The 57,671-nt window shown below is 57.1% G+C and carries 49 protein-coding genes and 1 riboswitch (1 of these 50 running past the window's edge); of the genes, 38 read left to right on the plus strand and 11 right to left on the minus strand.

The window, feature by feature from the left end; translation table 11 throughout:
- Window positions 1–39: 39 nt before the first annotated feature.
- The 5 genes from gyrB to dnaA form a co-directional block, all read right to left on the minus strand.
- A complete protein-coding gene (gene gyrB / locus KYE_RS08935; RefSeq protein WP_008172535.1) occupies window positions 40–2,454 on the minus strand; it encodes a DNA topoisomerase (ATP-hydrolyzing) subunit B in 2,415 nt (804 codons plus the stop codon).
- Window positions 2,455–2,509: 55 nt separating this feature from the next.
- On the minus strand, window positions 2,510–3,637 hold the full coding sequence (gene recF, locus KYE_RS08940; RefSeq protein ID WP_008172536.1) for a DNA replication/repair protein RecF: 1,128 nt from the start codon (window positions 3,635–3,637) through the stop codon (window positions 2,510–2,512).
- A 128-nt stretch (window positions 3,638–3,765) separates the two neighbouring features.
- Window positions 3,766–5,037, minus strand: coding sequence for an ABC1 kinase family protein (locus KYE_RS08945; protein ID WP_008172537.1), 1,272 nt, complete (start codon window positions 5,035–5,037; stop codon window positions 3,766–3,768).
- A gap of 15 nt (window positions 5,038–5,052) precedes the next feature.
- Window positions 5,053–6,156 (minus strand): DNA polymerase III subunit beta, encoded by a 1,104-nt coding sequence (gene dnaN / locus KYE_RS08950; RefSeq protein WP_008172539.1) that lies wholly within the window; start codon window positions 6,154–6,156, stop codon window positions 5,053–5,055.
- A gap of 55 nt (window positions 6,157–6,211) precedes the next feature.
- Complete coding sequence (gene dnaA / locus KYE_RS08955) at window positions 6,212–7,654, minus strand: chromosomal replication initiator protein DnaA (RefSeq protein WP_014578837.1); 1,443 nt, start codon at window positions 7,652–7,654, stop codon at window positions 6,212–6,214.
- A gap of 657 nt (window positions 7,655–8,311) precedes the next feature.
- Between dnaA and rpmH the strand changes: the two genes are divergently transcribed.
- The 5 genes from rpmH to mnmE all read left to right on the plus strand — a co-directional run bounded on the left by rpmH (window position 8,312) and on the right by mnmE (window position 12,322).
- The gene (rpmH, locus tag KYE_RS21120; protein WP_008172542.1) at window positions 8,312–8,446 is read left to right on the plus strand and encodes a 50S ribosomal protein L34; all 135 of its coding nucleotides are present in this window, start codon (window positions 8,312–8,314) and stop codon (window positions 8,444–8,446) included.
- A 14-nt stretch (window positions 8,447–8,460) separates the two neighbouring features.
- Entirely contained in the window at window positions 8,461–8,868 is a 408-nt protein-coding gene (rnpA, locus tag KYE_RS21125; protein WP_008172544.1) for a ribonuclease P protein component, read from the plus strand.
- A complete protein-coding gene (gene yidD, locus KYE_RS08965; protein WP_008172546.1) occupies window positions 8,868–9,161 on the plus strand; it encodes a membrane protein insertion efficiency factor YidD in 294 nt (97 codons plus the stop codon). Before rnpA ends, yidD begins: the two co-directional genes overlap by 1 nt.
- A gap of 4 nt (window positions 9,162–9,165) precedes the next feature.
- Window positions 9,166–10,881: a membrane protein insertase YidC gene (gene yidC, locus KYE_RS08970; RefSeq protein WP_008172548.1), complete on the plus strand. Its 1,716-nt coding sequence runs from the start codon at window positions 9,166–9,168 to the stop codon at window positions 10,879–10,881.
- Between the two features lie 70 nt (window positions 10,882–10,951).
- Window positions 10,952–12,322 (plus strand): tRNA uridine-5-carboxymethylaminomethyl(34) synthesis GTPase MnmE, encoded by a 1,371-nt coding sequence (gene mnmE, locus KYE_RS08975; RefSeq protein ID WP_008172550.1) that lies wholly within the window; start codon window positions 10,952–10,954, stop codon window positions 12,320–12,322.
- Between the two features lie 2 nt (window positions 12,323–12,324).
- Here the strand turns inward: mnmE and thpD are convergent, their stop codons facing one another.
- Both thpD and KYE_RS08985 read right to left on the minus strand, forming a co-directional pair.
- Window positions 12,325–13,260, minus strand: coding sequence for an ectoine hydroxylase (gene thpD, locus KYE_RS08980; RefSeq protein ID WP_008172552.1), 936 nt, complete (start codon window positions 13,258–13,260; stop codon window positions 12,325–12,327).
- Between the two features lie 165 nt (window positions 13,261–13,425).
- Window positions 13,426–15,246, minus strand: coding sequence for an acyl-CoA dehydrogenase C-terminal domain-containing protein (locus KYE_RS08985; protein WP_008172554.1), 1,821 nt, complete (start codon window positions 15,244–15,246; stop codon window positions 13,426–13,428).
- A gap of 247 nt (window positions 15,247–15,493) precedes the next feature.
- Between KYE_RS08985 and KYE_RS08990 the strand changes: the two genes are divergently transcribed.
- The 3 genes from KYE_RS08990 to KYE_RS09000 are packed head-to-tail and all read left to right on the plus strand — an operon-like array spanning window position 15,494 to window position 20,337.
- Entirely contained in the window at window positions 15,494–16,054 is a 561-nt protein-coding gene (locus KYE_RS08990; protein WP_008172557.1) for a DUF3833 domain-containing protein, read from the plus strand.
- Between the two features lie 38 nt (window positions 16,055–16,092).
- Window positions 16,093–17,187 (plus strand): efflux RND transporter periplasmic adaptor subunit, encoded by a 1,095-nt coding sequence (locus KYE_RS08995; protein ID WP_008172559.1) that lies wholly within the window; start codon window positions 16,093–16,095, stop codon window positions 17,185–17,187.
- Between the two features lie 3 nt (window positions 17,188–17,190).
- Window positions 17,191–20,337 (plus strand): efflux RND transporter permease subunit, encoded by a 3,147-nt coding sequence (locus KYE_RS09000; RefSeq protein ID WP_008172561.1) that lies wholly within the window; start codon window positions 17,191–17,193, stop codon window positions 20,335–20,337.
- Window positions 20,338–20,349: 12 nt separating this feature from the next.
- Here the strand turns inward: KYE_RS09000 and KYE_RS09005 are convergent, their stop codons facing one another.
- Window positions 20,350–21,615, minus strand: a complete 1,266-nt coding sequence (locus KYE_RS09005) for an EAL domain-containing protein (RefSeq protein WP_008172563.1) — start codon at window positions 21,613–21,615, stop codon at window positions 20,350–20,352.
- A gap of 228 nt (window positions 21,616–21,843) precedes the next feature.
- On the opposite strand from KYE_RS09005, the gene KYE_RS09010 reads away from it, so the two are divergent.
- The 21 genes from KYE_RS09010 to KYE_RS09110 all read left to right on the plus strand — a co-directional run bounded on the left by KYE_RS09010 (window position 21,844) and on the right by KYE_RS09110 (window position 45,222).
- Entirely contained in the window at window positions 21,844–23,142 is a 1,299-nt protein-coding gene (locus tag KYE_RS09010) for an MFS transporter (RefSeq protein ID WP_008172565.1), read from the plus strand.
- 339 nt (window positions 23,143–23,481) lie between these two features.
- Window positions 23,482–25,368 (plus strand): tRNA uridine-5-carboxymethylaminomethyl(34) synthesis enzyme MnmG, encoded by a 1,887-nt coding sequence (gene mnmG, locus KYE_RS09015; protein ID WP_008172567.1) that lies wholly within the window; start codon window positions 23,482–23,484, stop codon window positions 25,366–25,368.
- Between the two features lie 9 nt (window positions 25,369–25,377).
- Window positions 25,378–26,022 carry a 16S rRNA (guanine(527)-N(7))-methyltransferase RsmG gene (rsmG, locus tag KYE_RS09020; RefSeq protein ID WP_008172570.1) on the plus strand — a complete coding sequence of 215 codons (645 nt, stop codon included), beginning with the start codon at window positions 25,378–25,380 and terminating at the stop codon, window positions 26,020–26,022.
- A gap of 50 nt (window positions 26,023–26,072) precedes the next feature.
- Entirely contained in the window at window positions 26,073–26,867 is a 795-nt protein-coding gene (locus tag KYE_RS09025; protein ID WP_008172572.1) for a ParA family protein, read from the plus strand.
- Between the two features lie 60 nt (window positions 26,868–26,927).
- On the plus strand, window positions 26,928–27,803 hold the full coding sequence (locus tag KYE_RS09030) for a ParB/RepB/Spo0J family partition protein (RefSeq protein ID WP_039881967.1): 876 nt from the start codon (window positions 26,928–26,930) through the stop codon (window positions 27,801–27,803).
- A 272-nt stretch (window positions 27,804–28,075) separates the two neighbouring features.
- Window positions 28,076–28,474 carry a F0F1 ATP synthase subunit I gene (locus KYE_RS09035; RefSeq protein ID WP_008172578.1) on the plus strand — a complete coding sequence of 133 codons (399 nt, stop codon included), beginning with the start codon at window positions 28,076–28,078 and terminating at the stop codon, window positions 28,472–28,474.
- A gap of 19 nt (window positions 28,475–28,493) precedes the next feature.
- Window positions 28,494–29,366, plus strand: coding sequence for a F0F1 ATP synthase subunit A (atpB, locus tag KYE_RS09040; RefSeq protein ID WP_008172580.1), 873 nt, complete (start codon window positions 28,494–28,496; stop codon window positions 29,364–29,366).
- A 75-nt stretch (window positions 29,367–29,441) separates the two neighbouring features.
- Window positions 29,442–29,699 (plus strand): F0F1 ATP synthase subunit C, encoded by a 258-nt coding sequence (gene atpE / locus KYE_RS09045; protein ID WP_012138088.1) that lies wholly within the window; start codon window positions 29,442–29,444, stop codon window positions 29,697–29,699.
- Window positions 29,700–29,768: 69 nt separating this feature from the next.
- Window positions 29,769–30,239, plus strand: coding sequence for a F0F1 ATP synthase subunit B (locus KYE_RS09050; RefSeq protein ID WP_008172587.1), 471 nt, complete (start codon window positions 29,769–29,771; stop codon window positions 30,237–30,239).
- 15 nt (window positions 30,240–30,254) lie between these two features.
- Window positions 30,255–30,791 (plus strand): F0F1 ATP synthase subunit delta, encoded by a 537-nt coding sequence (locus tag KYE_RS09055; protein WP_008172588.1) that lies wholly within the window; start codon window positions 30,255–30,257, stop codon window positions 30,789–30,791.
- Between the two features lie 28 nt (window positions 30,792–30,819).
- A complete protein-coding gene (atpA, locus tag KYE_RS09060) occupies window positions 30,820–32,364 on the plus strand; it encodes a F0F1 ATP synthase subunit alpha (protein WP_008172590.1) in 1,545 nt (514 codons plus the stop codon).
- A 75-nt stretch (window positions 32,365–32,439) separates the two neighbouring features.
- Window positions 32,440–33,303, plus strand: coding sequence for a F0F1 ATP synthase subunit gamma (gene atpG / locus KYE_RS09065; protein WP_008172593.1), 864 nt, complete (start codon window positions 32,440–32,442; stop codon window positions 33,301–33,303).
- Between the two features lie 55 nt (window positions 33,304–33,358).
- Window positions 33,359–34,753 (plus strand): F0F1 ATP synthase subunit beta, encoded by a 1,395-nt coding sequence (atpD, locus tag KYE_RS09070; protein ID WP_008172594.1) that lies wholly within the window; start codon window positions 33,359–33,361, stop codon window positions 34,751–34,753.
- 47 nt (window positions 34,754–34,800) lie between these two features.
- The gene (locus KYE_RS09075) at window positions 34,801–35,223 is read left to right on the plus strand and encodes a F0F1 ATP synthase subunit epsilon (protein WP_008172596.1); all 423 of its coding nucleotides are present in this window, start codon (window positions 34,801–34,803) and stop codon (window positions 35,221–35,223) included.
- Window positions 35,224–35,372: 149 nt separating this feature from the next.
- The gene (gene glmU / locus KYE_RS09080; RefSeq protein WP_008172598.1) at window positions 35,373–36,737 is read left to right on the plus strand and encodes a bifunctional UDP-N-acetylglucosamine diphosphorylase/glucosamine-1-phosphate N-acetyltransferase GlmU; all 1,365 of its coding nucleotides are present in this window, start codon (window positions 35,373–35,375) and stop codon (window positions 36,735–36,737) included.
- 30 nt (window positions 36,738–36,767) lie between these two features.
- Entirely contained in the window at window positions 36,768–38,600 is a 1,833-nt protein-coding gene (gene glmS, locus KYE_RS09085; RefSeq protein WP_008172600.1) for a glutamine--fructose-6-phosphate transaminase (isomerizing), read from the plus strand.
- Between the two features lie 101 nt (window positions 38,601–38,701).
- Window positions 38,702–39,172, plus strand: coding sequence for a hypothetical protein (locus tag KYE_RS09090; protein WP_008172602.1), 471 nt, complete (start codon window positions 38,702–38,704; stop codon window positions 39,170–39,172).
- A 56-nt stretch (window positions 39,173–39,228) separates the two neighbouring features.
- Window positions 39,229–40,188, plus strand: a complete 960-nt coding sequence (locus tag KYE_RS09095) for a helix-turn-helix transcriptional regulator (protein ID WP_050898291.1) — start codon at window positions 39,229–39,231, stop codon at window positions 40,186–40,188.
- 106 nt (window positions 40,189–40,294) lie between these two features.
- A complete protein-coding gene (locus KYE_RS09100; protein ID WP_008172605.1) occupies window positions 40,295–42,448 on the plus strand; it encodes a TonB-dependent siderophore receptor in 2,154 nt (717 codons plus the stop codon).
- 340 nt (window positions 42,449–42,788) lie between these two features.
- Window positions 42,789–44,294, plus strand: a complete 1,506-nt coding sequence (gene nhaB / locus KYE_RS09105) for a sodium/proton antiporter NhaB (RefSeq protein WP_008172607.1) — start codon at window positions 42,789–42,791, stop codon at window positions 44,292–44,294.
- Between the two features lie 217 nt (window positions 44,295–44,511).
- Window positions 44,512–45,222, plus strand: coding sequence for a substrate-binding periplasmic protein (locus KYE_RS09110; protein WP_227497801.1), 711 nt, complete (start codon window positions 44,512–44,514; stop codon window positions 45,220–45,222).
- 13 nt (window positions 45,223–45,235) lie between these two features.
- Here the strand turns inward: KYE_RS09110 and KYE_RS09115 are convergent, their stop codons facing one another.
- The gene (locus KYE_RS09115) at window positions 45,236–45,967 is read right to left on the minus strand and encodes a DUF3047 domain-containing protein (RefSeq protein ID WP_008172611.1); all 732 of its coding nucleotides are present in this window, start codon (window positions 45,965–45,967) and stop codon (window positions 45,236–45,238) included.
- A gap of 123 nt (window positions 45,968–46,090) precedes the next feature.
- Window positions 46,091–46,299: riboswitch (cobalamin riboswitch) on the plus strand.
- Window positions 46,300–46,427: 128 nt separating this feature from the next.
- Here KYE_RS09115 and KYE_RS09120 point away from each other — a divergent pair.
- The 3 genes from KYE_RS09120 (at window position 46,428) to KYE_RS09130 (ending at window position 51,183) form a co-directional block, all read left to right on the plus strand.
- Window positions 46,428–49,193 (plus strand): ribonucleoside-diphosphate reductase subunit alpha, encoded by a 2,766-nt coding sequence (locus KYE_RS09120; RefSeq protein WP_008172613.1) that lies wholly within the window; start codon window positions 46,428–46,430, stop codon window positions 49,191–49,193.
- A 31-nt stretch (window positions 49,194–49,224) separates the two neighbouring features.
- Window positions 49,225–50,283 carry a ribonucleotide-diphosphate reductase subunit beta gene (locus tag KYE_RS09125; protein ID WP_008172615.1) on the plus strand — a complete coding sequence of 353 codons (1,059 nt, stop codon included), beginning with the start codon at window positions 49,225–49,227 and terminating at the stop codon, window positions 50,281–50,283.
- 108 nt (window positions 50,284–50,391) lie between these two features.
- The gene (locus tag KYE_RS09130) at window positions 50,392–51,183 is read left to right on the plus strand and encodes a substrate-binding periplasmic protein (RefSeq protein WP_008172617.1); all 792 of its coding nucleotides are present in this window, start codon (window positions 50,392–50,394) and stop codon (window positions 51,181–51,183) included.
- Window positions 51,184–51,211: 28 nt separating this feature from the next.
- Here the strand turns inward: KYE_RS09130 and KYE_RS09135 are convergent, their stop codons facing one another.
- A complete protein-coding gene (locus KYE_RS09135) occupies window positions 51,212–53,314 on the minus strand; it encodes a molybdopterin-dependent oxidoreductase (RefSeq protein WP_008172619.1) in 2,103 nt (700 codons plus the stop codon).
- A gap of 164 nt (window positions 53,315–53,478) precedes the next feature.
- Between KYE_RS09135 and KYE_RS09140 the strand changes: the two genes are divergently transcribed.
- The 3 genes from KYE_RS09140 to KYE_RS09150 all read left to right on the plus strand — a co-directional run bounded on the left by KYE_RS09140 (window position 53,479) and on the right by KYE_RS09150 (window position 56,169).
- Window positions 53,479–54,276, plus strand: a complete 798-nt coding sequence (locus KYE_RS09140) for a CLCA_X family protein (RefSeq protein WP_008172621.1) — start codon at window positions 53,479–53,481, stop codon at window positions 54,274–54,276.
- Complete coding sequence (locus KYE_RS09145) at window positions 54,263–54,724, plus strand: methyltransferase family protein (RefSeq protein ID WP_008172622.1); 462 nt, start codon at window positions 54,263–54,265, stop codon at window positions 54,722–54,724. The genes KYE_RS09140 and KYE_RS09145 overlap by 14 nt, the downstream gene beginning before the upstream one ends.
- A 74-nt stretch (window positions 54,725–54,798) precedes the next feature.
- Complete coding sequence (locus KYE_RS09150) at window positions 54,799–56,169, plus strand: alanine/glycine:cation symporter family protein (protein ID WP_008172623.1); 1,371 nt, start codon at window positions 54,799–54,801, stop codon at window positions 56,167–56,169.
- Between the two features lie 10 nt (window positions 56,170–56,179).
- Here KYE_RS09150 and KYE_RS09155 read toward each other — a convergent pair whose 3' ends face one another.
- Entirely contained in the window at window positions 56,180–56,545 is a 366-nt protein-coding gene (locus tag KYE_RS09155; protein WP_008172624.1) for an EAL domain-containing protein, read from the minus strand.
- Between the two features lie 16 nt (window positions 56,546–56,561).
- Here KYE_RS09155 and KYE_RS09160 point away from each other — a divergent pair, with 16 nt between their 5' ends.
- From KYE_RS09160 to betB, 3 genes are all read left to right on the plus strand, one after another.
- Entirely contained in the window at window positions 56,562–56,774 is a 213-nt protein-coding gene (locus KYE_RS09160) for a hypothetical protein (protein WP_008172625.1), read from the plus strand.
- A gap of 194 nt (window positions 56,775–56,968) precedes the next feature.
- The gene (betI, locus tag KYE_RS09165) at window positions 56,969–57,562 is read left to right on the plus strand and encodes a transcriptional regulator BetI (RefSeq protein ID WP_008172626.1); all 594 of its coding nucleotides are present in this window, start codon (window positions 56,969–56,971) and stop codon (window positions 57,560–57,562) included.
- 63 nt (window positions 57,563–57,625) lie between these two features.
- Window positions 57,626–57,671 carry the beginning of a betaine-aldehyde dehydrogenase gene (betB, locus tag KYE_RS09170; protein WP_008172627.1) on the plus strand. 1,424 nt of this gene lie beyond the right edge of the window, so 46 of the gene's 1,470 nt are visible here — the first part of the coding sequence; its start codon is at window positions 57,626–57,628; its stop codon lies beyond the right edge, outside the window.

Consider the following 57,671-nt stretch of genomic DNA (forward strand, 5'->3'; position numbering starts at 1 on the left):
TCGCGCTTTTTTTTTTTGTGCCTTTTTGGACGGTTGTGATCAGACGTCCAGGTTGGTCACTTCCAGGGCATTGGTCTGAATGAAGTTACGACGCGGTTCGACATCGTCGCCCATCAGGGTTGTGAAGATCTGGTCTGCCGCAATGGCGTCTTCGATCGTCACTTTCATCATTCGGCGGGTCTCCGGATCCATGGTGGTTTCCCACAACTGCTCTGGATTCATCTCGCCAAGACCCTTATAGCGCTGGATATTCAGACCACGCTGGGCCTCTTTCATCAACCAGTCCAGGGCACCTTCGAACGACAGCACCGGCTGCTTACGCTCGCCACGTTGGATATAGGCGCCGTCTTCAATGAGGCCATCCAGGGTTTCACCCATGCGGGCGATCGCTGCGTACGAGGATGATTCAAAGAACTCATGGCTGAATACATGCTCGTAGGGAATGCCATGCACGTAGATGGTTACCTTCGGCAGGTACAGCGCCCGCTCGGTATCCTTGGTGACCGAGAAGGTGTATTTGGTACCGGTGCGGGTATCCAGGTCCAGGCCATCGCCGAGACGCGCAACCCAGCGAGCCACGGAAGCTTCTTCCTTCAGATGCTCAGGCTTGAGCGTGACGTTCTGGAGCATCTGCTCCAGCACCTTGGCCGGGTAGGCCCGGGACAGTCGCCCAATCATGTTCATGACCGCCTGGTAGTCCTTGACCATGGTTTCCAGAGCGGAATCCTTGATCGCCGGGGCTTCCGGGTTCACATAGAGCTGGGCACCTTCCAGAGCGGTCTGGGTGAGGTAAGCTTCCTTGGCCTTCTCGTCCTTCAGGTACTGCTCCTGCTTGCCACGCTTGACCTTGTAAAGCGGCGGCATGGCGATAAAGACATGGCCACGCTCGATGATTTCGCGCATCTGACGGAACAGGAAGGTCAGCAGCAGCGTCCGGATGTGGGAACCGTCCACGTCCGCATCGGTCATGATGATAATGGAGTGGTAACGCAGTTTATCGGGATTGAATTCTTCCCGGCCGATACCACAGCCCAGAGCCGTGATCAGGGTGCCCACTTCTGCAGAGGACAGCATCTTGTCAAAGCGGGCTTTTTCCACGTTCAGGATCTTACCTTTCAGCGGAAGGATTGCCTGGGTCTTGCGGTCACGGCCCTGTTTGGCGCTACCACCGGCCGAGTCACCCTCCACAATGTAAAGTTCGGAAAGGGCGGGGTCCTTCTCCTGGCAGTCCGCCAGTTTGCCGGGCAGACCAGCGATATCCAGGGCGCCTTTGCGGCGAGTCATGTCACGCGCCTTTCGAGCGGCTTCACGAGCCCTGGCGGCTTCCAGCATTTTGTTGACGATGAGCTTGGCTTCGTTCGGCTGCTCCTGCAGGTACTCCGCAAAACTCTGGTACAGCTCCTGCTCAACCGCAGTCTTCACCTCGGAGGAGACCAGCTTGTCCTTGGTCTGTGAGGAGAACTTCGGGTCCGGAACCTTAACGCTGATGATGGCAGTCAGGCCTTCCCGGGCATCGTCACCGGAGGTCGCAACTTTCGCCTTCTTGCCCAGACCTTCCTGCTCGATATAGTTATTGAGGGAACGGGTCAGGGCCGCCCGGAAGCCCGCCAGGTGTGTGCCGCCATCGCGCTGGGGGATGTTGTTGGTGAAGCAGTAGATGTTCTCCTGAAAAGCATCGTTCCACTGCATGGACACTTCCACCGCGATACCGTCTTCGCGCTCGCGATTAAAATGGAAAACGCGGTTGATCGGGGTCTTGTTGGAATTCAGATGCTCGACAAAGGCGCGCAAGCCACCTTCGTACTCGAAGACTTCTTCCTTGCCAGAGCGCTCGTCGGTCAGACGAATGCGCACGCCACTGTTCAGGAACGCGAGCTCACGCAGACGCTTGGCGAGAATGTCGTAGTGGAATTCAATGTGGGTAAAGGTTTCCGGCGAGGGAATGAAATGCACCTTGGTACCCGATGCGTCGGTCTCGCCGACGGCTGCCAGAGGTGCATTGGGAACACCGTGGGTGTAGGTCTGCTCGTAAACCTTGTTGTCTCTACGAATGGTCAGGGTGAGGGTAGAGGACAATGCGTTCACGACCGAGACGCCCACGCCGTGAAGACCGCCGGACACCTTGTAGGAGTTATCGTCGAACTTACCGCCGGCGTGCAGCACGGTCATGATAACTTCCGCAGCCGAAACGCCTTCCTCTTCGTGGAGGTCCACCGGGATGCCACGTCCGTTGTCTTTCACGGTTACCGATTCGTCCGGGTGGATAATCACACCAATCTCTGAGCAGTAGCCCGCAAGCGCTTCGTCGATGGAGTTATCCACCAATTCAAAAACCATGTGGTGCAGGCCAGTGCCATCATCGGTATCCCCGATGTACATGCCTGGCCGCTTTCGCACCGCATCCAGCCCTTTCAAGACTTTGATACTGGAGGAATTATAGTTCGATTCACTCATTCGGAAACTCCTGAAGCGTGATAGGCCGGAGCATTCTTTGCTCTTCGCACCGGTCTTATTCTTCCGTCAATTTGCCATGTTCCACGTGGAACAATCTGTAATCCGGTGCATTACCCTCGGGCCAGAGCTGATCCACCATAGGACGCTCAATCGACGTGATAAACACCTGACAACGTAATGCCTGTAACCTGATAGCCAGCATGGCGCGATGGCCCTCATCCAACTCGGCGTTAATATCGTCGAGCAAAAAGGTCACCTGCTTGCCCATGGCACTCAACACCATGCCTTGGGCAATCTTCATCAAAATCACCAGGGTTTTCTGCTGGCCCCGGGAGAACGTTTCGGCAACAGGCCTGCCCTGAAACTTCAACCGGATGTCTGCGCGATTCGGACCATACAATGTGTGCCCGACTTTTCGCTCCTGATCCCGATGGTCTACCAGTAATTCTGCCAGCGGCCGACTGACATCCCAGCCCGGGTAATACTCGAGCTTCAGACCTTCGGTCCAGGGTACCTCTACTTCCCGAACCAGCTTTTCAAAAGCCAACTTGAACCGGCCAAAGGTGCCGGCACGGGCCTCAGTAATGCGCTCACTCAGGGTAGCGTACTGATGATCCCAGACACGCAACAAAGCTTCGTCTAGTCTACCATTTCTTAGCGTTTGATTCCGCTGTGATGTCACTCTCTGGCATTGTTGCCAGAGAGATCCAAAGGAAGGTTCCACGTGGAACACTAACCAGTCCAGAAACTGACGCCGCTTGCCGGGTCCACCTGCCACCACATCAAAAACACCAGGATCGATCACAGATACCGGCAGATGCTTGGCAAGGGCAGAAAGACTCCTGACCGCCTCACCATCCACCCGTAACATCGTTTCCTTCTGACCCACATCCCGGGATATTCCCAGGCGATGCACCAGATCGGTCTCGCTGCCATGCCTGCGTGAGTCCAACCCATGATCGAGACCACCAAACACTGTCAGCCGTTGTTCGCCATGACTAACCACTGCCTGGTGTCTGTTCACCCGAAACGAACGGCCCAATCCCAGATAACCGATGGCTTCCAGCACGCTTGTTTTGCCGCTTCCATTTTCTCCGTAAAGCAGATTAAACGACGATGAAAAGCTGACCGGCGCCGACGACAGGTTGCGGAAGTTCTCAGTCTGGAATTTTACAAGCGCCATAGAAAAGCAGACTCGAAGGGGACGAGGGCAGGAAACAACACAAAACCCTTTAACGAAAAAGGCAGCGTTACCTTCCCGTCGGTAACGCTGCCCTAGTGTACAAAAGCCAATCGCTCAAGGCGACAGCCTCAGTGGAGCATGTTCAACCGTTCGTCCATGAACACATCCATTTCTGGTGCAAGGATGTGAACATAGCGATCGAAATACAGGAACTGTTTCAGTAGCAAAGCGAATTCCCTTGGAAAATGCAGGCCATGGCTTTCGCCGATCTTAACCATATCCATCAGGATATGATTAACATCGTCTTCTGCCTGCTCCGCCTCATAGGGAACCTCGTCGGGCACCATTCGGTCCATCTGCTGGTAGAGCCGTCTCAAATCGCTGGCCAGATCATCTACCCGAACCGTCTGGCGGGTAATACCGATGCGGATCATCGCGTCGGCCATTCCCTCGAAATTCCCAACCATAACGGCTGAAATAAAATCGCTCACCGCCTGCCAGGTATCCGGCTTGATACGACCAACAATTCCGAAGTCAATAAAACCAACCCGACCGTCCTTGAGAACCATCAGGTTGCCGGCGTGCACATCCGCGTGGAAAAACTCACATTGGGTCAAACTGGAAAACCAGGTGTTCATGGCGGTGATCAGGGTACGCTCCGGATCACGGGCGTAACCGCGGATACTTTCCAGATCGGTCAGGGACACACCGTGGAACCGCTCCATGGTCAGGATCCGCCGGGTGCTGCAGTGTTCGAACACCCTCGGTACTGCCGCATCTTCATTATGGGTATCGTGCAGAAACTCCCGGAACACCTTCAGGTTGCTCGCTTCCTTGATGAAATCGCACTCTTCCATCATGGTCCGCTGGATTTCCTCGACGATACCGGACATGGAGGTCCAGGACAGTTTTGGCGCCAGAATTTCCAGAATACGGGCAGACAGGTACAGGAAGTTAAGATCGGTTAAGAGAATGTTTTCCACACCCGGCTTCTGAACCTTGATCACCACTTCTTCACCGGAGACCAGACGCGCGGCGTGAACCTGGGCAATCGATGCCGACGCCAGGGCCACCGGATCGATTTCCGAATAGACTTCCTCCAGGGGCCGGCCAAGCTCTTCGCGGATAATTCTCTTGATCACACCAAAGGGCAGGTTGGGTGTTCTGTCCAGGCAGTGCTGGAACTCCTCCACATACTCCTTAGGGAAAAACGTCGGGGAGCTGGCAATGAACTGTCCCAGTTTGATGTAGGTTGCACCGAGGGATTCAAACGTCTGCCTCAGCAAGCGCGGCGTTGGAGGGCGATCCCCCCGAAGCCAGTTGATCCCGGTGCGCCCGAGTACCGACACAGTCTGGCCAATCCTGAAGGCGCCTTTGATTCCATTCGTTACGGTACTCATCAATCTCATCTCCTCCTACAGCCTCATGGGCATGACAACATAGAGGCAACGGTTATCGTTTTGCGCCTCTATCAACGCACTGCTGTTCGGATTCGACAGGGTTATTTTTACCTGGTCCTCATCCAGCGCGTTCATGACATCCACCAGATAGCCTACATTAAAACCGATTTGCAGGGATTCGCCCTGATAGTCCACCGGCAGCGCGTCTTCGGCCTGTTCCTGATCCGGGTTGTTGGCAAATACCTGGAGTTCATTGGATGCCAGGTTCAGGCGCACGCCGCGGATGTTTTCGTGGGACAGGATGCCCGCCCGTTGCAGGGTGTTCTTCAAGGTGGCGCGGTCCGCCAGGACGATCTTGTCGCCCCCGCGCGGAATCACGCGATTGTAGTCGGGGAATTTGCCTTCAATCAGTTTCGAGGTGAAGGTATAAGACCCCACCGTCGCTCGCAGGTGGTTATCGCCAATAACCAGGGTCACCGGTGTTTCCACATCATCGAGCAACCGGGCCAGTTCCAGTACCCCTTTGCGCGGAACAATAACCTGACGCAGCTCCGGGCAGTTGGTGGCCAGTTCCAGATGTGCCATGGCCAATCGATGGCCGTCGGTAGCTACCGTCCGCACATGGTCCTTGTCCACTTCCAGCAACAGTCCGTTCAGGTAATAGCGAACGTCCTGCTGAGCCATGGCGAACGCCGTGGCATCGAGCATCCGGCCGAGTTCTTTCTGGGGCAATTCCAGACGGAAGCTCTCGTCTTCGTCTTCCACGTTCGGAAAGTGCTCCGCCGGCAGGGTCGACAGGGTAAAGTGGCTGGCGCCACACCGCAGGTGCAACCGATCGCCTTCAAGCGACAGCTCCATCGGCGCCTCGTCCCCCAGGGCCCGGGAGATATCCGACAGCTTGCGGGCCGGAACGGTAATCCGGCCGGGCTGATCTACATGCACCGGTGTTACCCGCGCCACCAGTTCCACTTCCATATTGGTACCGGTCAGGGTCAGGGTATTGTCCTCGGCCACCAGCAAGACGTTGGAGAGCACGGGCATGGTCTGTTTCTTTTCCACCACGCCAGCAATGCTTTGCAGCGGGGTAAGCAGGGATTCACGGCTGATCGTCAGTTTCATGGCACTCAGCTTTCTTTATGTTGGAAGGGTGAATGTTGTTCGCCAACGCCCGGCATCAGGTGGTCAGCAGTCTCATAAAATTCTGATAATCCTCGCGGATGCCCGGATCAGTCTCCTGCAACTCCACGATTTTCTTGCACGCATGCAATACGGTGGTGTGGTCACGCCCGCCAAAGGCATCACCAATCTCCGGCAAGCTGTGATTGGTCAGCTCCTTCGACAACGCCATGGCGACCTGCCTTGGCCGGGTCACCGTTCGAGTCCGGCGCTTGGATAGCAGATCGGCCACCTTGATCTTGTAATATTCCGCCACCGTGCGCTGAATGTTGTCGATGCTCACCTGTTTCTCGTGCAGCGCCAACAGGTCTTTCAGGCTCTCCCGGATAAACGGCGGAGTGATTTCAGAGCCGGTGAAGTGAGCATTCGCTATCACCAGACGAAGCGCGCCTTCGAGCTCCCGAACGTTTGAACGAATCTTCTGGGCAATAAAAAAGGCCGCTTCGCTGCTAAGCTTAACATTGGCCTGATCGGCCTTTTTCATCAGAATGGCAACCCGCGTTTCCAGTTCCGGCGGCTCTACCATCACCGTCAGGCCCCAGCCAAACCGCGATTTGAGTCGCTCTTCCATATCCACAATTTCTTTCGGAAACCGATCGCAGGTAACGATTACCTGCTGCCCGCCTTCCAACAACGCATTAAAGGTATGGAAAAACTCTTCCTGGGAACGCTCCTTGCGGGCGAAGAACTGGATATCATCAATCAACAGCGCGTCCACTGAACGGTAATAGCGCTTGAACTCGTTGATGGCGTTAAGCTGCAATGCCTTCACCATATCGGCAACAAAACGCTCCGAACGGAGATAGGCCACCTTCGCCTTGGGGTTACGACGGACAATTTCGTTGCCGATCGCATGCATCAGGTGTGTTTTACCAAGACCAACCCCGCCGTACAAAAACAGAGGGTTGTAGGCGCCACCCGGGTTCTCGGCCACCTGCATGGATGCGGCACGGGCGAGCTGGTTGGATTTGCCTTCCACAAAGGTTTCGAAGGTGAACCCCTCGTTGAGGAAGCTCTGGTGTTTGATGTCACCTTCAACCTGAACCGGACGCCGCTGGGTGTCACTCTTCGGCCGCACGGATGGTGTGGATGCAACGGTAGCGGCCACGCCTTTTTCTTCTTCGGTTACCCGGCTGCCGGCCTCTTCCTGAACCTGACCGTTGACGCGGGCAGGTGCTTCCGACCGTTTGACCGGTTCGCCTTCACGGGGTGCGGAACCCACTTTCATATTGACCCGGGGCGCCTGCCCACCGTTCAGATCCTTGAGCACCTCTTCGATACGTCGCAGGTACTTTTCGTTTACCCAATCCATGACAAAACGGTTTGGGGCGAACAGCATCAGCTGCCCCTCCCGGTGATCGGACTGCAGGGGCCTGAGCCAGGTATTGAACTGTTGTGCGGGAAACTCGTCCCGGAGTACTTCAAGACATTGATGCCACATACTGTTTGGCACGACAGCCTGCTCCCGATAACCCTGAAATGTCTCTGAACGGACAAGGGACTTCCTGTCCTGTGAGATGACCCCGAATTCTAACCCGACCGGCCCTCCAGTGAAAGGGCTAAAGCCAGTTCATGAACAGCCTGTGGAAATTTATTTCTTTATATTTCAGTTTTTTACGAACTTACCTACAACCTTGTGTACAGAAAATTCCTACAATGAAAGTTACCCACAGCCCTGTGTGTACAGCCCGGGTTTAACCCTGTTAGGAACCACGGGATGCAACCGGGGATAACTTTGAACCTCGCTTCGAAAACGACTTACCCACATTTCACCCTGCCACCGTCCACAGATCTCAGGGTGCCTTATCAATACCCTTATAAACCGCCCAACAAACTGTTTTTCTGATATTTTCTTCGCTTATCCACAGAAACTTGCGGTACTAATAACAGTAATAATTAATCCTTAAAAGAATTCTAAAAAGACTTACTGAATTTATTAGCTGACCTGGCCGATTCCAAATTTCGGGCATGCGCACAACCCCCTAGCAATAAGCATTGAATTCCCACCGGTATTTGCATAGAATGCCGCTCCTGTTTTGGCTGTTCATTTTCCAGCCAGTTACTGAATTTCCAACTTACGAATTGTGAGATCATCACCATGAAAAGAACGTTTCAACCAAGCGTCCTGAAGCGTAAGCGCGTTCACGGTTTCCGTGCCCGTATGGCCACTGCCAACGGTCGCAAGGTTATTTCCCGTCGTCGTGCCAAGGGCCGCGCACGTCTGTCCGCGTAAGCTCTGATTGCCTCATGAAGGCTTTGAGTTTCCCGAAATCACATCGTCTCTTGCGACCTGCTGATTACGGCAAAGTCTTCAACGACGTGCAGCTGAAAGTTCCACACCGGAATTTTCTGATCCTGGCTACACCGAATAATCTCGGTCACGCCAGGATCGGTTTGATCTTCTCGAAGAAAAACCTGAAGCTTGCAGTCCAGAGAAACCGGGTAAAGCGCCAGGTCAGGGAAAGTTTCCGTCACCAGACGGACCTGCCCGGCCTGGATCTTGTGGTTCTGGGACGCCAGGGGCTGGTTTCCCTGGACAACCACTCGGTTCGGGCATCCATGGATGACCTCTGGCGACGTCTCAGGAAAAAGTACGCTCAATCTCAGCCATCCCGGGCAGCATCATCGGAATCTGCCAATCGAGGAACGGGTTAATGCGCAAGCTTCTGCTTCTGCCCATCCGCTTCTACCAGTATGCAATCAGCCCGCTGATGGCCAGTCACTGCCGCCACTACCCCACCTGCTCACAATACGCCGTTGAAGCCATTAACCACCATGGCGCGCTTAAAGGATTATTTCTCGCAATCCGGCGTCTGTTAAGGTGTCATCCCTGGGCGGAAGGCGGTTATGATCCTGTACCGGGAACGGCAGAACCCCGGGCTCCGGAAACCGCAACAGCCTGCGTACACGCTGATCACTCCCATACAACAACCCAGACCAGACAGTAACTCTATGGATATTCAACGCATCGTATTATTTGCCGGCCTGGCTATTGTCAGTTATCTGATGGTGCTTGCCTGGAATGAGGACTACCATCAGCCGCCCGAGACGGCTCAGGTCGCTGAATCCCAGCCTTCGCAAACCGCTGGCAACATGGGCAATTCCGACAATATGGTGCTTCCGGAGGACAGCTCCGCTCAGGTTGATGGTCATGGCGAGTTCACCACTCCGGAGACTGGTCAGGCTGTCATCAGCTCAACCGAAACCACCACCGCGGTCAGCGATCAATTCATCACAGTTCGCACCGATGTCTACGATCTGCAGATCGATCGGGTCAGCGGTAACCTGGTAAAAGCACGGCTGCTTGATTACGACGATACCCTGAACAGCGAAAAGCCGTTGACGCTCCTGAACAACACGCAGAATCGCCTGTACGTTCTCGAAAGTGGGCTGATTGGTCGTGATGGCCCGGATAGTCGCAAAAACGGTTCGGCTCCGGTCTACAGTGCTGACGCTGCAAGCTATGAACTGGCGGAAGGCGACAACCAGCTTCAGGTAGATCTGACTTACACCTCTGATAATGGCGTCCAGATCACCAAGCGTTATGAATTTGAACGCAACAGCTACGAAATTGGCGTCAAATATCTGGTTGAAAACCAGTCGAGTGAAGAATGGCAGGCCAATTTCACCGGCAAGATCGTCCGGGATCAGTCCCCGGACCCGACCTCCCAGACCAGCATGGGTATCCAGGCCTTCCTGGGTCTGGTCATCAGCTCCCCGGAAGATCCCTACGAGAAGTTTGATTTCGGAGACCTCCAGGAAAACCAGATCAATCAGTCGGTTACCAACGGCTGGCTGGCCTTCCTGCAGCACTACTTCCTGTCGGCATGGGTACCGGAGCGCGATATTCCCGCCCAGTACCAGACCACGCGCCGTGGCCCGAACTATGTAATGGGCTTTGTTTATCCGGCTACCAGTGTGGCGCCGGGCGAAACCGCAGAGATCGGTGCCCGGGCCTACGTTGGGCCGAAGATCATTGAACGCCTTGAAGGCATGGCTCCGAACCTCGACCGTACCGTTGATTTCGGCTGGTTGTTCTTCATTTCGCTGCCGCTGTTCATCATTCTGGACTGGTTCCATAGCCTGGTTGGCAACTGGGGCGTGTCCATCATCCTGCTGACGGTTCTGGTCAAGGCGGTGTTTTTCCATCTGTCCGCTACCAGCTACAAGTCCATGGCCAAGATGCGGGCCGTTGCGCCTCAGCTGACCCGGCTGAAAGAACTGTACGGAGACGACCGGCAGCGCATGTCCCAGGAAATGATGGCGTTGTACAAGCGGGAGAAGATCAATCCGCTGGGTGGCTGTCTGCCCATACTGGTGCAGATGCCGGTGTTCATCTCCCTGTACTGGGTTCTGTTCGAGAGTGTTCAGCTTCGCCACGCGCCATTCATGCTGTGGATTCAGGATCTGTCGGTCATGGACCCGTACTTCATCCTGCCGATTCTGATGGGTGCCAGCATGTTCCTGCAGATGAGTCTGAACCCGACGCCACCGGATCCGATGCAGGCCAAGATCATGAAGATGATGCCGTTGATCTTTACGGTCTTCTTCCTGTGGTTCCCGGCAGGTCTGGTTCTGTACTGGCTGGTGAACAATATTCTGTCCATTGCCCAGCAGTGGTACATTACCCGCAAGATCGAAGCAGAAATGGCCGGCAAGAAGCACTGACCGGTGCCCGAACCGACCCGGCAAAGGCTCCTGTATGGAGCCTTTGTTGTTTTCAGCCTGTGGAAAAAGCATGAGCCAGATTTCTGACACCATCGCAGCCATCGCCACCGCACCGGGACAGGCCGGAGTTGGCATTGTTCGTATCTCTGGGCCCAAGTCCCTCGCCATTGCAAAAAAGATGCTGGGGTTTGAGCCGAAACCGCGATATGCCCATTACGGCCCCTTCCATGACAGCCATGGCGAGTTAATAGACGAGGGCATCGGCCTGTTTTTCCCCAACCCCCACTCGTTTACCGGCGAAGATGTGTTCGAGCTTCAGGGGCACGGTGGTACGGTGATTCTCGATCTTCTGCTCCGTGAGGTGTGCAGCCAGGGTGCAAGGCTCGCCCGGCCCGGCGAGTTTTCCGAGCGGGCGTTTCTGAACGACAAACTGGACCTGGCCCAGGCCGAAGCGATTGCCGACCTGATTGAAAGCAGTTCGGAACAGGCGGCCCGCTGCGCGGTTCGTTCGATGCAGGGTGTGTTCTCCAGGCAGATCGAGGATCTGGTGGAGGCGGTCACTCATCTGCGGATCTACGTGGAGGCGGCGATCGATTTTCCCGAGGAGGAAATCGACTTCCTGGCCGACGGCAAGGTGGCCAGTGACCTTCAAAACCTCCTGGAGCGGCTCGGGAAAATCCTGGCCGAAGCCCAGCAGGGAACGATTCTTCGTGACGGCATGAAAGTGGTGATCGGCGGAAGGCCTAATGCCGGCAAGTCGAGTCTCCTCAATGCCCTGGCCGGTCGCGAAGCGGCCATTGTTACGGCGATTGAGGGCACAACCCGTGATGTCCTGCGGGAGCATATCCACATCGATGGGATGCCCCTGCACATTATCGATACTGCCGGCCTGCGGGACAGCCCGGACGAAGTGGAACAGATCGGTATTGCCCGGGCCTGGGAGGAAATCCGTCAGGCCGATCGCATTCTTCTGATGGTGGATGCGACTACCACCGATAAAACCAGTCCCCATGAAATCTGGCCGGATTTCATCGACCAGCTACCGGCCAACGCCCCGGTGACGGTGATACGGAATAAGGTGGACCTCTCTGGTGAAACGGTCGGTATCAGTGCCGAAGACCACCAGAGCGCGCCGGTGATCCGTTTGGCAGCAAAGTCTGCGGAAGGCCTGGAAATCCTCCGGGACCATCTCAAACAATGCATGGGGTTTGCCAGCACCACAGAAGGTGGTTTCCTCGCCCGGCGCCGCCATCTTGATGCCCTGGAGCGCGCCCAGGCCCTGCTGATCCAGGGCCAGAGCCAGCTGGAGGGTTTCGGTGCCGGCGAGCTTCTGGCTGAAGACCTTCGTGCCGCCCAGGATAGCCTGGGCGAGATCACCGGGCATCTGACGCCTGATGAGTTACTGGGCAAGATCTTTAGCAGCTTCTGTATCGGTAAATAGCGCTAACCGGTCTTCCGGCGTTCCTCGGAGGTGACTGGCACCAATGCCTCAGTGCTGTTGCGGTTGCCCAGGAAATCCGGGCGCGGTTTGTTGCCGCAGAATGGGGCCTGGAGCTGGTTTTCCACACTGTTATAGACGAAAAACAGGTTGCTGCGCGGCCAGGGCGACATATTGGCATTGGAGGCGTGGAGCGTGTTGCACTCGAAGATGATCAGCGAGCCGGCAGGGCCGGTTGGCGCTTTGATACCGTAGTCATCCGCCATGGCTGCCAGGTCCCGATTGTTGGGAACACCAAGTTCCTGTTTTTTCAGCGACGACTGGTAGTTGTCCTCCGGTGTGCGGCCAACGCAGGGCACAAAGGTCTTGTGGGAACCGGGAATGAGCATCAGAGGGCCGTTGAAAGGCGTGTTGTCGGTGAGGGCGATGGAAAAGCTGACTGCCCGCATCCGTGGCATGCCGTCCTCGGAGTGCCAGGTCTCGAAATCGGAATGCCAGTCAAAACCCTTGCCGTGGAAACCGGGTTTGAAATTGATCCGGGACTGGTGGATGTAGGCTTCACTGCCCAGAAGCTGACGCACCATGGCCAGAATCCAGGGATCCCGGGTCAGCCGGTCGAATCGGTCCGACAGTTCGTGAATGCCAAAAATCGAGCGGATCTCCTGCTTGCCGGGTTCAGTAATGGTGCCTTCCGAGCGCAGAATGCTTTCATCGTCCTCATAGCCCCGCAAATCCTCCCGGAACTGGCGCACCGTGGCCTGGTCGAGAAAACTGTCGAAGACCAGAAAACCGTCGCGCTCATACCGTGCCAGCTCAGTCTCACTCAGTGGTCCGTCGGAACGGTCCGAGCCGCTGCTGTGCACCACGGGATCCTGTCGTTCAAAGCTTTTGGTGGGGCGTTCCAGGCGGGTGGGATAAAAGTCGTCAGTACGAGTCTCCATATTCGAACCTCCTTACTTTTATTCGAGAGATCAGAACATTTCTATTTAATTCAGTGAGTTAATAACTCCGATGCGGAAATGCACCTGGTAGATGGGTTCAGGCGGACGTATTTCAAGGGCAAAAAAACCCGGGCCGAGGCCCGGGGATAAGGTGTACCGGATACCCTACCCGGTGAAGGCCAGATCTTCGGCGTCGAGCTGCATCAGGTTTTTGCTGGGGCTGAGCATGCTGGTGGCGTGGCTCTGGGCCCGGGGCAGCAAACGTTCAAAATAGAACTCGGTGGTGGCGAGCTTGGCCTGGTAAAAGCCGGTGGATTCCTCACCACCGTTAGCGAGTTTATCCACAGCCACCGCAGCCTGACGCAGCCAGATATAGGCCATGGTGACGTAGCCGCTATACATCAGGAAATCGTAGGATGCGGAACTCACCACATCGCGATCCTTGCGCGCCGCGAGCATGATACGGACGGTCAGCAGGTTCCATTGCCCGGTCAGCTTGAGCAGTTCCAGAGCCCAGGGCCGTAGCCGTTTATCGGTGAGATGCTTACGGGCAAAATTGGCAATGTTCAGGGTGAACTCGCGCACCGCGCCTCCCTGGGTCGTCAGCAATACTTTTCGTCCCAGCAGGTCCAGCGCCTGGATACCGGTGGTGCCCTCGTACAGGGTGGCGATGCGGGTATCCCGGACAATCTGTTCCATGCCGTGTTCGCGGATGTAACCGTGGCCGCCAAAAACCTGGACCCCCAGGTTGGCCGCTTCGCAGCCGAGTTCAGTGAGAAAGCCCTTCAGAATTGGCGTCAGGAAGCCGAGTTTGTCATCGTACTTTTCCGCCTTTTTATCGTCACCTTCGGTGAATCCCTCGACCATGTGATCGGCCAGCCGGGCCGAGTAATACAGCATGGCCCGACCGCCTTCGGCGATGGCCTTCTGGGTCAGTAACATCCGGCGCACATCAGCATGATGGATCAGGCTGTCGGCGACCTGGTCCGGCTCTTTCTTTCCTGAGAGTGCCCGCATGGAGCGCCGATCTTTTGCATAGGCCAACGCCCACTGATAAGACAGCTCCGCCGGCCCGACGCCCTGAATTGCAGTGCCGATGCGGGCGGTGTTCATGAAAGTGAACATGCAATTGAGCCCTTCATTCTCGGGACCAATGAGAAAACCGGTGGCGCCATCGAAATTCAGTACACAGGTTGCCGAGGCCTTGATGCCCATTTTCTTTTCCAGGCTGCCGCAGACGACACCGTTGCGCTCACCGACATCGCCGTTACTGTCGGGCAGGAACTTGGGTACGATAAAAAGGCTGATACCCCGGGTGCCCTTGGGGGCGTCGGGCAGACGGGCCAGTACAATGTGGACAATGTTCTCGGTCAGGTCGTGGTCGCCAGAGGAGATGAAGATCTTGGTTCCGGTAAGCCGGTAGCTGCCGTCGGCCTGGGGTTCGGCTTTGGTCTTTACCTGGCCCAGATCGGTGCCACACTGGGGTTCGGTCAGGCACATGGTGCCGGCCCAGCGGCCCTCCGTCAGTGGCGCAAGGTAGGTCTGTTTCTGGTCTTCCGTACCATGAAGGAAAATCGTGTTCATGGCCCCCAGGGACAGCCCCGGATACATGGAGAAAGGCCAGTTGGCGGTACCCATCATTTCCTGTTTCAGCAGTCCCATGGACGCGGGAAGGCCCTGGCCGCCGTATTCCTCGGGCGCTGAGAGTCCCTGCCAGCCCCCCATGGCGTATTGCTGGTAGGCGTCCCGGTAACCGGCGGGTGTGGTGACTTCACCGTTGTCCAGTTTGCAGCCTTCTTCGTCGCCAGAGAGGTAAAGTGGGCTCAGCACCTCTTCACAAAACTTTCCGCATTCGCCGAGTATCGCGTCCACGATATCGGGCGTGGCGTTTTCACCGCTGGTCAGGGTGGCGTAATGACCCGGGTAATCGAACACCTCGTTCAGCAGGAATTTCATGTCGCGCAGGGGTGCTTTGTAAACCGGCATAGCGGAATCCTCTGTGTCTTTCTCAACAATCTTGGGTGGGCAACCACCGTTCGTTGCCTTGTGTTTTACGCCAATACCCGGGCACTGCCATTGACGAAAAGCACCGGGCAGACTGTCAGAATGGACAATTGGCCGAGATGACGTAGCTGAGATCGTGGATTCCGGGTAATGATCGCTAAAGAGGGTTTCGGCGTATTTCCTTGCGCCGAGGACCCCCACATATTCCTGTTCAGAGAGTGTAAAAGTCATGCAAAGCCTGTTTACTGAGATATCGAAACGCCTGTCGACACCTATACTCTGGGTATTGTTTTCGGCACTGCTGCTCAGTGGCTGTGCCAGTCCCTCGCTCGAGGACTACGCCGACCGCACGCCAGAGCTGGTCCCTGAAGAGTTCTTTACCGGCGAACTTTCCGCCCGGGGGGTGGTCAAGAATTTTTCCGGTGAGGTGATTCGCACCTTTGATGCGGATATCAGCGCATCATGGGATGACGAGGGCGTAGGCACCCTGGATGAGGTGTTCCGTTTCGATGACGGCGAAGTGCAGACCCGCGTCTGGACCCTGACTCCCGCGGAAGACGGCTACCATGCTGACGCCGGTGACGTGGTTGAACCCGGAACCATGCGTTGGAGTGGCAATGCAATTCACATGAATTATGTGCTCCAGGTGGCCTATGGCGACGGTACCCTGGACGTACGCATGGATGACTGGATGTACCTGATTACGCCCGACACGTTGATCAATCAGACCACCATGAGCAAGTGGGGAATCGACGTGGGCGAGGTGGTTCTGGTCATCCAGAAAAAGTAACAGACGACTAACCTGACCCCGAAATACCTGGAAATCCTATGTGGAAACAGTGGTTGATTGCGTTGGTACTGGTGGCTGTCGCTATCGGCGGCGCCTTTGTGTATCAGAACTTCGATGATGGGACCGCCGCCCAGAGCGGCCGAGAACGCCCCGCCAGCGCCGTTAACACCATGCTTCCGCAGATGGAGGCAGTACGGGATGTGGTCAACGCCGTTGGCAGTCTCAAAGCCCTGAACGCGGTGGAACTGACCACGGAAGTCAGTGGCCGGGTGGTGGAATTGAATCTGGAAACCGGCCGCCGGGTGGGGCAGGGCGACGTCCTGTTGCGGCTTGATGATCGCCAGGCCCGGGCAGACCTGCAGGTGATCGAGGCGCAACTGGCGGATGCCCGCCGACAGCTTGAAAGGGCACAGCGGTTGCGTTCGAACAACAGCATTTCCCAGTCCCAGGTGGATCAACTGAGAACGTCAGTCGATGTCGCCGAGGCTCAGCGCCAGTCAGCTCAAGTTCGTCTGGAAAACCACCGGATCGAGGCGCCGTTCGCCGGTGTGGTCGGGCTGAGTGACATCAGCGTCGGCGCCTATATTACTGCCGGGACCTCGGTGACTACTCTGGATACCACCGACCGTATGGAACTGGGCTTTTCGATCCCGGAGCGTTTCCTGGGGCAGGTGAGTCTCGGGCAAGAGGTAAGGGGCGCATCGCCGGCCTATCCGGACCAGACCTTTTCCGGTCAGCTGGTGGAGTTGGGTTCCAGGGTCAGTGAGTTGAGCCGTTCGCTGCCTGTCCGGGCACTGATCGATAACCCGGATGGTTTGCTCCGGCCGGGACAGTTCATGTCTGCGACGCTTACACTCCGGCAACGGCAGGCGCTGGTAATCCCCGAGCAGGCGGTGATGATCCGGGGTGATGAACAATATGTGTTTGTGGCTGAAGACGGTGTGGCCCGGCGTGTTTCGGTGAGCCTGGGCTCGCGCATGCCCGGTTTTGTGGAAGTTTCGAACGGTTTGAGCCAGGAAGACCCGGTGATCGTGACCGGTCAGGACCGGCTCAGCAGTGGGGACCGGGTTCGGGTATTGGAAGACGACAAAGCCATTCCCGAGAATCGTTTTATTACGGCCAGGGAGTCGTAACCGGTGGTCCTCTCTGACGTCTCCATCAAGCGGCCGGTGTTCGCTACGGTCCTCAGTCTTCTGATCGTTGTGTTCGGTCTGGCAGCCCTGATGGGCCTGCCGGTGCGCGAGTACCCGGATATTGACCCACCCGTTGTTTCCATCTCCACCGACTACACCGGCGCGGCGGCCGAGGTGGTGGATACCCAGATTACCCAGGTGATCGAGGGTGCCATCAGTGGCATTGAGGGTATTCGGTCGATCGAATCATCCACCGAGCAGGGCGAGTCCCGAACCAGTATTGAATTTACCACGGCGCGCGATGTGGATATTGCCGCCAATGATGTCCGCGATGCGGTGTCCCGGGTGGCGAACCAGCTGCCAGACGAAGCCGATCCACCGGTGGTGCGCAAGGCGGATTCCGATGCACGCCCGATGATGTGGGTGACCCTGCGCAGTGATGTCTGGGACAGTGCCGAGCTCAGTGACTTTGCCGACCGGGTACTGGCGGATCGGCTGTCGGTGCTCGACGGTGTTGCCGATGTGCGTATCGGTGGCGAACGGCGGTATGCCATCCGGGGGTGGCTGGACCGCGAACGGCTTGCCGCCCGGGATATCACCGTGGCGGAAGTGGAACGGGCCCTGCGCGCCAACAACGTGGAGCTGCCGGCCGGATCGGTGGACTCGTCCACGCGCAACTTCACGGTTCGTGCCGAAGGCCGGCTGTCGAATGTGGAAGAGTTCCGCGAGCTGGTGATTCGCCGGGATGGCAATGATCTGTTGCGGCTCGGGGAAGTGGCCAATGTCCAGATGGGCGTGGAGTCGGATGTCAGCCGCCTGCGCGCCAACGGCCAGACCGCGATAGGTATGGGCATCATCCGTCAGTCCAAGGCCAATACCGTGGCGGTTTCCGATGCGGTTCGCGCCGAGCTGGAGAAAATCCGCGAGACCCTGCCGCCGGAAGTGACAATCGCGGAAAGCTACGACGAATCCATTTTTATCCGGGCTTCGATCAAGGAAGTGGTCACCACGCTCGCTATCGCGGTGTCCCTGGTTATCCTGGTGATTTTCCTGTTCCTGCGTTCCTGGCGCGCCACCCTGATCCCGGCGGTCACCATTCCGGTGGCGGTGATTGGTGCGTTTATCGGCCTGGGCTTTCTCGGTTTTTCCATCAACGTACTGACCCTGCTGGCGGTGATTCTGGCTATCGGCCTGGTGGTGGACGACGCCATCGTGATGCTGGAAAACATCCAGCGCCGGATCGACGAGGGTGAGCCGCCTTTGCTTGCCGCCTACCGGGGCGCGAAGCAGGTCGCCTTTGCGGTTATTGCCACCACCCTGACCCTGGTGGCGGTGTTTGTGCCCATCTCGTTCATGGGCGGCAATATCGGTCGTTTGTTCGCGGAATTCGGGTTCACCCTGGCTGCAGCGGTAGTGTTTTCCAGTCTTGTTGCCCTGACACTGGCACCGATGCTGTGCTCCAAGTGGCTCAGGCACAGCCCGGAATCGGCAGAGGGTCATCGTTTCTGGGCCGCCAGTGAAAAGGTCCTGAATGGCCTGACCAATGGTTACCGCAGGCTGTTGGAGTTTTCCCTGAGGCAGCCGGGCTTGTTACTGGGCCTTGGACTTGTCGGGCTGGTCATTGCCGCCGTGGTGTATCCGAAATTGCCTCAGGAGCTGGCGCCTACCGAAGACCGTGCCGTGATTATCATGCCCACCAGCGCGCCCCGTGGCTCAACGGTGGAATACACCGACCACTACGTTCGGCAGGTGGAAGAAACACTGCTCCCGTATCTGGACGAGGGGATAGCCAACCGTTTGCTTGCTATCGTCGGATTCCGCAATGAAGAGGACAACGCGTTCATGATCATGGGCCTGGTACCCTGGGAAGAGCGGGATATCAAGCAGCAGGAGGTGACCAGCGAAATCCGCAGGAAGTTGGCTGATGTGTCCGGCATCCGGACCGTGGCCGTCAATCCGGCGGGTCTGGGCCAAAGGGGTTTCAGCCAGGCGATCGAGTTCGTGGTGGCTGGTCCGGACTATGAGTCGGTTCAGGCCTGGAGCCAGGAGATCGTGGAGCGCGCCAAGGAAAACCCGAATCTCCAGAACCTGGATACTGATTTCGAGCTGACCCGGCCGGAACTTCGGGTGAACATCGACCGGGAACGGGCCGCGGATCTGGATATCACGGTAGAAGACGTGGGCCTCACCTTGCAGACCATGCTGGCTTCCCGGCAGGTAACGACTTACATCGATCGAGGCCGCGAATACGATGTAATCATTCAGGCGGAAGATGCCAACCGGGCAACGCCCGAAGACCTCGGCCAGATTTTCCTGCGGCCCCGGGAAGGCGGTAACCTGATCCCATTGCAGGCACTGGTTTCCGTGCAGGAGATCGGCGCCAACCCGGACCTCCGCCGCATCGACCGCCTGCCCGCTGTGGTGATCAGTGCGTCTATGGCGGATGGTTACGACCTGGGTTCGGCATTGACCTACCTGAACAATCTGGCTGTGGATAACTTGCCGCCGGAAGCCCGCATTAGTTACAAAGGCCTGAGCCGGGAATTCCAGGAATCCTCGGCGGCAATCTACGTTACCTTTGCGCTGGCTTTCGTCATCGTGTTCCTGGTGTTGGCAGCGCAGTTTGAAAGCTGGATCCATCCGCTGATCATCATGTTGTCGGTGCCGCTGGCGGTAACCGGGGCTCTCCTGGCGCTCTGGTGGACGGGTATCAGTCTGAACATCTACAGCCAGATCGGCATCATCATGTTGCTGGGGTTGATGGCGAAGAACGGGATACTGATCGTGGAGTTCGCCAATCAGCTCCGGGACAAGGGTTACGAGGTGCGGGAAGCGATTCTCGAAGGCGCCTGTCTGCGTTTCCGTCCGGTACTGATGACCACCATATCGACGATTTTCGGTGCCGTGCCCCTGGTGATTGCCACTGGCGCCGGAGCCGAGAGCCGGGAGTCGATTGGTATGGTCATTCTGGGCGGGCTGGTCTTCGCCACTACGCTGACCCTGTTCATCATTCCGGTGCTCTACAACCTGTTGGCCCGGTTTGCCAAGTCTTCCAATGCGGTGGAAAAAGAACTGGAACGTCAGGCGTCCGGACAGGCGGGTGGCACTGGATTGGCCGCCGCGCCACAGAAACGCGCCGACGATTTCTGACTGACCGGGTGATTACAGGGTGGCCGGGAACTCCAGCTGGCCGCCAAACATCTCATCCGGGTGTATGTCGACGCAGAAGACCTGTTGCCCCGGCAGCATTGTTGAGAGGGTGACGGTACGTTTTGCATCCGGCAGACCGACGTAGGGCCGACAGCTGCTGATGTGCTGGGGCCGTTCCAGGGCATTCCGGAAGTACTCCCGGTGGGTCCATTGAGCGCCGGCGGAATGATACAGCGGATTGAACTTTCCGCGATGAATGTCCGGATTGGCGCGGGCAAGGTTGCCTTGCTGGATGCCCTGTGGATTGAGCAGGAAGCAGCGTTTCACGCCATCCACTTCCAACAGCTTGTTGCAGGCGGTGCTGAACGGCAACTCCCGGCTCAGGGAATGGCAGGCTTCGAGAATTTCGAAACGCAGAAGGCGGAAATAACTCTCCTGATCCCGTATGTCCTGGGCTGATGACTCGCTGGAATCGGCAATGATGCGTTTTAGCGCCTGTTCGGTCAGCTCCGGCTCGTGTTGTTTCAGGTTGGACGGCCTTGCGAACAGGAAGCCCTGCAGAAGATCGGCCTCCGTTTGCAGGGCAATGTGAGCCTGGGTGTGGTTCTCGATCCCTTCCAAAAGCACGAGGCTGCCGCTTTCGCGGATCATCTTTACCAGACTCTCCAGCAGCATTCGGGCGCGACTGTTGTTCTCGGCGTTTACCAATAGGCTCCGGTCGAGTTTCACAATGAGCGGATTGATGCGCCACAGGCGCTCAAAATTGGAATCGCCCATACCGAAATCGTCGATAGCGATCTGAAAGCCGTGTGCTTTGGCCTTGAGGATGAATTCCAGAAGTGCGGCCGGGTTGTCGGATGCGGTTTCGACCAGTTCCAGAACCACTTTCTCGGGATCGATTCCGCTACGCTTGCATTGCAGAGCAAGCTTCTCGAGGGAAGCTTCCGGATGGATGCAGGTGCCGGGATTGATATTCAGGAACAGCCAGACGGCCTGGGAGCTGGCCGCAAAGTTGTCCAGGTGAAGCTGCAACAGGTGCCGATCCAGCTCCGGTGTCTGGTTGTTTTTTTCGGCCTGTTCGAAAAGCGTAAACGGAGAGATGCTTTCATTGTTCTTTCTGACCCGGACCAATGCCTCGTAGCCAACCAGTTTTCGATGGGTTGGGCTCAGGATCGGCTGGTAAACAGAACTGAAATCATAGTCGTCGATGATATTGGGAGTCCTGGATATTTCGGCTCCGCGATAGATGCGCCTTGGAAGTCGGACTACGCTGCTCATGGTCAGGAACCTTTATAGTGCCAATAATCCAGCCATCCTGGCCTGATAAAATAGTGTCTGAACAAGGAGACCAAGCGAATTGCGTACCAGACGGCCAAAAATCAAGCGTTTAACTATGCTTAACCCCGTCAAATAAATGAACATGATTGCCGCTTTCTACGCTACCGCACCGGATCCCGGCAGATTTTCGGTCGCAATGCCGGCAACGCACCAAAACAGGGTTTCTTGATGCCATCGAAAAGTCAGTTCCGTTTGCTTGGCCAACGCCGGTTCCTGCCGTTTTATCTGACCCAGTTCTCTGGCGCCTTCAACGACAATCTGTTCAAGAACGCGCTGCTGCTGCTGATCACCTACAGTGCCGGCGGTCTGATGGGGTTGTCGGTGAATGTGGTGGTTAACCTGGCCGCTTTCCTCTTCATACTGCCGTTTTTCCTGTTTTCGGGTATTGCCGGCGAGATGGCGGATCGTTACGAAAAATCCCGGATTATCCGGAATGTGAAGCTGGCGGAAATTGTCATCATGGCCGTTGCCGCACTCGGACTGTGGTTCGGCTGGTACGAGTTGTTGCTGGTTCTGCTGTTCCTGATGGGTACCCAGTCCACGTTCTTCGGTCCGGTGAAATACGCGATCCTGCCCCAGGTGTTGGCGGACGATGAGCTGGTGGGCGGCAATGGCCTGGTTGGTATGGGCACGTTTGTGGCGATTCTTCTGGGCACCATTGCGGCGGGGCTTTTGATGGGCTTTGAGATGGCCGCCCGGCTGACGGCGGTTGCCGTTTTTGTCATGGCGGTGTTCGGCTATCTGGCGGCGCGTCAGGTTCCGGTGACCGAATCCGATGGTTCCGGTGTCAATGTCCGTTTTCGCCCGGTGCTCGAAACCTGGAAACTGATGGCTCTGGCGGCAGAGCGCCGGCAGGTGTTGCTGGCGGTGCTGACGATCTCCTGGTTCTGGTTCCTCGGAGCCGCCTATCTGACCCAGTTTCCCAATTTTGCCCGCACCAACCTCCTGGGTGACGAGACCGTGGTGACCCTGTTATTGGCCATGTTCACGATCGGCATTTCTATCGGCTCCATGATGTGCGAGCGACTCACCAAACACCGCATTACCCTGTCACCCGTGCCCTGGGGCGCCCTGGGGCTGAGCCTGTTCGGAATAGACCTGTATTTTGCGGTGCCGGATGATCCCATGGCCTCCACCTGGTGGACCCTGTTGACCGATCCTGTCTATCTGAGGGTTTTGATGGATCTGGTCGGTATCGGGATTTGCGGCGGTCTTTTCATCGTGCCTCTGTACGCCTTTATCCAGCACGAAACGCCACGGACCAAACGTGCCCGTATTATTGCTGCGCTGAATGTCATTAATGCGTTGTTCATGGTGGTGAGTGCCCTGGCCGGAATTGTGGTGCTTGGTGTGTTGGAGGTAAGCATTCCGGGGTTTTTCCTCCTGCTCTCGCTCCTGAACGGGTTGGTGTTGCTGGTGGTCTGGCGGCTTCGACGAAAAACAGCCGGCAGTTCTGTGGATAATTAGTTGGACAACCTACGGAAAGCCTCTGGATTACTTTCTGTAAAATTATATAAAACAATAATTTAGGTGTTTTTTTAGGGTGGTTAATAAGTAGTCTTTCATGTGGATAACTTTCTTGAAAACTTTTCTGAGAAGAGTGATCCAAACCCATGAAAAGCCGTAGGTTTCGGTTTTCCACTATCCATTTAACGCTCGGAAAAGTCCCCTTTGAGCCCTGACCAGGCCACTGCCGCTTTCAACGTGGTTCGTCTCTGGTTAAAATTTGCACATCCTGACTGCAATTTCCCGGGTGAAGCGTTATACTCGCCGCCCGATTTTATCCCCCGATTTCCGAGGTGAGCTGTGGATTTTCCGACCCGTTTCGATGTCATTGTCATTGGTGGTGGCCATGCCGGTACCGAGGCCGCGCTGGCGGCTGCGCGCATGGGTTCCCAGACCCTGCTGCTGACCCACAACATTGAGACCCTGGGCCAGATGTCCTGCAACCCGGCCATCGGCGGTATTGGTAAAAGCCATCTGGTGAAAGAAATCGATGCGCTTGGTGGTGCCATGGCCGAGGCCACGGACAAGGCTGGCATCCAGTTCCGGGTCCTTAACAGTCGCAAGGGACCGGCCGTGCGCGCCACCCGTGCCCAGGCTGACCGTGTGCTTTACAAAGCCGCCATCCGCCATACCCTGGAAAGCCAGCCGAACCTGACACTGTTCCAGCAGGCGGCGGACGATCTGATTGTGGAAAACGACCAGGTGACCGGTGTCGTGACCCAGACCGGTATTCGCTTCAACGCCAGGACCGTGGTGCTTACCACCGGTACTTTCCTGGGCGGCGTTATTCACATTGGTATGCAGCACCATGCCGGCGGCCGTGCCGGTGATGCGCCGGCCAATGCCCTGGCACAGCGCTTGCGGGAACTGCCGTTCAACGTTGGTCGCCTGAAAACCGGCACGCCGCCTCGCATCGACGCCAGGTCTGTGGATTTCTCGGTAATGCAGGAGCAGTGGGGGGACGACCCCACCCCGGTGATGTCCTTTATCGGCAGCCGTAGCCAGCACCCGGAACAGGTGTGCTGCTACGTGACCCGGACTACCGAACAGACCCACGATATTATCCGCAGCGGTTTCGACCGTTCGCCGATGTTTGCCGGCAGCATCGAAGGTGTGGGCCCCCGCTACTGCCCGTCGATTGAGGATAAGGTAAACCGCTTTGCTGACAAGGATTCGCACCAGATCTTTGTAGAACCGGAAGGCCTGACCACCAACGAGCTCTACCCGAACGGGATTTCCACCAGCCTGCCGTTTGATATCCAGTTGGCGGCGGTGCGTTCGATTCCCGGTTTTGAAAATGCCCATATCACCCGGCCGGGTTACGCCATCGAATACGACTACCTGAATCCGCAGGACCTGCGCCATACCCTGGAAACCAAGTTTATCCAGGGCCTGTATTTTGCCGGCCAGATCAACGGCACCACCGGCTATGAAGAAGCGGGCGCCCAGGGCCTGCTGGCCGGGATCAACGCTGCCCTGCGGTCGCAGGAAAAAGACGAGTGGTACCCGCGTCGGGACGAGGCTTACCTGGGTGTGCTGGTGGATGACCTGATCACCATGGGCACGTCCGAGCCCTATCGCATGTTTACCAGCCGCGCCGAGTATCGCCTGATCCTGCGCGAGGACAACGCCGATCTGCGTCTGACTGAAACCGGTCGCAAGCTCGGCCTGGTTAATGATGAGCGCTGGCAGAAGTTCAATGACAAGCGCGAGGCGATCGCCACCGAGCGTAGCCGCCTCGAGGCCACCCGGATTCACCCGAATACCGAGGCCGGTGAGCGCGCCAACGGCTTTCTCAAGCAGCCGATGACCCGTGATCAGTCCCTGGCAGAGCTGCTGCGCCGGCCCGAGATTGTCTACAGCCACATTGCCGAGATCGGTGCCGAGAAAGCCGAAGATCCGGTGGTCGCGGATCAGGTGGAAATCGAGATCAAGTACGAGGGTTATATTTCCCGTCAGACGGACGAGATCGAGCGGCTCCGGAAAAACGAGAACACCGCCCTGCCGGTGGATCTGGATTATGACGTCATCGGCGGCCTGTCCAACGAGATCAAGCAGAAGCTCAAGACCGTGCGACCGGAAACCGTGGCTCAGGCCTCACGTATCCAGGGTGTGACCCCGGCGGCGGTGAGCCAGATCCTGGTGCACCTGAAAAAGCGCGACCTGCTGCGCAAACAGTCGGCCTGATCCGCGCCCATGACCAAGTCACTCTGGCACGGCCAACTCCGGGATGGACTGGCCACGATGGGCCTGTCCCTGGATGAGGATCGGCAGGAAAAGCTGCTGGCTTTTCTGGGCCTGCTTAACAAGTGGAACCGGGCTTACAACCTCACGGCTGTGCGTGATGAGCGTGTGATGGTGTCCCGGCAACTGCTCGACAGCCTGAGCATTCTGCCGTGGGTAACGACGGACCATCTTCTGGATGTGGGCGCCGGCGGCGGCCTGCCCGGTATTCCCCTGGCGATTGCCCTGCCCGAAAAACGCTTTACCCTGCTCGACAGCAACGGCAAGAAGACCCGCTTTCTCAACCAGTGTGTGCTGGAGCTCGGCCTGAAAAATGTCGAGGTTGTCCACGGGCGCGCGGAAGATTGCAATCCTCCGGAACCCTTCAGCCAGATCAGCAGCCGAGCATTTACCGCGCTCGAGAATCTGGTGAGCTGGTGCGGTGATCTGTTGGCAAATGAGGGTGAGTTCCTTGCCATGAAAGGTCAGTTTCCGGATGATGAAGTGTCTGCCCTTCCGGCTGGCTGGCAGGTAACATCCAGCCATTCCCTGGACGTACCGGGCGCCGATGGCGACCGCCATCTGCTGGTGATCGCCCGGACCGTGAATTCCCGGTAGTTTGGCAGTCCGATTTCTGAACCGGTAACCCATAAACAAGGAGGCAGGACATGGCGCGCGTGATTGCAGTGACCAATCAGAAAGGCGGTGTGGGCAAAACCACCACCTGCGTCAACCTTGCTGCCTCCCTGGCCGCCACCAAGCGTCGGGTGCTGCTGGTGGATATGGATCCCCAGGGCAACGCCACCATGGGCAGCGGTGTGGATAAAAACGCTCTGGAACTGTCTGGCTACGACATGCTGACCAAGCGCGCCAGCGCCGCCGAGGTGATCATTCCCGCCGAGGCTTCCGGCTTCGATATCCTTCCGGCCAACGGTGACCTGACGGCGGCCGAAGTGGAACTGATGAACGAGATTGGTCGCGAACACCGCCTGAGACTGGCGTTGAACACCGTTCGTGATAATTACGATTACATCCTCATCGATTGCCCGCCATCGCTCAGCCTGTTGACGGTGAATGCCCTGTCGGCGGCAGACTCTGTGCTGATTCCAATGCAGTGCGAGTACTACGCCCTTGAGGGGTTAGCGGCGCTGATGAACACCGTTGAGCAGATTCAGGAAACGGTCAATCCGAATCTGCAGGTGGAAGGCATTCTGCGCACCATGTACGACCCTCGCAACAGCCTTACCCTGGACGTTTCCGGCCAGCTGAGCGAGTACTTTGGCGACAAGGTGTATCGTGCAGTGATTCCCCGCAATGTCCGTCTGGCCGAGGCCCCCAGCTATGGGGTTCCGGCCCTGAAATACGACCGCGCCTCCAAGGGTGCGATCGCCTACCTGGCCCTGGCCGGCGAAATGGTACGCCGCCACGGTTCAAAAAAGACATCCGCGCCGGTTGCGGTGTAACATACCGTCCTGTCACTCACTTAAGCACAACGATATTCAACGGGAAGAATGACTGACACCATGGCGGCGAAGAAACGAGGTTTGGGTGAACGCGGACTGGGCGCCCTGCTGGCGGGCTCCAAGGTCAATCTTGACCAGGAGCTGAAAGACCACGACGGTGAGCTCCGCGAAGTTCCCATTGATCTGATCCAGCGCGGCCGGTACCAGCCCCGGCGCGACATGGACCCCGCCGCCCTGCAGGAACTGGCGGATTCCATCCGCCAACAAGGCGTGATGCAGCCGGTGGTGGTTCGTCCCATCGCTGAAGGACGTTACGAGCTGATCGCCGGTGAGCGCCGCTGGCGGGCCACCCAGATGGCCGGCCTGGACAGCATCCCTGCCATCATCCGGGATGTCCCCGATGAAGCCGCCATCGCCATGGCGCTGATCGAGAACATCCAGCGTGAGAACCTCAATCCTATTGAGGAAGCTTTCGCTCTTCAGCGCCTGCAGGACGAGTTTGGCCTGACCCAGGCCCAGGTGGCCGAAGCCGTGGGCAAATCCCGTACGACTATTACCAACCTGCTTCGACTGATCGGTTTGTCCGAAGACGTTCGTATTATGCTCGAGCATGGCGATCTGGAAATGGGCCACGGCCGGGCAATGCTGACCCTGGCGCCAGAACTGCAGATGCAGGTGGCCAAACAGGTGGTGGCCAAATCCCTGTCGGTTCGCCAAACTGAAGCCCTGGTTCGGCGGGTGCAACAGGAAACACCGGACAGCAAATCCCGGAAAAAGGGAGTGGTGGACCCCAACATTCGCGCGCTTCAGGATGATCTGGCGGAGCGATTGGGTGCACGAGTGTCGATCGATCATGGCCAGCGTGGCAAAGGCAAGCTGGTGATCGAGTACAGTTCCCTTGACGAACTCGACGGCATACTGGGCCACATCAAATAAAATCGTCGGGGTTTTGTGCGTCGTCCGACCCCCCTACGAAAGTTCGTATCTGGTTACGTACACAACATGTAGTGGTGAAAAACTGAACGGCCGTCTATTTGTGACGAAAATTGCCAAAACCCAGTTATTACGCCGCTTTTGACGGATCAGCCGGTTCCCGGTTTTGTTGATTCGTGCACATTGAACACATATAATCTGCGGCGCTCGTGTCGGTGTATTTGCTTACTTTTTAAACGACATCGGCCGAAAAGCACCGTACTTCCGGAACGAACATGACGAAGGCAGCTTCAGGCGGCATTGGCCGTCCACCCATCGCACGATGGTTTGTTATAGAGAGTGTGGTACTTGTCTTCGTCAGCCTGGCGTTTCTCTTGCGAGGCGAGGTTTCCGGTTATTCAGCGCTGCTGGGTGGACTTATCTTTCTGATCCCCCATGGTTATTTTGCGCTCAAGGCATTCCGCTACGCCGGCGCGCGGTCTGCCAAGAAGATCATGACGTCTTTTTATCAGGGTGAGGCCGGCAAGCTCATCCTGTGCGCCATCCTCTTCACGATGGTGTTCAAATGGATTCAGCCGCTTGATATTGCGGCACTTTTTTTAACATTTGCGATCATGCTGGTCACCAACTGGTTGACACCGCTTCTGGCGGGCAGCAATACGCAGCAAAGCTAACTGGACCTGGGAAACCGTTATGGCAGGAAGTGCATCCGAATATATCCAGCATCACCTCCAGAACCTCACCTACGGTAAACTTCCGGCAGGCTATGAGCGTGCCGACGGTACCGTACTTCAAGATGCAACCTGGACGCTGGCTCACACCGGCAGGGAAGCATCCGACATGGGCTTCTGGGCTCTGCACATCGATTCACTGGGCTGGGCAGTCGCCCTCGGTGCCCTGTTCCTGTTTATTTTCCGCTTGGCCGCCAAGCGCGCCACCTCAGACCAGCCCGGCGGGCTCCAGAACTTTGTTGAAGTGATGGTTGAGTTTGTCGATCAGAGCGTCAAGGAAACCTTCCACGGCAAGAACAAGGTGATTGCGCCGCTGTCGCTGACCATCTTCTGCTGGGTATTCCTGATGAACCTGATGGACCTGGTGCCCGTGGACTTCCTGCCCCAGCTGTTCCACCTGATGGGTCTGGAATACATGAAGGTCGTTCCGACTACGGATGTAAACGTAACTCTGGGCATGTCCCTGTCCGTATTCGCTCTGATCATCTATTACAGCCTGAAAGTGAAGGGCGTGGGTGGCTTCGTTGGTGAGCTGACCCTGCACCCCTTCTCTTCAGACAACCTGTTCCTGAAGATTTTGCTTGTCCCGATCAACTTCCTGCTGGAAGGCGTGAGCCTGATCGCCAAGCCGATCTCACTGGCGCTGCGTCTGTTCGGTAACCTGTACGCAGGCGAGCTGATCTTTATCCTGATTGCACTGCTGCCGTTCTGGGCACAGTGGGCACTGTCTGTACCCTGGGCGATTTTCCACATTCTGGTTATCACCCTGCAGGCATTCATCTTTATGATGTTGACGATCGTGTACCTGAGCATGGCTCACGAAGACAGTCACTGATCGGACACCATTAAGCCGTAGTTCTAAACCCTAAACCCTTAAACTGAAAAACCTAACTGAAAACTGGGAGTTATCATGGAAACTGTAGTTGGAATGACCGCTATTGCCGTTGCACTGCTGATTGGCCTGGGTGCCCTGGGTACTGCGATTGGCTTTGGTATCCTCGGTGGCAAGTTCCTGGAAGGCGCTGCGCGTCAGCCGGAAATGACCCCGATGCTGCAGGTTAAAATGTTCATCGTTGCAGGTCTGCTGGACGCCGTAACCATGATCGGTGTTGGTATCGCACTGTTCTTCACTTTCGCCAACCCGTTTGTCGGCCAGATCGCCGGTTAATCGAGTCGCCAGAGCCGGGGTTTTGCCCCGGTCAGATGATTCTTAACAAAACAGGCGAGAGGTGAAGACGTGAACATTAATTTGACGATGATTGGTCAAGCCATCGCGTTCTTTATCTTTGTCGTCTTCTGCATGAAGTACGTGTGGCCGCCAATCATGGCCGCACTGCAGGAGCGTCAAAAGAAGATCGCTGACGGACTGGCTGCCTCAGACCGCGCTGCGCGCGATCTGGAACTGGCTCAGGAAAAGTCAGCTCAGGAACTGCGTGAAGCCAAGCAGCAAGCTGCTGGTCTGATTGAACAGGCCAACAAGCGCGCGGCCCAGATTGTGGAAGCATCCAAGGATGACGCCCGCAAGGAAGGCCAGAAGCTGATTGAGCAGGCCAAGGCCGAAATTGAACAGGAGCGGAATCAGGCTCGTGACGCTTTGCGTGCAGAAATTGCCAGCATTGCCGTTGCCGGTGCCGAGAAGATCCTGGAAACCTCTGTCGATGCCTCCAAGCACAACGAGATGTTGGAAAAACTGGCGGCAGAACTTTAAACGACGAGGTTCATCATGGCAGAACTGAGAACGCTGGCCCGTCCCTACGCAAAGGCAGCATTTAGTGCCGCTCAGGAGCATGAACAGCTGGCTGAGTGGTCCAAGGTGCTGACGATCGCCGGGCAGGTCACCGCGAACAAAGACATTCGACAGCTTCTCGCGAATCCGGGTCTGGAAGAGCAGAAGAAGGCTGAACTGATTCTGGAGGTCGCTGAAGATGGCGTCACCGATCAGGTCCGCAACTTTTTCGCTGTACTGGCTGAAAACCGCCGGCTGACTCTTCTTCCTGAGATTGCAGCGCTCTTCAACACGTACCGGGCTGATCTGGAGCGCACTGTTGATATCGAAGTTACCGCGGCTTTCGAGCTGACGGACGAACAGCAACAGAAGCTCGCCCAGGCACTTTCGAAGAAACTCGAGCGGCAAGTGTCACTCGCAGCGTCATTGGACAAGTCTCTGATTGGCGGCGTGATTATTCGCACCGGCGATCTGGTCATTGACGCATCTGTACGCGGAAAGCTGACCAAGCTGGCCGACGCTCTGGGCTCCTGATTTCAGCACAAGGTTTGAGGATATTGGCATGCAGCAACTGAATCCATCCGAGATCAGTGACATCATCAAGAAGAGAATCGAGAAACTCGACATCTCTTCCGAAGCAAAGAACGAAGGTACGATCCTGTCGGTATCCGACGGTATCGTGCTGATCCACGGTCTGGCCGACGTTATGTACGGCGAGATGATTGAATTTGCCAACGGCACGTTCGGCATGGCTCTGAACCTGGAGCGTGATTCCGTTGGTGCGGTTGTGCTGGGTGACTACGAAGATCTGGCTGAAGGCCAGAAAGTTCGTTGCACCGGCCGCATCCTGGAAGTACCGGTTGGTCCGGAACTGATGGGCCGTGTGGTCGACGCTCTGGGTAACCCCATCGACGGCAAGGGCGACCTCGGTACCGACCTGACCTCTCCGGTCGAAAAGGTTGCACCGGGTGTTATCGCTCGTCAGTCCGTTGATGAGCCGGTTCAGACTGGCCTGAAGGCAATCGACACCATGGTGCCGATCGGTCGCGGCCAGCGTGAGCTGATCATCGGTGACCGTCAGATCGGTAAGACCGCTGTCGCCATCGACGCGATCATTAACCAGAAAGACACCGGCATCAAGTGTATCTACGTTGCCGTCGGTCAGAAGCAGTCTTCCATTGCCGCCGTTGTGCGCAAGCTGGAAGAGCACGGTGCCATGGATCACACCATCGTGGTTGCCGCCGGTGCCGCCGATCCTGCAGCGATGCAGTTCCTGGCTCCGTACTCCGGTACCTCCATGGGTGAATACTTCCGTGACCGTGGTGAAGACGCCCTGATCATCTATGATGATCTGTCCAAGCAGGCTGTGGCTTACCGCCAGATCTCCCTGCTGCTGCGTCGTCCGCCGGGCCGTGAAGCATACCCGGGTGACGTATTCTACCTGCACTCCCGTCTGCTGGAGCGTGCGTCCCGTGTTAACGCTGATTACGTTGAGCAGCTGACCAACGGTGAAGTGAAAGGCCAGACCGGTTCCCTGACCGCTCTGCCGATCATTGAAACCCAGGCTGGTGACGTATCCGCGTTCGTACCGACCAACGTAATCTCCATTACCGACGGTCAGATCTTCCTGGAAACCAACCTGTTCAACTCCGGTATCCGTCCGGCGATGAACGCCGGTATCTCCGTATCCCGGGTAGGTGGTTCGGCCCAGACCAAGATCATGAAGAAGCTCGGCGGTAACATCCGTCTGGCTCTGGCCCAGTATCGTGAACTGGCCGCTTTCGCACAGTTTGCTTCCGACCTCGACGAAGCAACCCGTCAGCAGCTTGAGCACGGTCAGCGTGTAACGGAACTCATGAAGCAGAACCAGTACAGCCCGATGTCTGTGGCTGAAATGGGTACGGTTCTGTTCGCAGCCAACGAAGGCTTCCTGGACGACGTTGATGTCGACAAGGTAGTGAAGTTTGAAGCGCAGATGCTCGACTGGATGCGCTCCGAGCAGAAAGACCTCCTCGACAAGATCAACGAGAAAGGCGATTACAACGACGAAATCGCTGCCGGCCTCAAAGCTGCACTTGAGAAATTCAAGACCACTCAGAGCTGGTAAGAAAACGGGCCTGCGGCAATTGTCGCGGGCCGCTTTTCGTAGCAACGAGTGTCTAACTTGAGAAGGCAGTGAGTTATGGCCGTCGGCAAAGAAATACGTAACCAGATTTCAAGCATCAAGAGCACGCAGAAAATCACCAGCGCCATGGAAATGGTGGCTGCGAGTAAAATGCGTAAGGCTCAGGAACGCATGCAGGCAACTCGCCCGTATGCCGACAAGATGCGTCAGGTGATCGGGCACATTGCCAAGGCGAATGCTCAGTACAAGCACCCGTTTATGGTCGAGCGCGAGGTCAAGCGCGTGGGCTACATTGTGGTGTCAACTGATCGTGGCCTCTGTGGTGGTCTGAACATCAACCTGTTCAAAGCGCTTGTCCGTGAAATGAAAGCGTGGAAAGAAAAAGGAGTGGAAACCGATCTGTGCGCCATCGGGCAGAAAGGGGCTTCCTTTTTCCGGAGCTACGGCGGCAATGTCGTCGCGGCGCTGACCCATCTGGGGGACAGCCCGAGCTCTGAAAAACTCATCGGCAACGTCAAGGTTATGCTGGATGCGTTCTCGGAAGGCAAGATCGACCGTCTTTATGTGGTCAGCAACGAGTTCGTCAACACCATGACCCAAAGCCCGAAGGTGGAGCAGCTTCTGCCCCTGCCTGAGAGCGAAGACGAAGAAGAGATCAAGAACCAGTGGGATTATCTCTACGAGCCCGATGCCAGGCAGATCCTCGATGGCCTTCTGCCACGTTTTATTGAATCCCAGGTGTACCAGGGTGTGGTAGAAAATCTGGCATGTGAACAGGCAGCCCGGATGATCGCCATGAAGAGCGCAACTGATAACGCCGGTAGCATTATCGACGAGCTTCAGCTGGCTTATAACAAGGCGCGTCAGGCAGCCATTACCCAAGAGATATCGGAGATTGTGAGCGGCGCCGCTTCGGTCTGATCCGACCCACAATCCAACTGGTTTTATTGACTATCAAGATAACGAGGAACCGAGCATGAGTAGCGGACAAATCGTTCAGATCATTGGCGCGGTTATCGACGTGGAATTCCCACGTGACTCCGTACCCAAAGTATATGACGCACTGCTGCTTGAAGGTGGCGAAACAACTCTGGAAGTCCAGCAGCAGCTGGGTGACGGCATTGTTCGTACCATCGCCATGGGCAGCACCGAAGGCCTGAAGCGTGGCCTGAAAGCAGAAAACACCGGCAACCCGATTTCGGTACCGGTTGGTACCCAGACTCTGGGCCGTATCATGGACGTTCTGGGTCGTCCCATCGACGAAGCCGGCGAGATCGGCGAAGAAGAGCGTTGGGCGATTCACCGTAAGGCACCGGGCTATGCCGATCAGGCAGCGTCTGCGGACCTGCTGGAAACCGGCATCAAGGTTATCGACCTGATCTGCCCGTTCGCCAAGGGTGGTAAGGTTGGCCTGTTCGGTGGTGCCGGTGTTGGTAAAACCGTAAACATGATGGAGCTGATCAACAACATCGCGAAAGAGCACTCCGGTCTCTCCGTATTCGCAGGTGTTGGTGAGCGGACCCGGGAAGGTAACGACTTCTACTACGAAATGAAGGAGTCCAACGTTCTCGATAAGGTTGCCATGGTTTACGGCCAGATGAATGAGCCCCCTGGAAACCGTCTGCGTGTGGCCCTGACCGGTCTCACCATGGCCGAGAAGTTCCGGGACGAAGGTCGTGACGTACTGTTGTTCGTCGACAACATCTACCGTTACACCCTGGCAGGTACCGAAGTATCCGCACTGCTCGGCCGTATGCCGTCTGCGGTAGGTTACCAGCCGACTCTGGCTGAAGAGATGGGTCAGCTGCAGGAGCGTATTACCTCCACCAAGAACGGTTCCATCACGTCCATCCAGGCGGTATACGTACCGGCGGATGACTTGACTGACCCGTCGCCTGCAACCACCTTCTCGCACCTGGATGCTACCGTTGTACTGAGCCGTGACATCGCTTCCAAGGGTATCTACCCGGCGATCGATCCGCTGGATTCCACCTCTCGTCAGCTGGATCCGCTGATCATCGGTCAGGAGCATTACGAAGTGGCCCGTGGCGTGCAGACCAACCTGCAGCGCTACAAGGAGCTGAAAGACATCATCGCCATCCTGGGTATGGATGAACTGTCAGAAGAAGACAAGCTGACTGTAGCCCGTGCCCGTAAGATCGAGCGTTTTCTGTCCCAGCCGTTCCACGTTGCTGAAGTATTCACCGGTTCCCCCGGTAAGTACGTTTCCCTCAAGGAAACCATCAGCAGCTTTAAGGGCATCCTGAATGGCGACTATGATGAACTGCCCGAGCAGGCGTTCTACATGGTTGGTACCATTGAGGAAGCGGTCGAGAAAGCGAAGGAAATGAAGAGCAAGGCAAAGAGCTAATCTGAGCCGACGCATTTGTTTCCGGATCGATCAAAGAGGCAACTGACATGGGTATGACCGTGCATTGTGATGTGGTAAGTGCCGAAACAAAGATCTATTCCGGATTGGTGGAAATGCTGATCGCAGCGGGCTCTGAAGGTGACCTGGGTATTGCCCCGGGTCACACCCCACTGCTGACCCAGCTGAAGCCGGGCCCTATTCGGATTATCAAGCAGGGCGGTGAGGAAGAAATTCTTTACGTGTCCGGCGGGTATCTGGAAGTCCAGCCCAATCTGGTGACTTTGTTGGCGGATACCGCTGTTCGTGCAAAGGATGTGGACGAAGCAGCCGCGCTCGAAGCTCAGAAAGAAGCCGAGAAAGCACTTGCCAACAAGACTGGTGAATTCGAGTACTCCCGTGCCGCTGCAGAGCTGGCCGAGGCTGTTGCCCAGCTTCGTACCATCCAGCAGCTGCGTAACAAAATGCGCTAAGCATTTCCGTTTCGGGTTTGCCGAACACCGAAGCCGCATCCTGAGCGGCTGGAAGACCAACGTGTTGCGTTGGCCGTCCGGCCCTGAAGGGTGCGGTTTTTTTATTTTCAGCATTCAGAGAGTAAACACTCCGGGAGCCTGACTTTTCCATGAGCCCGCTACACGTCGTCATTCTGGCCGCTGGCCAGGGTTCCAGAATGAAATCCGCACTGCCAAAGGTGCTGCATCCGATTGCCGGCCGCCCTATGCTTCATCACGTGATCGACACCGCCAAACAGCTTGGCGCCGAGAGGATCCATACGGTCATAGGTCATGGTGCTGACAAGGTTCGGGAAACCACCGATGAGGCCTCGGTAAACTGGGTCACCCAGAGTGAGCAGTTGGGTACCGGCCATGCTGTGGCTCAGGCCCTGCCGGATCTTCCCGATGACGCCCGTGTTCTTGTGCTTTACGGCGATGTGCCTCTGACTCGTCATGAGACGCTCGACGGATTGGTTGGGACACTTGATGACCACACCCTGGGTTTGTTGACCGTCACCATGGACAATCCCCAGGGATACGGACGGATTGTCCGGAGTGCTGATGGCGACGTGCAGTCGATCGTCGAGCAGAAAGACGCCTCTCCCGAGCAGCAGCAGATCCGCGAAGTGAACACCGGGATACTTGCGGTGTCGGCGAAACACCTGAAAACCTGGTTGCCGACGCTCTCCAACAGCAACGCCCAGGGCGAATATTATCTGACCGACATCATTGCCATGGCGGTGGAACAGGGTCTCCGTATTGCGGTGTCCCAGCCGGAGAATCCCTATGAAGTCCAGGGAGTCAACAATCGCCTGCAACTGGCTGAACTGGAACGCTGGTTCCAGCGCCAGCAGGCTGACCGGCTGATGACAGAAGGAGCGACACTCGCGGACCCCTCCCGGATAGATGTCCGTGGCGAGCTGAGTATCGGCAATGACCTCTGGATTGATGTGAACGTGGTATTCGAGGGCAAGGTCAGCCTTGGCAGTAATGTATCCATTGGCCCCGGTTGCGTCATCAAGGACGCCACCATTGCAGATGGCGCGGAGATCAAGGCCAACAGCGTGATTGAAGGGGCCGTAATTGGCGCCAGCGCCCAAATCGGGCCGTTTGCACGTATCCGGCCGGGCACGGAACTGGCGGCCAACACCAAAGTGGGCAACTTCGTGGAAACCAAAAAGGCCATTGTGGGTGAGGGCAGCAAGATCAACCATCTCAGCTATGTGGGTGATGCCTCACTGGGCCGTAATGTGAATGTGGGTGCAGGAACCATCACCTGTAATTATGATGGTGTGAACAAGTACCGGACGGTGCTCGGCGATGGTGTTTTCGTAGGTTCTAATTGTTCGCTGGTCGCCCCGGTTACCGTTGCGGCCGAGGCCACCATTGGCGCAGGATCGACCATAACTCGCGACGTTGCCGACCACGAGTTGGCTGTCGCACGGGGCCGGCAGCGCAATATCGCCGGTTGGGAAAAGCCGAAGAAACACTGATACAAACGATCAACAGACAGGTAGAACAGCATGTGTGGAATTGTAGGCGCGGTTTCGGAAAGGGACGTTCAGGGTATCCTTCTTGAGGGTCTGCGCCGTCTGGAATACCGGGGATATGATTCGGCCGGTATGGCTGTAATCGGTGGCGACCACAGTGTCCAGCGCGCTCGGGAAGTGGGTAAAGTTGCCGCACTCAGCGATGCCATGGAAGCAAACCCTCTCGCGGGCCACCTGGGCATTGCCCATACCCGCTGGGCAACCCATGGCGAGCCCTCTCAGATCAACGCCCATCCGCACATGTCCGGCGACCGGCTGGCTATTGTCCACAACGGGATCATCGAAAACTATCAGGAGCTGCGTGAAGAATTGCGGGCTGACGGTTTCGAGTTTACGTCCCAGACCGATACCGAAGTCGTCGCGCACCTGATTGAGAAACACTACCGCACACTGGGTAATCTCCATGATTCCGTGCGTTCGGCGATCGCCCGTTTGCGTGGAGCCTATGCCCTGGCGGTGGTACACGCCGACGAACCGGAGCACCTCGTGGTATGCCGTGAGGGCAGCCCCCTGGTCATTGGTGTGGGTATTGGCGAAAACTTCATCGCGTCTGACCAGCTGGCGCTGCTGCCAGTGACCGACCGGTTCATGTTCCTGGAAGAAGGCGATATCGCCGATATCCGAAAGGACGCCATTGCCATACTCGATCGCGATGGCAGCCCCGTCGAGCGGGAGGTAACCCGCTTTGAGCACGGCACCGACTCGGCGGATAAGGGCGAGTACCGTCACTTCATGCTCAAGGAAATCTACGAGCAGCCGAAAGTGATCAAGGCCACGATGGAAGGTCGGGTTACCAAGACGCGGGTGCTGGAGCAGGCCTTGGGTACTGAGGCCGCCAACCTCTTGGAGAACGTTCGCCACGTCCAGATCATTGCCTGCGGCACCAGTTACCATGCCGGTATGGTGGCCCGTTACTGGATTGAGGAACTGGCGGGCGTTGCCTGTTCCGTGGAGGTGGCTTCCGAATTCCGCTATCGCAAACACGTGATCCAGCAGGACACCCTGTTCCTCTGTATTTCCCAGTCCGGCGAAACCGCCGATACCCTGGCGGCCCTGCGTCAGGCGAAAAAAGCAGGTTTCCGGGCAGCATTGGCCATCTGTAACGTGCCGGGCAGCTCCCTGGTTCGCGAATCCGACCTGGTGATCATGACCCAGGCGGGACCGGAAATCGGCGTGGCCTCTACCAAGGCGTTCACCACCCAGCTCACGGCTTTGCTGATCTTTACCCTGGCCCTGGCCCGTCATAATGGGCTGCCCGAGGAGCAGGAAGCTGAAATCGTCGAGGCTCTTCACCTCGTGCCTGGCCAAGTCAGCGATGTGCTGGCCCTGGATGGCGAGATCGCCGAGATGTCCAAGGCATTCATGGATAAGAACCACAGCCTGTTCCTGGGGCGCGGTTCCCAGTTCCCGGTGGCTCTTGAAGGTGCCCTCAAGCTCAAGGAAATCTCCTACATCCACGCCGAGGCCTATCCTGCCGGCGAGCTCAAGCACGGCCCCCTGGCCCTGGTCGACAGCGAAATGCCAGTGGTCACTGTCGCTCCCAACAATGACCTGGTTGAGAAGCTGAAATCCAACCTGGAAGAGGTCCGGGCCCGCGGCGGTGAACTGTTTGTCTTTGCTGATAAAAAGGCCGACGTCAAAGCGGAAGAGGGCCTGCACGTGATGCAGATTCCGTCCGTGCATCCGATTACCGCGCCGATCGTGTACACCGTGCCACTGCAGCTGCTGTCCTACCATGTGGCCGTGTTGAAGGGTACCGATGTGGACCAGCCGCGGAACCTGGCCAAGAGCGTCACTGTAGAATAGCCCCGCAGGCCAGCAAGGCCTCGATCACAGAATAAACGTTTTCTTGTATTTCACGATAATGATAATTATTATCATTATCGTGAATAAACAAGGAGAACGTGATGGAATTCCTGTGTCCCAATCACCGCCAACAGTTCGCGGACCTGCCGCTGGAAGAACGCAAAGACCTCTGGCTGTTCTGGATGGAGAATGCCCACGACTGCAGTGAGCAGGGGCAGTGGCGGGATGTTATCTCGCTGGCTGGCAGCGCCTTCGATCTTGCTTGCCTGCACGGGCCGCGGGATGAATCCTGCATGCACATCGAACTGACTCTCTCAGCCATACTGGTCTCCCGGGCCCTTTCCGATCGCGGTGAGCGGGCCGGTATGGACGCGGTGATTCTCCGGGCACTGGAGAGCCTTCAGCACCCGGACCATGCCGCCCCCATCGACGGTTGCTGTGATATCCACGACTGCGTTTCTGTGCTTATAGATCCTTCACGGCACGCAGACTTTTTTGCTGACTACCTGAACTGGCCCTCCTTACCTTTCGTTCCACCGAAACGGGCAACTATGGTACGGACGCTCCATTGACCTCGTAACCGGACAAACACAGGCACAGTTAGCAGACCAGGTTGGATAGGCGTGGAGTGGGCAGGTTGCACACATTCAGTCAGGCAGATTTCGAACGTTTCGGGCAGCTTTACGACATAGAATTTCGGTTTCCGGCCATCCAGGGCGACACCGGAAGTGATGACCGTATCGTTGCCCGGGGTGAGATTGCCGAGTACAGCCTGGCTTCGGGTTTTCGGTTTACGTTTTCTTCGCTTCAGGTGCTCCAGGCGTATGAATCAGTCTCTTCTGGTCATGCGCCGTTGCTTGTGCTGGTCGTTCTGGATGGCACCGTTGAGCTTACCCTCGGGTCGGTCGAACACGTTCTGTCATCGGGTAATGCTGTCAGCATGCAGCTGCACCCGGACTATCCGTTACGGGCGCACCAGCCTGAGCAAGAGCATCTGCAAATTGTGGCACTCGCTTTCGACCCACGCGGCGCAACATTGGACCACGTCTCCTCCAGCTTACAAGACCTGACCATTCTTCCCAGGGTTCCCCTGCGTCAATGGAGTGTGCCCCACCCGTTCGAGGAGTTGCTGCGGACCCATGCACGCCTCACGATGACCGTCGCCCAGAAAAGCCTGGTTTTGGAGGGCCTCGCGCTGCAGCTTGCCGGATTGGGTCTGGCAGGCGACGAGCATGAATCCCCGGATGCTCCGGTGGTTCCGGTCCAGCAACGTCAGCGACTTGAGCTCGTAAGGCAGCATCTGGAGTTCACCCCGGACCATGACCACACCCTAAAGGACCTCGCACAGATGGCTGCCATGAGCCCAAGCGGCTTGCGAGTGAAATTCCGGGCGATGTACGGCGTGCCGGTGTTCGACTATCTCAGAAAATGCCGACTTCGGTTGGCAAAGCATTATCTGGAGCAAGGCTTCAGTGTTGAACAGAGCGCGAACAGGGTGGGTTACACCCACGCGACCAATTTTTCGACGGCGTTTCGCCGGGAATTCGGATTTTCTCCCCGACAACGCACCCTTGACCAAAAAAAATAGCACTCCGCATAGATTTTTTGTCTTCCTGAATACCAAATATCGGATATAAACGACAATAATTCGCATTACAGTTTAGCCTGTAAAGCGCGTTGTTTGGAGCTGATCAATGAATTCGTTACGTGATAATCGCCAGTGCATACTCCCGTCCAGCCTGGCCGTGGCCGTAGCCGGGGTTCTGGCAAGCCCGATACTGTACGCGCAGGAAGCGAATATTACCGAGCTGGATGCCATTGAAGTATCGGCAGATGCCGCCGAACCGAGCGGCACCGCACCGAGTGATGGCTACACCGCAGAGGCGACCGTTACCGGCACGAAAACAACCACCAACGTGGTTGAAACGCCCCAGTCCATTTCCACAGTCACAGCGGATCAGATCGAGGACCAGAACGCGGCCAACCTGGGCGAAGTTCTGCGTTATACAGCCGGCGCCCGAGGCGAGACCTTTGGTTTCGAGCCGCGCACCACGTTTCTGAGAATACGCGGCTTCGATGTGGCCACCAGTGGCTTGTTTCGTGACAACCTGAAACTGGCGAACCCCGGGTTTGCCGCCGGTTACAGCCTGGAGCCCTATGGCGCCGAGCGCATTGATGTGCTCAAGGGGCCTTCTTCCGTTCTGTACGGACAAGCCGGTCCGGGTGGGTTGGTCAACTATGTGTCCAAGCGTCCTACTTTCGATACCCGCAGAGAAGTGCGCGTTGAGTCTGGTACCAACGATCTGGTCCAGGGCCATTTTGATATCAGTGGGGCGGTGAATGACAGTGATACCCTCGCGGTTCGCCTGGTAGGCCTGGTTCGCGACAGCGAAACCCAGGTGGATTTTGTCAACGACGACCGAAAGTACCTGGCCCCCAGCCTGACCTGGCAGCCCACGGACGCCACCCGACTGACGGTATTGGCGCACTGGCAGTACGACGATACCCAGCCATCTCAACGTTACCCGTTGCAGGGCACGTTGGAGCCAAACCCAAATGGCCCGATTCCTGACAACCGGTTTACCGGCGAGCCAGGGTACGATGCCTATGAGCGTCGCGAGAGTGCCATTGGTTACGAGTTTGAGCACCGCATCAATGACCAGATAGTTCTGCGTCAGAATGTCCGGGACTACCGTAACGATGTTGACGACCAGACCATCTACACCACCGGTTTGCTGGCGGATCAGAGAACCATTACCCGGTCGCGCTTTGACAGTTTCGGTCGCATTGACGGACTGGTCATGGATAACCAGCTGCAGTTGACCGCTCAGGCGGGCGCGGCAGAGCACACGGTATTGGTCGGCCTGGACCATCAGGATATCGATGTGTCATCCCGGCAGTTCTTTGGGGCCGCCAGTAACCTGGACATCTATGATCCTGTCTATGGGGCGCCTGTCCCTGATGCCCCGTTGTTTAAAGACGAGGACGGACAACTCAAACAGACCGGCATTTACCTTCAGGATCAGATCCGGGTAGATCGTTGGACGGTTTCCCTTGGCGGCCGGTATGACGTGGCCCGTTCCGAGACACTCAATAATCTCACCGGCGCCACAGCTAGCCGGGAAGACGAGGCCTTCACTGGTCGTGCCGGTGCCAGTTACCAGTTCGCGAATGGCTTTGCCCCTTATGTGAGCTACATGGAGTCGTTTCTCCCCACCACAGGTACCGATGCGGCCGGCAACCCGTTCGAGCCCGAAACCGCACACCAATATGAGGTGGGCGTAAAGTACCAGCCCAATACGGACACGCTGGTGACACTGGCCTGGTTCGACCTGACCCGGGAAGACTACCTGACCACCAACCCATCGACCTTCGCCAATGAGCAGAAGGGCGAGGCCAACTCACAGGGCCTTGAGATGGAAGCGCGCACCCGTCTGTTCCATGGGCTGGATGTGATCGCCAGCTATAGCTATACCGATGCCGAGATCACCAGCGCCAGCAATCCGGTGGAAGAGGGCGAACCGCTGGAATACACCCCGGAGCATGAAGCGGCGCTGTGGGGTAAATACAATTTCCGGGGCGGCGTGCTGCATGGCCTGGGTCTGGGCGCCGGCGTGCGTTACATCGGCGAGAGTTTTGGCGCGGCGTTCAATGCGGATAATTCTGCCCTGGAAGTACCGGATGTCACCCTGGTGGATGCTGCGATTACCTACGACATTGGCCAGGTGTCGCTGGGGCTGCATGCCCAGAACCTGCTGGACGAACAGTATGTAGCAACGGCTTTCGACAGCTCCGGTACGTATGGCACCCGTCGTGAAGTGACCGGTTCCGTTACTTACCGGTTCTGATTGCATTATCCTCCCGGCGCAGGGACGCGCCGGCTCCGACCCATTTTCTCAACAGACCCTATCAGTGTCCTTCCCCCAGAACATTTGTGTATTTTTTTCACAAAGCGACCTCACAGCCACGCAAATCGGTTAAAATACGCGCGCTACATCTTTGTTGATCAAGTAATACTACGAAGATATCTGTGTTGATCAGCGCCCATTCCCCATTTGCTTGTTAGTAAGACCAAAATCGGTCTTCATTTTGTACCTTTGGCCCATACCCCGGTACGCAAATATCAAGGAGGATGCGGGCCTGCTGGCACATAATACCAATAACCCGTTTTCTCAGAAGATTTCCGTAATGCCCAATACCGTTATCTCCGGCTTTACCCACAACTTCCTTGGCAAGGCGCCCGTCTGGTACAAGCAGGTCATCCTGCTGTTTCTCATCGCCAACCCGATTGTCATGTGGACCCTGGGGCCGGGCACGGCCGGCTGGCTTCTGATTGCCGAATTTATCTTTACCCTGGCCATGGCACTGAAATGTTACCCGCTCCTTCCAGGTGGCCTGCTGGCAGTGGAGGCGTTGCTGATTGGCCTGACCACGCCGGATGCGGTCTATCTGGAAGTGCTCACCAACTTCCCGGTGATATTGCTACTGATGTTCATGGTGGCGGGCATCTACTTCATGAAGGAGCTGCTGCTGGTGACTTTCACCCAGATTCTGGTGGGTGTGCGTTCCAAGTCGGCGTTATCGTTGCTGTTTTGTAGCGCAGCAGCACTGCTTTCGGCCTTCCTCGATGCTCTGACGGTTACTGCGGTTATTATCAGCGTGGCGGTCGGGTTTTATGCGGTTTACCACAAGGTGGCCTCCGGCAAAGGCTACCAGCACAAGGATCACAACGCCGGCAGCGATGACGAAGTAATCGAGCTGCACCGTGAAGATCTGGAAAATTTCCGGGCGTTCTTGCGAAGCCTGTTGATGCATGGTGCTATCGGTACCGCCTTGGGCGGCGTTGCCACCATGGTGGGTGAGCCCCAGAATCTGTTGATTGCCAAAGTCGTGGGTTGGGACTTTGCCGGTTTCTTCCTGCACATGGCGCCAGTGAGTTTGCCGGTATTGGCGGCTGGTTTATTTACCTGCTGGGCCCTGGAGAAGCTGCGTTGGTTCGGCTACGGCGGGCGTTTGCCCAAGCCTGTGCGTCAGGTGCTGGAAGAGTTTGCGGAGAACGAGCGGACCAAGCGTACCAAGGCTGATCAGGCCGCGCTCTGGGTACAGGCCTTTGCGGCTGCAATTCTGGTGGTGGGCCTGGCTTTCCATCTCGCCGAGGTCGGCCTGATTGGCCTGCTGGTCATCATCCTGATTACCTCCTTCACCGGCGTTACCGACGAGCACCAGATTGGCAAGGCCTTCCAGGAATCCCTGCCGTTTACGTCGCTGCTGGTGGTGTTTTTCGCGGTGGTTGCGGTGATCCACGAACAGCACCTGTTCAAGCCGATTATTGATTACGTGCTGTCGCTTCCTGAAGCCCGTCAGCCTGGCATGTTCTTCATTGCCAACGGCGTGCTCTCAATGATCAGCGATAACGTCTTCGTAGCGACTGTGTATATCAGTGAAGTCAAACAGGCTCTGGATGCAGGGGCCATCAGCTACGAGCATTTCCAGAAGTTGGCAGTTGCCATCAACACCGGTACCAACCTTCCCAGCGTTGCGACTCCCAATGGCCAGGCGGCTTTCCTGTTCCTGCTGACGTCTGCCATAGCGCCGCTGGTTCGGTTGTCTTACGGCAAGATGGTGGTGATGGCGTTTCCCTACATGCTGGTAATGGGCGGTGTCGGTCTGTATATGGTTCTTAACTATATTTGACATTCTGTCCGGATTTTTGCGGGCGGTGTCAGTGCAGATCTTCCCGGGTCTGTTAATCTTTGGCTAAACAGTCCCGAACAATACGGATTCCATGCCCAGAAACTGCCCGGTCCATTCTTCCCGACTCACTGAAGTCATGCATTTGATTGTTGTCCGGCTTTGGATATTGCTGGCAGGTCTATTATTTACGTCCGCCGCCCTTGCCGCTTCGGAATCCGTGAACAAGACTCTGCGCATTGCCTATGTGGAATTTCCCCCCATTACCTATCAGGCCAGCGATGGCCGCCCTGCTGGCAGCTTTATAGAGCTTACCCGGAAGATCGCTGTGGAAGCGGGTTACGAGCCGGAATTTCTCTTCTTGCCCATTAGCCGGGTATACCTGTACCTGCGCAACGGTAGAATTGACGTTTGGCCAGGTTCGGCTAACGTTCCCGCCCTTAACGGTGAAGTTCTGGAGACCTGGGTCACTCCCCTCGCGACCCAGCTCAGTGCCTGGTATCTGGAGGGAACCGAACCACTTACACATTTTGATCAACTGCAGGGCAAGACCGTCATCACGATAGGCGGGTACACCTATGGAGGGCTCTTGTACTGGCTGGAGGCGGAAGGTTCGATTGATGTCACCCAGGCTCCAAACTATCGGGCTGCTCTGGAAATGCTCAAGCTTGGCCGAGGCCGTTACCTGTTTGGCCATCGGGATCCGGTTGTGGAAACCCTGACCATGCCCAGAGACGAGAAAATCCGTGAATCGGCGATCCGTTTGAGGAATCTGACCTGGCTGTTCTCGCTGGCCAATCCCCGGGCAGCGATCCTGCGGGAAGAGTTCGATGATGCTTACACCCGTCTGGCTGAAAAGGGTGAAGTGCCGCCGATACGAAACCTTGGCGAAAGCTTTGTGATCCCCGGATTTCCTGAACAATACCGTTAGTAGTGTTCAGGGCTCAGGAACCCGGGTTAAGAAAGATGTCCCCATACCAGGCCGTGGCCTTCTCACCGGTGTTGTCCGAATCCGACATGATGGCAATGCCCACGACCGGTGGTGGTTCCTCGCCAAACGCTTCCCGATAATCGGCCATGATATCCCGCTCCACCGTGACCCATTCGCCGACCTGTTCTGATCCGGAATTAACGGCAATCATCATGTTTTTCTCGGTGTACGGGTTGGGCACAATCTCGCCCTTCGGGAGAGTATTGGCCCAGATGTAGTTGAGGGCATTGCCCGGCAGGGACTCACCGAATAACACCTCGACGGTTTTGCGTTTGGCGCGCTCGAAAAGCCCCGCCTTCTCGGGCTGGAACTCGAACGCCACATAGATTCTGGCCGGGTAATCGTCCCCGGACTTTTCCCGGGCATCCCCGTTTTCAAAGACATTCGAGACCTTCCAGCGCCATTGCAGAATCAGCGAATCGGTTGGCTCCAGTCTGACCCGGGCGATCAGTCCCGACGCTCCGCCGTCCGTGGTCGCCCGCACGACCTGCTGACCGTCTTCGGTTGTCAGTTCATAGCGGCTGAGCTGATCGATCTTGGGAAATTCCAGGGGTTCCCAGCCATCGTTCAGGGACTGCATCTGGGAGAAGGGTGTCAATGTACTCTCTTGCGAACTGACCGGTGCAGACAGCAGCATGGAAATGAGGAGCGGGCCCCAGATTCTTTTGTATCCGACCTTCTCCATAGTGCCTCTCCTCTTGTCAGGGTGTTTCCGTTGCAGACAGATCTTTTACCGGAAAGTGCCTTGTCCTGAAAAGTGGACCTGTATATAGTGTTTCTATCCTTGGTCAAATACCAGATGTAGTGATCAGCGCGTAACCAACTCGGTCAACGTGTGATCATCTCAGCCATTCTGGTATCGGGAATCCGGTGAGACTCCGGAACTGACGCGCAGCGGTATTGGGGAACAAGCGTGGCATCAAGACACTGGCGAAAGCCGGGAAGTCGCCACACGAGGCCGAATCGAACGATTCACGCCCCTGAGTCCGAAGACCTGCCAGGGATGAAGGAGCCTTACGGCTCGCAACTGCACCTTCGCGACCCAGGGTGAGCAGACCGGTTATGCCCAGCCATTCCCATGGCGAGGTGTGCCCCTGCGTACGCGATGGTGAAAGGAACTCAACGCGTATTCAGGAGAACACTGCATGTCTGCCTCAGCCCTGGCCGAACCCCGGCCAACCTCGCACACGGACACCGAATCCCTTCAGGTCATCAAGCGCAACGGCACGCTTGTCGGCTTTGACCCATCCAAGATCAGCATCGCCGTAACCAAAGCCTTCCTCGCAGTTGAGGGCGACACCGCCGCCGGTTCCGCGCGTATCAATGACGCGGTACACCGGGTGACCGACCAGGTTATCCAGGCGATTGGCCGTCGCCTGAAGGCCGGTGGCAAGGTGCATATCGAAGACATCCAGGATCAGGTGGAACTGGCCCTGATGCGGGCCGAAGAACAGAAGGTGGCCCGCGCCTACGTCCTGTATCGGGAAGAGCATGCCCGCGAGCGCGCCCGCCATGCGCCGGTTGAGGCGCACCCCCATCTGACGGTGAAAAAGACCAGTGGCGAGATTGCTCCGCTGGATCTGGGCCTGATGAAACTGCAGGTGGAACAGGCCGCCACAGGGTTGGAGGGCATCGACGGTGATTCCCTGGTGGACGATGCCCTGACCAACCTCTACGACGGCATCGCCGAGGAAGACGTGCTGTCGGCTTTGATCATGACGGCCCGCAGCCGGATTGAGCGGGAGCCGGACTACAGCGCGGTCACCGCTCGTCTACTGCTGGAACAGCTGCGTCTGGAGAATGCCGCCGCGTTGGGCCTGCCCATCAGTCTGCCATTGGCTGAGATTTATCCACAGGCACTGAGCGCCTTTGTCGAAGCGGGAATCCGGTACGAATTGCTGGATGACGCTCTGGCCGCCTTTGATCTGGAGCGCCTGGGTGCCGCCCTTCAGCCGAAACGGGATCTGCAGTTCGGCTTCCTGGGTCTGCAAACCCTGTACGACCGTTACTTCCTGCACTGGAACAAGGCCCGCCTGGAATTGCCCCAGGTATTCTTCATGCGTGTTGCCATGGGCCTGGCCTTGCGCGAAGACGACCCGAATGCGCGGGCCATCGAGTTCTACAACCTGTTGTCGTCGTTTGACTACATGGCGTCCACACCCACGCTGTTCAACAGCGGTACCCGCCATTCTCAGCTGTCCTCCTGTTACCTGACGACGGTGGGCGACGATCTTGAAGACATCTACGGGGCCATCCGCGATAACGCCATGCTGTCGAAATGGGCCGGCGGTCTGGGCAACGACTGGACCCCGGTGCGGGCGCTCGGCGCTCACATCAAGGGCACCAACGGCCAGAGCCAGGGCGTGGTGCCCTTCCTGAAAGTAGTCAACGACACCGCCGTGGCGGTCAACCAGGGTGGCAAGCGTAAAGGCGCAGTGTGTGCCTACCTGGAAAGCTGGCACCTGGACATCGAGGAGTTCCTGGAGCTGCGCAAGAACACCGGTGATGAACGCCGCCGCACCCACGATATGAACACCGCCAACTGGGTACCGGACCTGCTGATCGAACGCATGCGCGAAGACCGCGACTGGACGCTGTTCTCCCCCAGCGATGCCTCCGATCTGCACGATCTTTACGGCAATGCTTTCCGTGAACGCTATGAGTATTACGAGGCACTGGCGGAGCAGGGCAAGATCAACCTGTTCAGGAAGATCCCGGCCAAGCAGCTCTGGCGCAAGATGCTCACCGTGCTGTTTGAAACCGGCCACCCCTGGATCACCTTCAAGGATCCGTGCAACCTGCGTTCGCCCCAGCAGCACCGGGGCGTGGTGCACAGCTCTAACCTGTGCACGGAAATCACCCTGAACACCAGTGCCGAAGAGATCGCCGTATGCAACCTCGGCTCCGTGAACCTGGCGGCCCACATTGCCAACGGCGAGCTGGACGTGCAGCGCCTGGAACAGACGGTGAACACCGCCGTGCGCATGCTCGATAACGTTATCGACATCAACTATTACGCCGTGCCCCAGGCCCGCAATTCCAACCTCAGGCATCGCCCGGTCGGTCTCGGCTTCATGGGTTTCCAGGACGCGCTCTATCAATTGGGCCTGCCATATTCCAGCTCGGAAGCGATTGAGTTCGCTGACCTTGCCATGGAGCAACTCAGCTACTTCGCCATCCGCGCCTCGGCTTCGCTGGCGGGTGAGCGAGGCGCCTATGAGAGCTATGAGGGCTCACTCTGGCAGCAGGGCATCCTGCCGATCGACTCCATCAACCTGCTCAAGGAAAACCGCCGGGAAGGGGACCTGTCCGTGAATACCAACGCCCGGCTGGACTGGTCTCCCGTGCGCGAACTGATCGCAAAAAACGGCATGCGCAACAGCAACGTGATGGCGATCGCTCCGACTGCCACGATTTCCAACATCGTGGGTGTGTCCCAGTCCATCGAGCCGGCGTACCAGAACCTGTTCGTGAAATCGAACCTCTCCGGCGAGTTCACCGTGGTCAACCCCTCCCTGGTCCGAGACCTCAAGGCCGAAGGCCTGTGGGACAACGTGATGGTGAACGATCTCAAATACTTCGACGGCAGCGTGCAGCAGATCGACCGCATCCCCAACGAATTGAAAGCGCGATACGCCACTGCCTTTGAGATCGACGCAAGGTGGCTGGTGGAAGCCGCCGCCCGGCGCCAGAAATGGCTAGACCAGGCCCAGAGCCTGAACCTGTACATGGCCGAGCCCAGCGGCAAAAAGCTGGATGCCCTGTACCAGCTGGCCTGGGAACGTGGGCTGAAAACCACCTACTACCTGCGCTCCCTGGGTGCCACCGGCGCTGAAAAAACCGCTCCGGTTGCCGCGCCCCAGCCCCAGGTTTGCAGCATCGACGATCCCGACTGCGAAGCCTGTCAGTAACTGCTCACTTAACGATTTCGAGGCAAAAACCATGCTTGATTGGGACGACGAACCAAAAACTGAATCCAGGGCGGCGCATCCCGGCGCCCCGGCACCGGTGAACGTGGACGACAAACGCGTCATCAACGGCGAAACCGACATTAACCAGCTGGCACCGTTCAAGTACCCCTGGGCCTGGGAGTACTTCATGAACGCCAACAAAAACCACTGGACCCCCCTGGACGTGAACATGGCCCAGGACGTTCATGACTACCACCACCGGCTGACCGCGCCGGAAAAACATGTGTACGAGAACGTGCTGGCCTACCTCACTACTTCCGACATCCTCGCCATGCGCAACATCGGCCTGGCGGTGATGGAAAAGATGAGCGCGCCGGAGCTGCAGATCTACCAGGCCCGGCAGGTGTATGAGGAGGCCATGCACACCTGGGCCTACCAGCACTGCATCGAAACCCTCAACCTGGACCAGAGCGAGATCTACAACCGCTACCGCGTGGTGCCCGCCATCAACGGCAAGATCCAGATTGCCAACCGCCGCCTGGATGCGGCCATGCGCCCGGACATGAACCTGCGCAACAAGGACGACCTGCAGGAATTCATCATGTCCTACCTGTTCTTTGCGGCCGTGTTCGAGGGCACCTGGTTCTATAACGGCTTCAGCCCCATCTTCGCCCTCCAACGCCGGGGCCTGATGCGCGGCACAGGGGAACAGCTGCAGTACATCCTGCGGGACGAGGCCATGCACTTCTCATTCGGCCTGAAGGTGGTGAATCAGATCGTCGAGGAGGAAAACATCACCTTCGACCCGAAGGCCGTGCGCGAGATGTGGGACGAATCCGAAGCCGCCGAGAGGGCCTATGCGGATTACATCCTGCGGGACCCGATACTCGGCTACTCCGCCGAATATCACAGCGAACAGTTCCGCTTCGTGGCCAACCGCCGTGCCCGCACCGTCGGCCTTGAAGAGCCGTTCCCGGGCGCGAAGAACGTGTCGCCGTGGCTGGACGAACAGGCTACCCTGCGAAAAGAAAAAAACTTTTTTGAAACCCGGGTGATTGAGTACCAGACGGGTGCGCAGCTGGAGTGGTAAATTCGGCTGAGCAGCCGAAGCTATACGCCCTGTGTCCGCATGAATCTGTGAGCCGGGCAGGGCGTATAACTTTCAGACCTGGCATGAATTTCTTCAGAGGTGACTTTGGTGAACAAACGCAGTTTGAAAGCCTTTATCGCGCCGCTCTGTCTCGTTTGTTCAATGGTGTTGCTGGCTTTGCCGGCTGTCGCTGTGGCAGAGCGCAAACTGAAGTTCGCGTTTGCCGACAATTCAAAACCTTACAGTTTCTCTCAGGATGAAAAGGCAGCCGGGCTATTTCCGGAAGTGGTACGGTTAACTTTCAGTTTTATCCCCGACTACGATATGGCGAGCGCGGTGATGCCGTGGTCGAGGGCGCAGTACAACCTCAGGTTGGGGCTGAACGATGGCCTCCTCACCTATCCGTCGAAGGAGCGACAGAACTACGCAGTCTTTTCAGCGGGGCCGCTTTTCATTCAGGATTTTGGCCACCTGGTTTACTCGGCTGAAAACCCCAATAAAGACCTGATCGAATCGGCCTCCAGCTTTGCTGACTTGTCCGATTTGAAGGTAATCGTCGAAAAGGGCTCTCAATGGGAAGAGAACAATATACCAGGCTATCTGGAGCGTGTTCCCGGTCGGGACAGTGAGACGATGATGCATCTCCTGATGTTCCGGGAAGCCGGGGATTTTCTGGTGCAGCCCGCTGAAGACGCCCGTTTTATTGCAGGGAAGCTGGGCTACACCGAAAACCTGAAGATTCGCAAGGTCGATTTTATTCCAAACTCCATGATCCCTTTCCATCTTGGAGTTTCGCGCCAGCATCCATCCGCTAACGATGTGATCAATCAGGTTGATGCAATCATGCAAAAGCCGGACTTTCAGTCACAATTGACGACTCTGATCAGGAGTTATCGATAAGGCTGCACGGGCTAGCTGCCCGGCATCTTTATGCGGCCTTCACCGCCACCCGGGTACCATTGAATGCAGCATTGCCCGTCAGTGCGTCAATGCGCCCGGAATCAGTGACGTCGTTCATGCTCACGCCGGGTTGTCCCTCGGCGATCGACATGGCGGTGTCCGGCCGGTTATGGCCCCAGCCCTGGGGCATGCTGATCACACCCTCGAACATATCGTCGTCGATTTCCACCGGCAGGTTGATGCTCCCGGAAGCCGAAGTAACCGTGGCCAGTTGTCCGTCTTCAAGCCCGATTTTGAGGGCATCTGACGCGTTCATCTGCAAAGTGCACGGGTTCTTGCCTTTTACCAGCCGGTGGGAGTTCTGGGTCCAGGTGTTGTGGCTGCGGGGCAGGCGGCGGCTGATCAGCGTGAACGGATAGTCGCTGTTCTCATCTGCCTGCAACAGGCCCGAGGCATCCAGGCGTTTCAGATCCTTCAGGTATAGCTCGGGGGCAATGCGGATCTTGCCGTCCTCGGTCTGGACGCGCTGCGCCAGGCAGGGCTGCAGTGGTCCCAGATCCACACCATGAGGGTTGGCTTTCAGGGTCTCCAGACTCATGCCCTCTTTTCCGTAGGCGCCGTGTTTCAGGCCCAGATCCAGCATGGTCTCCGGCGTAATGCCATCGTCTTCCAGGCCTGTTAACTGCAGGGCGAGATCCCGCAGAATTTCCCAGTCGTGTTTCTGGTTCGGCGCTTTTTCGAACATCGGTTCCGAGAATTTCGCGGTATTGCGAACGGCGAAAGAGTTGAAGAACACATCGAAGTGGGGCACTTCCAGCCCGGTTGTGGCCGGCAGGATGATGTCGGCATGGCGGGTGGTTTCGTTCAGGTAGATATCCACCGACACCATGAAATCCAGGGCATCGAAGGCGTCTTCCAGTCGGGCTCCGCCGGGCGCCGAAAGCACCGGATTGCCGGCGATGGTGATCATCGCGCGGATCTGGCCCTCGCCCGGGGTCAGGATCTCATCAGCCAGGGTAGCGACCGGGAATTCGTTGTTGAAGTAGGGCAGTTTTCGCACCCGGGACTCGTAACGGCCATAGGAACTCGGCTTGCCCTTTTTGTCCCTGACAAGATCAAAGGCTGGCTGGGGGAACATGGCGCCACCGCGGCTATCGAAGTTGCCGGTGAGAATGTTCAGTACATTGTTGAGCCACTGGCAGAGGCCGCCGAACGACTGCGTCGAGGCGCCCATGCGGCTGTAGCAAACGGCGCTCTTCGCAGCTGACATCTCCCGGGCCAGTTCGCGGATGGCGTTAGCGGTCATACCACAGGCTGCCGCCACGGTTTCCGGGCTATAGGGTTTGACGGCCTCGGCCAGTTGCTCCAGCCCGTCGATCCGGTCGTCCAGATGACCAAGGGTAACCAATTGTTCCTCAAACAGGGTGTGAACCATGGCCAGCATGAACAGGGCATCGGTTTCCGGGCGGATAAACAGGTGCTGGTCGGCCTTTCTCGCGGTCTCGGTGCGCCGTGGATCAACCACCACCACCTTGCCGCCACGTTGCTGGATGGCCTTCAGGCGTTTGCCGACGCCGGGGGCGGTCATCAGGCTGCCGTTGGAAACAATCGGGTTGGCACCAATGATCAGCATGAAATCCGTATGGTCGATGTCCGGCACCGGAATCAGCATGCCGGCACCCAGCATGTAATTGGAGGCCACGTGGTGTGGTAACTGGTCCGCCGAGGCGGAGCTGTAGCGGTTATTGGTGCCCAGCGCCTTGAAGAACCGCGGCAGCATGATGGCGTTGCCGAAGTTATGGGCGTTTGGATTACCCAGATACACCCCAACGGCATCCTGCCCGTGTTCCTGCTGGATGCCGCGAAACCGCGAGGCGATTTCCTCGAAGGCTGCTTCCCAGCTGATCTCCTGCCAGCCGTCCGCGGTGCGCTTCATGGGTGCTTTCAGGCGGTCCTTGTCATTGTAGAAATCCTGCAGTGCAACGGCTTTCGGGCAGATATGGCCGTGGCTGAACGGGTCGTTGCTGTCACCCTTGATGGACAGGATCTCGCTACCCCGATGCTGGATTTCGAGGCCACACATGGCTTCACAGATGTTACAGGTGCGGTAATGGGTCTGGGTGTCGGTCATGGCAAACACTCGGTCCGGATATTGTCGTTATTGATTCTGGCAGTGTGGCACAAGCCGGCGGAAAATCAGACGGTCATAATTCACATAAAACCGGTCAATCCCGCCAAATAATGTTTCTCTCGGTGCCTGAAAGACAGGCCGGAGTTTCATCGTACAATAGCCCCATGGCTAAAACCTTTTACCGTCGGGGCCCGGACCATCGAGCCGGAGCGCCGGTTACCTTTCTCGACGTCCGCCGTCGTTTCCAGTTTCGTACCATCGAGCTTGGCCGCTGGGTCACCGAGCCGGAAAAACAGCGCAGTGCGTCGCTGTTCTACGATGCCCTGTGCGACCTGATGACCATTCTTGGCGGCACCGAGTCGCTGGTTTCCCTGCGTGGCACCCTGGCTCTTCAATATGGCATTGGTGGGCGGCCCGGTGTGTCGGCCCACTACACGCCGGCCACGCGCAGCTTCTCACTGGCCAAAAATGCCGGGCCCGGCAGCATCGCCCACGAGTGGTTTCACGCCTTCGATCATTACATCGGCGAGAAACTTTTCGGCGAGGCCCAGAGAGGCCAGTTTGCTTCGAAGCTCTGGCTTGGCCGTGACGACGCTGTGCGGCATCCGCTGAACGATCGACTGCAGGCCTGTTTCAAGGCGATTCTGCTGGACGAAAAAGGCGCAGAGCCCAGCGAGCTCTTCCGGTGTTCGGTGAGGGCGGACAAAGCGGCAGGGATTCAATATTTCAGCTTGCCTGAAGAGCTTTGCGCCCGGGCGTTTGAAGCGTTTGTGCAGGATGCAAACGTGAAGAACGCCTTTCTGGTGAGCGGAACCCGGGAATCTGAAGAGGCAAAACTGGGTCTGTACCCGGTGGGCGCGGAACGGCAACGGATCAATGATGCTTTCCGGAGTTACTATAGGTCTCTGGGACATGCTTTGAAGCTTAGTGAGGAACAGGGCCATTTGTATGAACGCACTTGAACTGAAGGTTCCCCCGGTGGTTCTGGTATTGGTTACGGTGTCTGGTATGTGGGCAGTTTCGGCTGGTGTTCCCGTGTTCCGGTTTACTGTATCCGGTGTTGTCTGGCTGTCTTCGAGTATCGCTTTGCTGGGCGTTCTCGTCGCTATCCTTGGTGTTCTGGCCTTCAGGAACGCAGGAACCACGGTGGACCCGAGGGTACCGGAGCAATCCGAAAACCTTGTGGTCTCGGGGGTCTATCGATTCAGCAGAAATCCGATGTATCTCGGATTTCTGCTGACTCTGCTCGGGTGGGGGCTGTACCTCGGCAGTTTTGCCGCTTTGTTCTTTCTCCCCGCGTTTATTGCCTACATGAATCGTTTTCAGATTATCCCGGAAGAACGATTCATGCGTGCCAGGTTTGGCGACTCCTACGCCAGATACAGGGCTAAGGTCCGTCGCTGGGTCTGAGGAACTCTGCTCCCATCTGCCCGCACGCACATTTTGCGCTACGCTATCGGAGCGGCAGAATTGTTGGAGGGGATGTGCAAGAGCTTGTGGACGGTATTGGCGGTTGGGTTTGGGGGCCCGTGACCATTGCTCTGCTGGTAGGTACCGGCCTGTATCTGACCATTCGTCTGCGCTTTATCCAGTTGTTTCGCATGTGGCTGTCCCTGAAGATTGCCAGTGGCGCGGATGCGGAACAGCAAAAGGAGGGTGACCTCAGTCAGTTTGGCGCGCTGACGCTGGCGCTGTCGGCGGCGATCGGCAACGGCAATATAGCCGGTGTGGCCACGGCCATAGCTCTGGGCGGGCCGGGTGCGGTTTTGTGGATGTGGGTGACCGCTCTGGTTGGCATGGCGACGGTTTACGCCAGTACCACCCTGGCTCTGGCTTTTCGCCATCATGATCCGGAGCGTGGTTATGTTGGTGGTCCCATGTACTACATTGAACTGGGCCTGGGGCCCCGCTGGAAGCCGATGGCCAAGATGTTTGCCTTCTGTGCGATCCTGGCGGCTTTTGGCACCGGCAACATGGTGGAGGCCAATTCTGTTGCCGATACTCTCGAGTTCTCGCTCCGGGATATTATTGGCTACACCGCCACCGACAACAGTGTGTTCTCGGTAAAGCTTGCCATCGGGCTTGTCTATGCGGGGTTGGTGTGGCTGGTGATCGTGGGCGGCGTCAAACGCATCGGGCTGGTAGTGTCCCGACTGGTTCCACTGATGTTTCTGGTTTATGTCGGTAGTGCGCTCGTGGTGCTGGTAATCAATGCAGACGCTGTTCCCCGGGCATTTGCGTTGATTGTCTCCGATGCCTTCAGTGGCACGGCTGCCGTTGGTGGTTTTACCGGTGCCAGTGTGATGGCGGCGATCCAGTTTGGTGTTGCCCGAGGCGTTTTCAGTAACGAGGCGGGACTGGGAACGACGCCTATGGCGATGGCCGCAGCACGCACCGCAGAGCCGGTCCGTGCTGGTCTGGTAGCGATGAATGGCCCTCTGTTTGACACTCTCATTGTCTGCACCATCACAGCTCTGGTAATAATTACGACAGGTGTCTGGCAGACTGGGGTCAGCGGTTCGGAGCTGACTACCATGGCATTTAACTCTGCGGTGCCGGACCTCGGCAAACTGGCAGTCACTGTCTCGCTGCTGTTCTTTTCCTTTTCCAGCGTGCTTGGCTGGAGTTACTACGGAGACCGTGGGACGGGCTATCTGTTTGGCGAGGCCGCTATCCTGAAATACCGTCGTCTGTTCTGCCTGCTTTTGCCGATTGGCGCGGTTATGAAGCTCGAGCTTATTTGGGGGCTTTGTGACATTGCAAATGGACTGATGGCGATCCCCAACCTGATCGCCATCCTTCTCCTGTCTCCGCTAGTAGTTCGGATGACTCGCCGATATTTCGGTATGACCTGAAGAAAGCAATTCAGGTTTCCGCGATCAGCCGGTTTACTTCGTTTTCGGCCTCCATCCAAGCCTTCAGTTCCTCAAGCGCCCTTGGCGGGCAGATCCAGTAGCCTTGCATCATTTCTGCACCCAGCGATTTAATGAGTCGGGCCGTATGTTCCGTTTCGATGCCTTCGGCAACCACCTGATAGCCAAGGCCCTGGCCCATTTTGATGGCGGTCTCCACAATTATTTTGGCGTTGTCGCTGGACTCGATGTCCTGTAACAGCGCCCGGTCCAGCTTGATTTCGCTGGCGGGCCCCAGCCTTGCCGCCGGCGCATGCCATCTCCGGTGCGCGACTGTCTCGATAGCGGCCCATCTGCTACGTTGAAAGGAGACATTCATTCCCAAGGAGGCCTCTATGTTCGTCGCTGAAAAAGCAACCGGGCACCTGATCGAAGTTCTGGATACACAGGCGCTGTTTGATCCCCATAGCCAGCAGGTGCGAGGCAGCCTTCATTACGGAGAGGAGGCGCAGGATCCTGAATTGTTTAAAAAAGCCGAACTCGCGTTTCCCTCTGGTGAAGCGCTTCCCGTGTGCTGGACAGACCCGGATTACCGTCGCCAAAGCTGATATTCGCTTGCCCTTCCTGCCATCACAACCGCGCCATATCAGAGTGGCGCGGAGGCTCCCTGCTTTCTGATCAGGTTTGAATTTCCCGCCTCGCTTCTGTAAGATTTTTATTAATTGAACGTTCAATTAACAAAAAGCAGGGCTGATTGGTGCTGCTTTCAACACCGGAATCAAGACGAGTAACCGAAGCCGCCATGCCAAAAGTTGGGGTCAAAGACACACGCAAGCAGCAGCTGATTGAAGCCACCATGCATTCGATTGCAGAGCTCGGAATGCAGAACACCACCATTGTGAGCATCAGCAAACGCGCGGGGATGTCCTCCGGGATTATCAGCCATTACTTCGGTGGCAAGCAGGGGCTGATTGAAGCGGCCCTGCGTTATCTGCTTGATCAACTGGGCAAGGAACTCCGGGAGCGTATGGCCAAGACCGACCGCTCCCCGGAACAGCGGCTCAATTGCATTATCGAGTCGAACTTTTCCGAGTTTCAGCGCTCTGCGCTGGCGGCCAAGACCTGGCTGAGCTTTTGGGCCCGGTCGATGCATGAGCCGGGGCTTAAGCGACTGCAGCAGATCAACAACGCCCGGCTGTACAGCAACCTGCGATATTCCTTCGCACAGGTGCTTGAACCTGACGCAGCGACTGAGGCCGCCCGGCAAACCGCGGCAATGATCGATGGGTTCTGGTTGCGCAGTGCCCTGAGCCTGGACCCGGCGGAGAGCTTTGAAGCCGGCGAGCGGCTCTGCAAGAAATTTGTCCACGAGACACTGGCGCAGGCAACCGCCTGAGCCGGGATTGATTCGAACGGCCCACAAGGCCTGAAGACACCGAACCGAGGTTAATTACCGACTATGTCTGCATCTCTTCCTGTTGTTCAGAATTTCGTCCATGGCCGTT

It is taken from the genome of Marinobacter manganoxydans MnI7-9, assembly GCF_000235625.1.
Lineage (GTDB): Bacteria > Pseudomonadota > Gammaproteobacteria > Pseudomonadales > Oleiphilaceae > Marinobacter > Marinobacter manganoxydans.

What these genes read in the sequence shown, in the direction of transcription:
- gyrB (WP_008172535.1), bottom strand. Translation starts at nt 2,454, where the DNA reads ATGAGTGAATCGAACTATAATTCCTCCAGTATCAAAGTCTTGAAAGGG.
- recF (WP_008172536.1), bottom strand. Translation starts at nt 3,637, where the DNA reads ATGGCGCTTGTAAAATTCCAGACTGAGAACTTCCGCAACCTGTCGTCG.
- KYE_RS08945 (WP_008172537.1), bottom strand. Translation starts at nt 5,037, where the DNA reads ATGAGTACCGTAACGAATGGAATCAAAGGCGCCTTCAGGATTGGCCAG.
- dnaN (WP_008172539.1), bottom strand. Translation starts at nt 6,156, where the DNA reads ATGAAACTGACGATCAGCCGTGAATCCCTGCTTACCCCGCTGCAAAGC.
- dnaA (WP_014578837.1), bottom strand. Translation starts at nt 7,654, where the DNA reads ATGTGGCATCAATGTCTTGAAGTACTCCGGGACGAGTTTCCCGCACAA.
- rpmH (WP_008172542.1), top strand. Translation starts at nt 8,312, where the DNA reads ATGAAAAGAACGTTTCAACCAAGCGTCCTGAAGCGTAAGCGCGTTCAC.
- rnpA (WP_008172544.1), top strand. Translation starts at nt 8,461, where the DNA reads ATGAAGGCTTTGAGTTTCCCGAAATCACATCGTCTCTTGCGACCTGCT.
- yidD (WP_008172546.1), top strand. Translation starts at nt 8,868, where the DNA reads ATGCGCAAGCTTCTGCTTCTGCCCATCCGCTTCTACCAGTATGCAATC.
- yidC (WP_008172548.1), top strand. Translation starts at nt 9,166, where the DNA reads ATGGATATTCAACGCATCGTATTATTTGCCGGCCTGGCTATTGTCAGT.
- mnmE (WP_008172550.1), top strand. Translation starts at nt 10,952, where the DNA reads ATGAGCCAGATTTCTGACACCATCGCAGCCATCGCCACCGCACCGGGA.
- thpD (WP_008172552.1), bottom strand. Translation starts at nt 13,260, where the DNA reads ATGGAGACTCGTACTGACGACTTTTATCCCACCCGCCTGGAACGCCCC.
- KYE_RS08985 (WP_008172554.1), bottom strand. Translation starts at nt 15,246, where the DNA reads ATGCCGGTTTACAAAGCACCCCTGCGCGACATGAAATTCCTGCTGAAC.
- KYE_RS08990 (WP_008172557.1), top strand. Translation starts at nt 15,494, where the DNA reads ATGCAAAGCCTGTTTACTGAGATATCGAAACGCCTGTCGACACCTATA.
- KYE_RS08995 (WP_008172559.1), top strand. Translation starts at nt 16,093, where the DNA reads ATGTGGAAACAGTGGTTGATTGCGTTGGTACTGGTGGCTGTCGCTATC.
- KYE_RS09005 (WP_008172563.1), bottom strand. Translation starts at nt 21,615, where the DNA reads ATGAGCAGCGTAGTCCGACTTCCAAGGCGCATCTATCGCGGAGCCGAA.
- KYE_RS09010 (WP_008172565.1), top strand. Translation starts at nt 21,844, where the DNA reads ATGCCATCGAAAAGTCAGTTCCGTTTGCTTGGCCAACGCCGGTTCCTG.
- rsmG (WP_008172570.1), top strand. Translation starts at nt 25,378, where the DNA reads ATGACCAAGTCACTCTGGCACGGCCAACTCCGGGATGGACTGGCCACG.
- KYE_RS09025 (WP_008172572.1), top strand. Translation starts at nt 26,073, where the DNA reads ATGGCGCGCGTGATTGCAGTGACCAATCAGAAAGGCGGTGTGGGCAAA.
- KYE_RS09030 (WP_039881967.1), top strand. Translation starts at nt 26,928, where the DNA reads ATGGCGGCGAAGAAACGAGGTTTGGGTGAACGCGGACTGGGCGCCCTG.
- KYE_RS09035 (WP_008172578.1), top strand. Translation starts at nt 28,076, where the DNA reads ATGACGAAGGCAGCTTCAGGCGGCATTGGCCGTCCACCCATCGCACGA.
- atpB (WP_008172580.1), top strand. Translation starts at nt 28,494, where the DNA reads ATGGCAGGAAGTGCATCCGAATATATCCAGCATCACCTCCAGAACCTC.
- atpE (WP_012138088.1), top strand. Translation starts at nt 29,442, where the DNA reads ATGGAAACTGTAGTTGGAATGACCGCTATTGCCGTTGCACTGCTGATT.
- KYE_RS09055 (WP_008172588.1), top strand. Translation starts at nt 30,255, where the DNA reads ATGGCAGAACTGAGAACGCTGGCCCGTCCCTACGCAAAGGCAGCATTT.
- atpA (WP_008172590.1), top strand. Translation starts at nt 30,820, where the DNA reads ATGCAGCAACTGAATCCATCCGAGATCAGTGACATCATCAAGAAGAGA.
- atpG (WP_008172593.1), top strand. Translation starts at nt 32,440, where the DNA reads ATGGCCGTCGGCAAAGAAATACGTAACCAGATTTCAAGCATCAAGAGC.
- atpD (WP_008172594.1), top strand. Translation starts at nt 33,359, where the DNA reads ATGAGTAGCGGACAAATCGTTCAGATCATTGGCGCGGTTATCGACGTG.
- KYE_RS09075 (WP_008172596.1), top strand. Translation starts at nt 34,801, where the DNA reads ATGGGTATGACCGTGCATTGTGATGTGGTAAGTGCCGAAACAAAGATC.
- glmU (WP_008172598.1), top strand. Translation starts at nt 35,373, where the DNA reads ATGAGCCCGCTACACGTCGTCATTCTGGCCGCTGGCCAGGGTTCCAGA.
- glmS (WP_008172600.1), top strand. Translation starts at nt 36,768, where the DNA reads ATGTGTGGAATTGTAGGCGCGGTTTCGGAAAGGGACGTTCAGGGTATC.
- KYE_RS09090 (WP_008172602.1), top strand. Translation starts at nt 38,702, where the DNA reads ATGGAATTCCTGTGTCCCAATCACCGCCAACAGTTCGCGGACCTGCCG.
- KYE_RS09100 (WP_008172605.1), top strand. Translation starts at nt 40,295, where the DNA reads ATGAATTCGTTACGTGATAATCGCCAGTGCATACTCCCGTCCAGCCTG.
- nhaB (WP_008172607.1), top strand. Translation starts at nt 42,789, where the DNA reads ATGCCCAATACCGTTATCTCCGGCTTTACCCACAACTTCCTTGGCAAG.
- KYE_RS09115 (WP_008172611.1), bottom strand. Translation starts at nt 45,967, where the DNA reads ATGGAGAAGGTCGGATACAAAAGAATCTGGGGCCCGCTCCTCATTTCC.
- KYE_RS09120 (WP_008172613.1), top strand. Translation starts at nt 46,428, where the DNA reads ATGTCTGCCTCAGCCCTGGCCGAACCCCGGCCAACCTCGCACACGGAC.
- KYE_RS09125 (WP_008172615.1), top strand. Translation starts at nt 49,225, where the DNA reads ATGCTTGATTGGGACGACGAACCAAAAACTGAATCCAGGGCGGCGCAT.
- KYE_RS09135 (WP_008172619.1), bottom strand. Translation starts at nt 53,314, where the DNA reads ATGACCGACACCCAGACCCATTACCGCACCTGTAACATCTGTGAAGCC.
- KYE_RS09140 (WP_008172621.1), top strand. Translation starts at nt 53,479, where the DNA reads ATGGCTAAAACCTTTTACCGTCGGGGCCCGGACCATCGAGCCGGAGCG.
- KYE_RS09145 (WP_008172622.1), top strand. Translation starts at nt 54,263, where the DNA reads ATGAACGCACTTGAACTGAAGGTTCCCCCGGTGGTTCTGGTATTGGTT.
- KYE_RS09155 (WP_008172624.1), bottom strand. Translation starts at nt 56,545, where the DNA reads ATGAATGTCTCCTTTCAACGTAGCAGATGGGCCGCTATCGAGACAGTC.
- KYE_RS09160 (WP_008172625.1), top strand. Translation starts at nt 56,562, where the DNA reads ATGTTCGTCGCTGAAAAAGCAACCGGGCACCTGATCGAAGTTCTGGAT.
- betI (WP_008172626.1), top strand. Translation starts at nt 56,969, where the DNA reads ATGCCAAAAGTTGGGGTCAAAGACACACGCAAGCAGCAGCTGATTGAA.